Origin of the sequence: Evansella sp. AB-P1, assembly GCF_029688925.1 — a bacterium.
Classification (GTDB): Bacteria; Bacillota; Bacilli; order Bacillales; family Salisediminibacteriaceae; genus Evansella.
The window spans coordinates 1-57,671 of the sequence record NZ_JARUKY010000027.1; the positions used below are offsets into that span (position 1 = coordinate 1).

General features: G+C 34.5%; 52 protein-coding genes and 1 riboswitch (1 of these 53 running past the window's edge). Of the genes, 39 read left to right on the plus strand and 13 right to left on the minus strand.

Features of this window, described 5'->3' with window-relative positions; translation table 11 throughout:
• The 5 genes from QA612_RS20395 to QA612_RS20415 all read left to right on the plus strand — a co-directional run bounded on the left by QA612_RS20395 (window position 1) and on the right by QA612_RS20415 (window position 5,690).
• The gene (locus tag QA612_RS20395) at window positions 1-675 is read left to right on the plus strand and encodes a DUF1287 domain-containing protein (protein WP_278285678.1); all 675 of its coding nucleotides are present in this window, start codon (window positions 1-3) and stop codon (window positions 673-675) included.
• A gap of 156 nt (window positions 676-831) precedes the next feature.
• Window positions 832-1,422, plus strand: a complete 591-nt coding sequence (locus tag QA612_RS20400; RefSeq protein ID WP_278285679.1) for a hypothetical protein — start codon at window positions 832-834, stop codon at window positions 1,420-1,422.
• A gap of 202 nt (window positions 1,423-1,624) precedes the next feature.
• On the plus strand, window positions 1,625-2,995 hold the full coding sequence (locus QA612_RS20405; RefSeq protein WP_278285680.1) for a hypothetical protein: 1,371 nt from the start codon (window positions 1,625-1,627) through the stop codon (window positions 2,993-2,995).
• 135 nt (window positions 2,996-3,130) lie between these two features.
• Window positions 3,131-4,219, plus strand: a complete 1,089-nt coding sequence (locus QA612_RS20410) for a GDSL-type esterase/lipase family protein (protein ID WP_278285681.1) — start codon at window positions 3,131-3,133, stop codon at window positions 4,217-4,219.
• A 322-nt stretch (window positions 4,220-4,541) separates the two neighbouring features.
• Window positions 4,542-5,690: an SGNH/GDSL hydrolase family protein gene (locus tag QA612_RS20415; protein ID WP_278285682.1), complete on the plus strand. Its 1,149-nt coding sequence runs from the start codon at window positions 4,542-4,544 to the stop codon at window positions 5,688-5,690.
• Window positions 5,691-5,932: 242 nt separating this feature from the next.
• On the opposite strand, the gene QA612_RS20420 is transcribed toward QA612_RS20415, so the two are convergent.
• Window positions 5,933-6,631, minus strand: coding sequence for a nucleotidyltransferase domain-containing protein (locus QA612_RS20420; RefSeq protein ID WP_278285726.1), 699 nt, complete (start codon window positions 6,629-6,631; stop codon window positions 5,933-5,935).
• Window positions 6,632-6,863: 232 nt separating this feature from the next.
• Window positions 6,864-7,724, minus strand: coding sequence for a metallophosphoesterase (locus QA612_RS20425; RefSeq protein ID WP_278285683.1), 861 nt, complete (start codon window positions 7,722-7,724; stop codon window positions 6,864-6,866).
• 212 nt (window positions 7,725-7,936) lie between these two features.
• Window positions 7,937-8,134, plus strand: a riboswitch (cobalamin riboswitch).
• Window positions 8,135-8,267: 133 nt separating this feature from the next.
• On the opposite strand from QA612_RS20425, the gene QA612_RS20430 reads away from it, so the two are divergent.
• The 5 genes from QA612_RS20430 (at window position 8,268) to QA612_RS20450 (ending at window position 14,337) form a co-directional block, all read left to right on the plus strand.
• The gene (locus QA612_RS20430) at window positions 8,268-10,196 is read left to right on the plus strand and encodes a DUF4430 domain-containing protein (RefSeq protein ID WP_278285684.1); all 1,929 of its coding nucleotides are present in this window, start codon (window positions 8,268-8,270) and stop codon (window positions 10,194-10,196) included.
• An 85-nt stretch (window positions 10,197-10,281) separates the two neighbouring features.
• The gene (locus tag QA612_RS20435; RefSeq protein ID WP_278285685.1) at window positions 10,282-11,157 is read left to right on the plus strand and encodes a DUF4430 domain-containing protein; all 876 of its coding nucleotides are present in this window, start codon (window positions 10,282-10,284) and stop codon (window positions 11,155-11,157) included.
• Between the two features lie 2 nt (window positions 11,158-11,159).
• Window positions 11,160-12,038 (plus strand): energy-coupling factor transporter transmembrane component T, encoded by an 879-nt coding sequence (locus tag QA612_RS20440; protein WP_278285686.1) that lies wholly within the window; start codon window positions 11,160-11,162, stop codon window positions 12,036-12,038.
• Window positions 12,020-13,660, plus strand: a complete 1,641-nt coding sequence (locus QA612_RS20445; protein WP_278285687.1) for an ABC transporter ATP-binding protein — start codon at window positions 12,020-12,022, stop codon at window positions 13,658-13,660. The genes QA612_RS20440 and QA612_RS20445 overlap by 19 nt, the downstream gene beginning before the upstream one ends.
• 59 nt (window positions 13,661-13,719) lie before the next feature.
• A complete protein-coding gene (locus QA612_RS20450; protein WP_481804461.1) occupies window positions 13,720-14,337 on the plus strand; it encodes an ECF transporter S component in 618 nt (205 codons plus the stop codon).
• A 73-nt stretch (window positions 14,338-14,410) separates the two neighbouring features.
• Here the strand turns inward: QA612_RS20450 and QA612_RS20455 are convergent, their stop codons facing one another.
• Window positions 14,411-15,289, minus strand: coding sequence for a hypothetical protein (locus QA612_RS20455; protein WP_278285689.1), 879 nt, complete (start codon window positions 15,287-15,289; stop codon window positions 14,411-14,413).
• A gap of 400 nt (window positions 15,290-15,689) precedes the next feature.
• Between QA612_RS20455 and QA612_RS20460 the strand changes: the two genes are divergently transcribed.
• The 9 genes from QA612_RS20460 to QA612_RS20500 all read left to right on the plus strand — a co-directional run bounded on the left by QA612_RS20460 (window position 15,690) and on the right by QA612_RS20500 (window position 24,660).
• Window positions 15,690-15,872 (plus strand): hypothetical protein, encoded by a 183-nt coding sequence (locus tag QA612_RS20460; protein ID WP_278285690.1) that lies wholly within the window; start codon window positions 15,690-15,692, stop codon window positions 15,870-15,872.
• Window positions 15,873-15,947: 75 nt separating this feature from the next.
• On the plus strand, window positions 15,948-17,276 hold the full coding sequence (locus QA612_RS20465; protein ID WP_278285691.1) for a Na+/H+ antiporter NhaC family protein: 1,329 nt from the start codon (window positions 15,948-15,950) through the stop codon (window positions 17,274-17,276).
• 85 nt (window positions 17,277-17,361) lie between these two features.
• Complete coding sequence (locus QA612_RS20470; RefSeq protein WP_278285692.1) at window positions 17,362-18,624, plus strand: ATP-binding protein; 1,263 nt, start codon at window positions 17,362-17,364, stop codon at window positions 18,622-18,624.
• 374 nt (window positions 18,625-18,998) lie between these two features.
• Window positions 18,999-19,865, plus strand: a complete 867-nt coding sequence (locus QA612_RS20475) for a polysaccharide deacetylase family protein (RefSeq protein ID WP_278285693.1) — start codon at window positions 18,999-19,001, stop codon at window positions 19,863-19,865.
• Between the two features lie 125 nt (window positions 19,866-19,990).
• Window positions 19,991-20,566 carry a DUF4352 domain-containing protein gene (locus QA612_RS20480; protein ID WP_278285694.1) on the plus strand — a complete coding sequence of 192 codons (576 nt, stop codon included), beginning with the start codon at window positions 19,991-19,993 and terminating at the stop codon, window positions 20,564-20,566.
• Between the two features lie 183 nt (window positions 20,567-20,749).
• Entirely contained in the window at window positions 20,750-22,198 is a 1,449-nt protein-coding gene (locus QA612_RS20485; RefSeq protein ID WP_278285695.1) for a DEAD/DEAH box helicase, read from the plus strand.
• Window positions 22,199-22,385: 187 nt separating this feature from the next.
• Complete coding sequence (locus tag QA612_RS20490) at window positions 22,386-23,051, plus strand: HAD family hydrolase (RefSeq protein WP_278285696.1); 666 nt, start codon at window positions 22,386-22,388, stop codon at window positions 23,049-23,051.
• A 26-nt stretch (window positions 23,052-23,077) separates the two neighbouring features.
• A complete protein-coding gene (locus QA612_RS20495) occupies window positions 23,078-23,500 on the plus strand; it encodes a DUF1801 domain-containing protein (protein WP_278285697.1) in 423 nt (140 codons plus the stop codon).
• Window positions 23,501-23,586: 86 nt separating this feature from the next.
• A complete protein-coding gene (locus QA612_RS20500) occupies window positions 23,587-24,660 on the plus strand; it encodes an N-acetylmuramoyl-L-alanine amidase family protein (RefSeq protein ID WP_278285698.1) in 1,074 nt (357 codons plus the stop codon).
• Window positions 24,661-24,903: 243 nt separating this feature from the next.
• Here the strand turns inward: QA612_RS20500 and QA612_RS20505 are convergent, their stop codons facing one another.
• Window positions 24,904-25,083, minus strand: a complete 180-nt coding sequence (locus QA612_RS20505) for a hypothetical protein (RefSeq protein WP_278285699.1) — start codon at window positions 25,081-25,083, stop codon at window positions 24,904-24,906.
• A 264-nt stretch (window positions 25,084-25,347) separates the two neighbouring features.
• On the opposite strand from QA612_RS20505, the gene QA612_RS20510 reads away from it, so the two are divergent.
• The 5 genes from QA612_RS20510 (at window position 25,348) to QA612_RS20530 (ending at window position 30,829) form a co-directional block, all read left to right on the plus strand.
• Entirely contained in the window at window positions 25,348-26,046 is a 699-nt protein-coding gene (locus QA612_RS20510) for a response regulator transcription factor (RefSeq protein ID WP_278285700.1), read from the plus strand.
• Window positions 26,043-27,398, plus strand: coding sequence for a HAMP domain-containing sensor histidine kinase (locus tag QA612_RS20515; protein WP_278285701.1), 1,356 nt, complete (start codon window positions 26,043-26,045; stop codon window positions 27,396-27,398). Before QA612_RS20510 ends, QA612_RS20515 begins: the two co-directional genes overlap by 4 nt.
• 98 nt (window positions 27,399-27,496) lie before the next feature.
• A complete protein-coding gene (locus QA612_RS20520; protein WP_278285702.1) occupies window positions 27,497-28,369 on the plus strand; it encodes a PepSY domain-containing protein in 873 nt (290 codons plus the stop codon).
• Between the two features lie 323 nt (window positions 28,370-28,692).
• The gene (locus tag QA612_RS20525; protein WP_278285703.1) at window positions 28,693-29,622 is read left to right on the plus strand and encodes an immunoglobulin-like domain-containing protein; all 930 of its coding nucleotides are present in this window, start codon (window positions 28,693-28,695) and stop codon (window positions 29,620-29,622) included.
• 352 nt (window positions 29,623-29,974) lie between these two features.
• The gene (locus QA612_RS20530) at window positions 29,975-30,829 is read left to right on the plus strand and encodes a DegV family protein (RefSeq protein WP_278285704.1); all 855 of its coding nucleotides are present in this window, start codon (window positions 29,975-29,977) and stop codon (window positions 30,827-30,829) included.
• A gap of 69 nt (window positions 30,830-30,898) precedes the next feature.
• Here QA612_RS20530 and QA612_RS20535 read toward each other — a convergent pair whose 3' ends face one another.
• The 4 genes from QA612_RS20535 to QA612_RS20550 form a co-directional block, all read right to left on the minus strand.
• Entirely contained in the window at window positions 30,899-31,213 is a 315-nt protein-coding gene (locus QA612_RS20535) for a hypothetical protein (protein WP_278285705.1), read from the minus strand.
• Window positions 31,214-31,386: 173 nt separating this feature from the next.
• Entirely contained in the window at window positions 31,387-32,415 is a 1,029-nt protein-coding gene (locus tag QA612_RS20540) for a cytochrome d ubiquinol oxidase subunit II (protein ID WP_278285706.1), read from the minus strand.
• A 14-nt stretch (window positions 32,416-32,429) separates the two neighbouring features.
• Window positions 32,430-33,764, minus strand: coding sequence for a cytochrome ubiquinol oxidase subunit I (locus QA612_RS20545; protein ID WP_278285707.1), 1,335 nt, complete (start codon window positions 33,762-33,764; stop codon window positions 32,430-32,432).
• Between the two features lie 87 nt (window positions 33,765-33,851).
• Window positions 33,852-34,694, minus strand: coding sequence for an alpha/beta hydrolase (locus QA612_RS20550; protein ID WP_278285708.1), 843 nt, complete (start codon window positions 34,692-34,694; stop codon window positions 33,852-33,854).
• Window positions 34,695-34,919: 225 nt separating this feature from the next.
• Here QA612_RS20550 and QA612_RS22540 point away from each other — a divergent pair, with 225 nt between their 5' ends.
• The 7 genes from QA612_RS22540 (at window position 34,920) to QA612_RS20590 (ending at window position 43,328) form a co-directional block, all read left to right on the plus strand.
• The gene (locus QA612_RS22540) at window positions 34,920-36,239 is read left to right on the plus strand and encodes a CAP domain-containing protein (RefSeq protein WP_481804460.1); all 1,320 of its coding nucleotides are present in this window, start codon (window positions 34,920-34,922) and stop codon (window positions 36,237-36,239) included.
• Window positions 36,240-36,400: 161 nt separating this feature from the next.
• A complete protein-coding gene (locus QA612_RS20565; protein WP_278285709.1) occupies window positions 36,401-36,955 on the plus strand; it encodes a DUF6241 domain-containing protein in 555 nt (184 codons plus the stop codon).
• Window positions 36,956-37,255: 300 nt separating this feature from the next.
• Window positions 37,256-38,491: a DUF438 domain-containing protein gene (locus tag QA612_RS20570; RefSeq protein WP_278285710.1), complete on the plus strand. Its 1,236-nt coding sequence runs from the start codon at window positions 37,256-37,258 to the stop codon at window positions 38,489-38,491.
• Window positions 38,492-38,696: 205 nt separating this feature from the next.
• On the plus strand, window positions 38,697-39,878 hold the full coding sequence (locus QA612_RS20575) for a GTP-binding protein (RefSeq protein WP_278285711.1): 1,182 nt from the start codon (window positions 38,697-38,699) through the stop codon (window positions 39,876-39,878).
• A gap of 184 nt (window positions 39,879-40,062) precedes the next feature.
• Window positions 40,063-40,833, plus strand: coding sequence for a lytic transglycosylase domain-containing protein (locus QA612_RS20580; protein ID WP_278285712.1), 771 nt, complete (start codon window positions 40,063-40,065; stop codon window positions 40,831-40,833).
• Window positions 40,834-41,049: 216 nt separating this feature from the next.
• Window positions 41,050-41,895: an NAD-dependent epimerase/dehydratase family protein gene (locus QA612_RS20585; protein ID WP_278285713.1), complete on the plus strand. Its 846-nt coding sequence runs from the start codon at window positions 41,050-41,052 to the stop codon at window positions 41,893-41,895.
• Between the two features lie 149 nt (window positions 41,896-42,044).
• Entirely contained in the window at window positions 42,045-43,328 is a 1,284-nt protein-coding gene (locus tag QA612_RS20590; RefSeq protein WP_278285714.1) for an MFS transporter, read from the plus strand.
• Between the two features lie 428 nt (window positions 43,329-43,756).
• Here QA612_RS20590 and QA612_RS20595 read toward each other — a convergent pair whose 3' ends face one another.
• Together QA612_RS20595 and QA612_RS22545 are read right to left on the minus strand one after the other, a co-directional pair.
• Window positions 43,757-43,903 carry a hypothetical protein gene (locus QA612_RS20595; RefSeq protein ID WP_278285715.1) on the minus strand — a complete coding sequence of 49 codons (147 nt, stop codon included), beginning with the start codon at window positions 43,901-43,903 and terminating at the stop codon, window positions 43,757-43,759.
• Window positions 43,904-44,200: 297 nt separating this feature from the next.
• On the minus strand, window positions 44,201-44,395 hold the full coding sequence (locus tag QA612_RS22545; protein ID WP_481804462.1) for a GHKL domain-containing protein: 195 nt from the start codon (window positions 44,393-44,395) through the stop codon (window positions 44,201-44,203).
• A gap of 243 nt (window positions 44,396-44,638) precedes the next feature.
• Here QA612_RS22545 and QA612_RS20600 point away from each other — a divergent pair, with 243 nt between their 5' ends.
• From QA612_RS20600 to QA612_RS20610, 3 genes are all read left to right on the plus strand, one after another.
• Window positions 44,639-45,412 (plus strand): hypothetical protein, encoded by a 774-nt coding sequence (locus QA612_RS20600; protein ID WP_278285716.1) that lies wholly within the window; start codon window positions 44,639-44,641, stop codon window positions 45,410-45,412.
• A 33-nt stretch (window positions 45,413-45,445) separates the two neighbouring features.
• Entirely contained in the window at window positions 45,446-46,018 is a 573-nt protein-coding gene (locus QA612_RS20605; protein ID WP_278285717.1) for a hypothetical protein, read from the plus strand.
• A gap of 227 nt (window positions 46,019-46,245) precedes the next feature.
• A complete protein-coding gene (locus QA612_RS20610; protein ID WP_278285718.1) occupies window positions 46,246-47,979 on the plus strand; it encodes an ABC transporter ATP-binding protein in 1,734 nt (577 codons plus the stop codon).
• A 33-nt stretch (window positions 47,980-48,012) separates the two neighbouring features.
• On the opposite strand, the gene QA612_RS20615 is transcribed toward QA612_RS20610, so the two are convergent.
• The gene (locus QA612_RS20615; protein ID WP_278285719.1) at window positions 48,013-49,437 is read right to left on the minus strand and encodes a hypothetical protein; all 1,425 of its coding nucleotides are present in this window, start codon (window positions 49,435-49,437) and stop codon (window positions 48,013-48,015) included.
• A 311-nt stretch (window positions 49,438-49,748) separates the two neighbouring features.
• Between QA612_RS20615 and QA612_RS20620 the strand changes: the two genes are divergently transcribed.
• Window positions 49,749-50,918, plus strand: a complete 1,170-nt coding sequence (locus tag QA612_RS20620; RefSeq protein ID WP_278285720.1) for a 3D domain-containing protein — start codon at window positions 49,749-49,751, stop codon at window positions 50,916-50,918.
• A 166-nt stretch (window positions 50,919-51,084) separates the two neighbouring features.
• On the opposite strand, the gene QA612_RS20625 is transcribed toward QA612_RS20620, so the two are convergent.
• On the minus strand, window positions 51,085-52,251 hold the full coding sequence (locus QA612_RS20625; protein ID WP_278285721.1) for an MFS transporter: 1,167 nt from the start codon (window positions 52,249-52,251) through the stop codon (window positions 51,085-51,087).
• A 383-nt stretch (window positions 52,252-52,634) separates the two neighbouring features.
• Between QA612_RS20625 and QA612_RS20630 the strand changes: the two genes are divergently transcribed.
• The 3 genes from QA612_RS20630 to QA612_RS20640 are packed head-to-tail and all read left to right on the plus strand — an operon-like array spanning window position 52,635 to window position 55,681.
• Window positions 52,635-53,510: a carbohydrate ABC transporter permease gene (locus tag QA612_RS20630; RefSeq protein WP_278285728.1), complete on the plus strand. Its 876-nt coding sequence runs from the start codon at window positions 52,635-52,637 to the stop codon at window positions 53,508-53,510.
• Window positions 53,507-54,316: a carbohydrate ABC transporter permease gene (locus QA612_RS20635; protein WP_278285722.1), complete on the plus strand. Its 810-nt coding sequence runs from the start codon at window positions 53,507-53,509 to the stop codon at window positions 54,314-54,316. Before QA612_RS20630 ends, QA612_RS20635 begins: the two co-directional genes overlap by 4 nt.
• A 24-nt stretch (window positions 54,317-54,340) precedes the next feature.
• Window positions 54,341-55,681 (plus strand): ABC transporter substrate-binding protein, encoded by a 1,341-nt coding sequence (locus QA612_RS20640; protein WP_278285723.1) that lies wholly within the window; start codon window positions 54,341-54,343, stop codon window positions 55,679-55,681.
• A gap of 85 nt (window positions 55,682-55,766) precedes the next feature.
• Here the strand turns inward: QA612_RS20640 and QA612_RS20645 are convergent, their stop codons facing one another.
• Window positions 55,767-56,300: a CueP family metal-binding protein gene (locus QA612_RS20645; protein WP_278285724.1), complete on the minus strand. Its 534-nt coding sequence runs from the start codon at window positions 56,298-56,300 to the stop codon at window positions 55,767-55,769.
• A 446-nt stretch (window positions 56,301-56,746) separates the two neighbouring features.
• Between QA612_RS20645 and QA612_RS20650 the strand changes: the two genes are divergently transcribed.
• A protein-coding gene (locus QA612_RS20650; protein WP_278285725.1) for an ATP-binding protein crosses the window boundary here: on the plus strand, window positions 56,747-57,671 show its beginning. Its footprint extends 2,318 nt past the window's final position; 925 of the gene's 3,243 nt are visible here — the first part of the coding sequence; its start codon is at window positions 56,747-56,749; its stop codon lies off the right edge, out of view.

Here is a 57,671-nt window from a genome sequence, read left to right on the forward strand (position 1 = left end):
ATCATACTTATTATTTTTAGTATTGTTCTCATTTTACCTTTTTATAATAAAGGTATTCTTTTGGATTATTTAGGAATAACAATTGATATACCTTTTCAGTCTACAGTTGATGTCCCAAATTCATATTCTACTATTGATTCAAATGAAAGTGGAATCCCTGATCCTATCGAGCTTGTAAATGAGGCACGGAAAGAGGTAGAACAACGAACCACATATCGAAGTGCTTACTATGGAGGAGGGTATCCTCCTGATGATGAGGGAGTATGTACGGATGTCATATGGAGGGCTTTCAAGGCAATTGATGTGTCCTTAAAGGAGTTAATGGACGAAGACATTAAAAATAACATAGAGCTGTACCCGAGAGTTAATGGTACTCCTGATCCTAATATTGATTTTCGAAGAGTCCCTAATCAGTATGTTTATTTTGAGAGGCATTTACAATCTTTGACGACAGAAGTAATTCCTGGAGATGTAGATAATCTAAAGGAATGGCAGCCTGGAGACATCGTTCTTTTCTTAAAGGATTACCATCATGTTGGAATCATTTCAGATAAACGGGCCCGAGACGGCACCCCATATGTCATTCATAACTCAAGACCACATGCTTCAGAAATAAAATTAACTTCTTTTCGTACCCCTATTGCAGGACATTATCGGTGGAATTATGAAGATTAACCTACGGATTTGTGTTTGAACTTATTCGAAATTGAAAACTAGATTATTCTAATATTTCACATATAAATCATGGGAAGTGTACTTTGTTCATACATATGAATGGAGTACTTTTTTGTGAACTAAAAAGTATTTAATCTAGTTGTTAGAGGTGTACGAATGCTATATATGGCTTTCTTTTATGTGTACATAGAAGCAATAAAAATAATTGTACCAGGCATTATTGCATTCATTGCTGGGATAGTAATTGCGTCAAGGGGAAATCGGAAAAAAAATGCAAAAGCAAGGTTTTATTCTGTATATTTTCCTATTTTTAAGCTTATCGAACCACACTTATACAAAAGAATCACACACGATGATGCTCTAAAAATAATTAATGAAGTGAATCAGCTAATAGACGAGCATTATGAGTTATTCGATCCAAGCTGTCTATATGCATTTAAATACTTTAGGAATGATCTTCTAACAAAAGGTACGATAAACGAGAATTACTATGATAGTTTTTGTCGCTTAATTGAACGGGATTATGATAGTTTAGTAAAGGTACTGAACTTACCAAGAAGAACTCTTTTTTATAAAATATATACTAATCATTATAGAAAGAAGCCAAAAATAATTGTTGATGAAGCCTTACAAAAAATAACAGTTGGATTTTTTGTTCTTTCTGGACTTTTATTTTTAATTATTATCTCAAAGCTGATCATTGATTTTATCGAACAGGTTTCAATTCTCTTTTACAATAATATTTAATAACAATATGTGTTGTTGTTATATTCCTCAAACAGAGGGACAGGTTGTATTTTATGGTATAATTAAATACGCTTTATACACAAAGTAGTGAAACAATTATTTTAACAAAATAGCAAACCTTCTCTCCAATCAGGATTTAATTGTAATTAGCTGTTAGAGAGTGGGTTTTTCGTGTATCTAGAAAGGAAAAGGACTAAATAACATGTATTATTGGATAAAGCATCGTTTTTATATTATCTATTCTTTTATTATGCTAGTTTATTTGGGTAATGTTTTTATAGGAAGTGAAGTATTAACGTATATCATTGGTGTTTTTACGATTCCTATTTTTATATTGTCATTTTTTCATGCTTCACGCTTGTTTAAAGTGCTAGGATCAGTTTTTACCATAATAGGATCAATGTTGTTTTTTCAAAGTGGTTTACCTATTCGTGAGGTTTTACCATTTGTTACGACTAATTTAGGTTTAATATCCCTATTATCTGTTTTACCTTGGATGAATAGCGTCGTTCGAGCTGGACGCTATGATAGACGAATAAATGAGTTAATGAAGATGAATGTATCAGATTTAGGAAAGCTCTATGTTCGATCGACAATGACGTCATTTACACTCATTTCCTTTATTAGTATGTCAGGTATACCACTAACACAAGGTGTATTAATGGAAAACCTATCCCATTATTCAAAAAAAATAAGAGACGTTTTTATTAGTCAAACAACACTCCGTGCATTTTCTATGGCTCTCGTATGGAGTCCAATGGAAGTCCTTGTTGCAATTACTGTTGATGCTACAGGAGTGAGCTATCTTACGTATTTACCTTGGCTCGTTCTATTTACCTTCATTATGATGATGTTAGATACAGCTTGGGGAAGAAGAGCATATAAAGAAATTCCATATGAACCTGCTCATAATCAACCAAGTAAAACATTTTCTTTGAAAGGTATAATATTAAACATCGTACAATTGTTTGTTGCTTTAGCTCTATTTCTTGCCTTTGTTGTCATGTTTAGTAATGTAACGGGGTTAAATTTTATTCTTTCTGTAACCTTCGTTATTTTTCCATTCACTTGTTTATGGTCCATTGTAATGAAACGATGGAAAAGCTTCATAATAATTGGCTGGAACACTTGGAAAATTAGAACAAATGCCATGCAAAACTTTTTTGTTCTATTTGTTTCGTTAGCTTTTTTCTCGAACACTTTAAATGCGACTCCTCTTTTAGGGATCATACAATATCCATTTATGATTGCTTCTGATTATCCGTTATTACTTCTTTTTGCTATTCAATTTACGTATTTATTTATGAGTATGTTTGGAATCCATCCAATTGCTACCATCGGTATTTTGATCGAAATTGTAACACCATTGTACGAAGTGATGGATCCATTAGGAATCGGTTTAGCATTAATTATAGGAGCATTATCCACGGTGAGTGTATCCACATATGGTGTAATTGTAACGATGACTTCAATGAATACTGGTCAAAACCCTTACCATATCACTCTTAAAAATATGCCGTTTGCACTGGTTTTCGGAACATTAGGAACAATATTTGCTTACTTTCTATTGTAGGTGTTAAAGGTAGAGTGAGATAAGGGAGGATGAGACGGCGCCTCCCAATTAGAATTCTTTTCCTACGAAACTAGATGATTATTAATACCCTTCAATTAGTACTTGCAGATTGAAAATATGTAAGGAGGGATGGGTTTGATTAGAAAAATTTATATTCTAACCATGCTTATTATTGTAGCCAGCATATTAATTTCTCCTATTTTTTACGCTGAGGAGTGGCAGGAGAAATCACTCGTATCTCTTGGAGATTCGATAACACAAGGCTATAATCTTAACAATCCCGAAGATGAGGCATTCCCATATTTAATTAACGATGGAAATTTTCAAGTTACTAATTTAGGGATAGCTGGATGGACAACCTTCAATCTACTATCTGTTTTAGAAGAAAATGATAAATCGTATCTTGATGCAATTAAGAAAGCTGATGTTATTACATTAAATATTGGTAATAACGATTTGATCCAAGCATTAAATCTTCAAGATTTAATAAATGATCCAACCACATTTAATATTTATGATATTTCAGAAAATGTAAAAGCTGCATCAGACAGTATGAATGATAATTTAAATGAGATAATTTCTATTATACGTTCAAATACGAATGCACCAATTATTCTCTATAATATTTATAATCCAATGTCATTGAGAGAAAATATAGTTAGTGAGTTTATATACTATGCTATTGATGAAATTATTTTAAATGTAAATCAAGCAATAATTTCTCCGTTTGATTCAACAGAAGATAACATTGTTGTTGTAGATGCTCATTCTGCATATCATGGAAATCAGTCCGAATTCTTATTACCATATGGTGATATTCATCCGAATAAAATAGGACAGCAAGTGTTAGCTGATTTGGCCAACGAGGCACTAGTAACAATTAACGAACTTACAGAAGATGAAAAAGATGAAAATTCCCAATTTGATGGGGAAAATTCTAATGTACGAACAAACAGTGAGTATGATGATGAAATGAATGAAGAAACTGAAAAAGAAGTTATGGCACAAAATGTAGAAGATGCAAGTTCTGTCAAAGACATAAATAATGAAGGTGTATCTGAGATGTCTCCATTAAAAGGAGCAAGTGAAGCTGAAACAAAGGTAGGGAAAGATCGAAATATTGTGAACAAAACAATCGAAGTAGTAGCGTTTATACTAATCATTTTTTCTATCTTATTCATTATTTATATAAGTTGGAGGCTATTAAAAGGTAGTCACAAATAAGTTGGAGAATCACATTTAAGTTAAAAAATGATGTTAAAGTGGAGGCTGCATTGCACAGTCTTCTCTTTTATATTTGCCTTTTGTTTTTCATTAACGGTGTCTTCCATACCGTAGATAACGCCGCATCTTATTACAGAACTTTCCGAACGAGAAAGCCCATCTCCTTTAGGTGGAGTATCAGTATCTTTCTATTAGTAATACTGACTAGGATAGCTTCTTAAAAGTCCTCAAATCCATCCAATAAACATATTGAATAATCTGAATATTATAAGTATAATATTCAGATTATGAAAGTTACAACTAAATATTAGGAGGAATTCGTTTGAGGAAGAAGAAAGTAATTCATGCAATTCTTGTTATTCTACTTGTTTCAATGTTTTACGCACCATTAGTTTTAGCAGATGAAACCGAAAAGCCTTCCCTTGTAGCGCTAGGAGACTCTATTACCGCTGGATTTAATCTTGCTGATCCAGAAAGAGAAGCATTCCCTTTTTTAATTGGAGGAGGACAACTTGATGTAACGAATCTAGGAGTTCCTGGGTGGACAACGTCTGATTTACTAGATGCTTTACAAATTGATGAAGCGTTTATACAGGTAATACAAGATTCTGATGTTATTACAATTAATATTGGAAGCAATGATTTACTTCAAGCAGCAAGATTTGCTGAAATAATGGCTAATCCTACCTTGTTTGATCCTGCTCAAATGAATGATGATGTACTGGCTGCTTCAGGATTATTATCTAGTAATTTAATAGATATTATAACGCTAATTCGTACAAATTCATCATCGCCAATTGTCCTTTATAATATATATAATCCAATTGTTGCAGGAGATGACATGTTTAGTGCCACTCTGTTCCAAGCAGCAGATGCTATTATTAAAAGTGTTAATGAACATATTATTTCTTCTTTTAATTCAACGGAGTATGGAATCGTAGTTGTGGATGCCTTTGTTGCATTTGATGGAAATCAAGAAATTTACATGTTACCTAATGATGTTCATCCAAATATAGTTGGGCAACAGATTTTAGCTGGATTAGCTAATGCTCTATTAGCTACTATCCTCCCACCACCTGAAGAACCAACTGAAGAAGACCCACCAATAGATGAGGAACCTCCGGAAGAACCTATCATAGAAGAGCCGCCAATTGAAGAAGACCCTCCAGAGGAAGAGCAACCGTCAGAAAATACTGAGGAAGAACTTCCAGTTTTTGAGGAAGAGGAGATAGAGGAAGAAAAATCAAATGAAGAGGATCAAACTCATACTGAGGATGATGAAAAGAAGGAAGAGAAGGAAAAAGAAATAAAATCAGAACAGCAAACATCAACGAATTCTGAGGATGATAAGCATAAGCTTCCGAATACAGCTTCAGCATTATACACATATTTAGCAATTGGCCTTAGTGTATTGATGTTAGGTTTTCTTCTATTAGTTTTTTCAAAACAACAGTTGAAAAAATTAAACTAATGAAAAGATACTTTTACATGTATATGAAAAGCAGGCGAATTTAATTTTCATAACCTGCTTTTTATATTCGAAAGAAATAGGGACTGAACTAGGGGGAACTGAACCTTATAGACAAAGCTACTGTTGTAATTTCGACTTCGCATGAAATGTATGAATTTTCATCCCCCATGGTGCAATTTCTACTTGCATATGAGGTCTACCCTGAAAGTAACTATGCCAAAAATAGAAACTTTTTTTCTTACTTATTTTCCAAGTGAAAATCCATGAAACAGTCGTCCTCCGTATGGTTCTAATACTTCATCAACAAGCTGAATTACCTTTTCCTTCTCTCCAGTTTTATAAAAGTGATCAAAGGCATGAATGAATTTTTCAGCAAATGCTTCATCAAATTGTTTTAACATACGTACAACCCATTTAGATGAACCAAGCCATTTTCCATTTGTTCTTAAGACAAAGCGCTGAATATGATTAGCTAAGGAATTAGCAATGAATAATTCTTCTCCACGAACGTTGCTACCGATAAAGTCGTCTAGTAAATCTGTAATAAAGTACCTTTTCTTATGAATAGTTTCCTCTGTCCATGGAGCTGGACCGGTTTTTAGCATCTGAATAGCTTCAGCTTTTATGGAAGGAATAACACCATGATCAACAATAACAACACCCTCCGCTACCATTTGTTGATGAGAAGGGATAGCTCGTTTTGCATCAGATTCAAAAAATTGTCTGTATGATGTTAAATTATGGACAAACATCTCAATAGGCCATTTATTAAAAACAATTGACTCACGAAAACTTGATTGAATATTCATATCAAAAATGATGACATCTAAATCTGAAGTGGCAGTAGCCTCGCCCCTAACGACACTGCCAGCTAGTAGAGCACCATGACAATGAGGGTATCTAGTATAAATAAATTGAGACGCTGCTTCCAATGGTTTCATTCTATTTTCAATTGACAAAATAACCCACTCCATTCAATAAAATCAATATGTAGTATACTAGGCAATCGCCTACGTCTAAAGGCTTGACACTAGCCAATTTTTCTTAATTAATTATATATATGATCAAAATTACAATCATTAAACTTTATTTTAAATTGACTTTTTACTATACCAAATCAAATAAAAACAGGCTGATACTTTTGAAGTAACAACCTGTTTTAGAAAATAATTATTATACTACGTTTTTCATGATATTAATTTTATCTGCAGGTACATTAATTTCGTGGATTGTAATCTCAGGTCTACTACCTATTCGAATATTAATTCCTGTTTGACCTAGCCCTTCGTTAATATAAAAAACCTTTCCTTCATAATGAATAAGTCCTTTGATTAAGTTTAAGCGGACGAGTTTTCCGAACTTTTTCAAATGATAAGGCTTCGGCCAACAGATTTGTCCTCCATGAAAATGACCAGATAGTAAATAGTCAAAAGAATAATCTTTCATGTGTAAAACAACATTCGGATCATGTGTTAAGACAAGACGGAATGTTGTACTTTTTACTTCTTTATAAGCTTTCTTCACATCATGTCTTTTAGAATGATGGTCATCAATTCCAATAAGTTGAACTGGTTGACCATTGATGTAAATTAATTTATTTTCGTTTACTAATAAATTCACATCATGCTCTACTAGTATATTTTTTAATATTTCTATATGTTTCTTTCTCAGCTTGTAATCATGATTTCCTAATACGGCATACGTACCATATTTTGGTTTCAATTGCTGTAAAACCTTCAAATAGCCTGGAAGTATAGATAGTGTTTTAGGACGATCTAGAAAATCACCGGTTAATGCGATAAGATCAAAAGGCTTATTCCTTAATTTTTGATAAAGGTCCTCTGGTGAAATGGAAATATGTTCCAGGTGCAAATCAGACAGTTGTAACACTCGAATTGACATCGTGCTAGGATCAGTAACATCATTATGGAGAGGTGTAATGGTATTTATACTTATATGGTGGGTATTTTGATTTCCTTTATAGTAAAAGTAATAGATGAAAACTCCAATAATTAATATAAATGATAATATCATTAACAGTCCCCCTTTAATGAATGATAGGATCTTAAACAGTATAAAGGAATTTTATTCAGGGTGTAACAAGTAAATTGTGGTTATTAGATTTTAACCAAATTTAATTCATTTGATGTCTTTAATTTATGGTACATTATTGTGATTTTGATTGAGGAGATAAACATTAATGTATACAAAGAAACAAATATTTTGTATAATTACTTCGACATAAAAATATTGGATGTTAAATAGGTGTTTCTATTTTAGTATTGCTAGAATAGGAGCTTAATAGGGAAGTTTGGTGAAAAACCAACGCGGTCCCGCCACTGTAAATGGGAGTTATCTACACGATGTCACTGTCTTTCAAAGATGGGAAGACGTAGATAACAATGATCATGAGCCAGGAAACCTGCCTATTTTCACTTTCACCAGTACTACGAGGATAGGAGGGTGTTAAGAAGTAAACGGTAAGTTTACATCATTTCTTAATCTCACTTCTCCTTCTATAAGGGGATTTTTTTTATGTTCAAAACTACATACAAAGGATGAAGGAGAGAAGAATTTATGGTTAAAAGAATGACGAATGTTATGTTGAGCTTTCTATTAATATTTGCTTTGTTTTCAGGAAGCTTTCAGACTACAGTTTTTGCAGATGCAGAAGGAGAAATTGGAACACTTACCATTATTGGAGAGGATGGAAATTTCCTTCTTGAACCAACAGAGTATGACTATGAAGAGGGAGATACTGCTTTTGATGTACTAGTAAATGTAGTAGGAGAAGAAAATATAGAGTATGAACAATCCTCCTACGGAAAATTCATTCAAGGGATTAATGATTTAGTAGGAGATGGAGTTAGTAGTTACTGGTCATTTTATATTAATGGTATCGGTTCTCAAGTTGGAGCTGATAGCTATGAAGTTTATGAAGGGGATAATTTAACCTTCCGTTTTATGGATGAAAATGTTCCTCAAGATCCTTCAGTAGATCTTATGGTTGTTGGTGATGAAGGGACAATTAAAGAAACCCAGTGGCCAGTTAATTTCTATGCTGAAGAAGAACCTACGGCTTTTGATTTACTAAAAGTCGTTATGGGAAATGAGAATGTTGATTACAGTATTCATCCTCAATGGGGTCTTTCTTTAGATGGTATAGCAGGAATACCTGTAGAAGACCCTTATTGGTGGGCCTTCTATGTTAATGATGAACAGGCAAATGTTGGTTCTGGAAGCTATAAGCTTCTATCTGGAGATGAAATCCTATTTAATTATGAATCCTGGGCTCCTGTAGAGGATGACAACGAAGCTCCTGATGAGGATGAAACGGATGAACAAAATGGTGAATCAAACGGTAATGATGACAGTACCACTGATGACTACTATGATGTTGAAGCACTATCAGCTGCAGTCCAACAAGCAATTCAATACGTATTAGGAAACGCCATTGGTGAATGGGAGGCTATCGCTTTAAAGCAGGCTGGAGAAGATATTCCATTATCCTACCTAGAAAACGTGAAGGAAGCTGTCAAAGATGCTGAAGGACAGTTCCGAAATATTACAGATACAGAACGTTATGTGTTAGGAATAGTCGCTGCAGGAGGAGATCCAACAGCGTTTCAAGGCTATAACTTAGTGGAAGCTATTTATAATGGAGATAACATGACACGACAAGGACTTAACGGTGTCATTTACGGATTAATTGCATTGGATAGTGCAAATTTTGAAGTTCCCGAAAATGCTGTTTGGAGCAGAGAGGCCCTTATTGAACACTTACTGGATGCTCAAAATAATGATGGTGGTTGGGAATGGAGTGGTGGCTCCACAAGTGATTTAGATACGACAGCAATGGTTTTAGCTGCATTGGCTCCATACCAAAGTGATGAAACGGTATCTGAAGCAGTTGACAAAGGAATAAACTATTTGTCGGAAAGCTACCATGCTGGAAAAATTGACAACAGTTCAACTGCAGCCCAAACGGTAATTGCTTTATCCGCATTAGGAATGGATGCAAATGGTACATCCTTTACAAGAAATGAAACGAGTTTAATAGAATTCCTACTAAGCTTCCAAAATGAAGATGGTGGATTTTACTGGAAGGATGAAGCACCTAGTGATTCCTTTTCAACAGAACAAGCCTTCCGCGGTATCGTTGCTTACCAATTATTTGTTCAAGGGAATGCATCATTATATCGTTTAGCTGACGAAGCTCCAGTTTCGACTGAGGAAGAGAATAATGCTGAGACAGATAATGACGAAAATGAAGAAGAAAAAGAAGAAAAAGAAGAAAAAGAAGAGAAAGAAACGAATAAGGACGAAGCTACTGGAATTGATTCTGATTCTGAATCAAGCAATCAACAATTAGAGAAAAATGAAGAAGGGGATCTTTTGCCAAATACGGCAACAAACCAGTTTACTCTTCTTTTAATAGGACTTCTACTTTTATTATGTGGAATAGCTTTTTATGTAATAGAGAGAAGAAAAAGATTAATCAATTAGATCGAATGAAAATCGATTGCTCCCTCTTGTATTTAATATACAAGGGGGAACTCGTATTTTCATGAAAAAGTGAAGGAGGATAAAGATGAAGGGAAGAATCTTCAACGGAATTACTGTTTTGTTCTCCATATTACTTATCTTAAGTTTACTTGGCTGTGGAACAGGAAATAATTCTGTTTCCTTAGGAAATGAAAATAACGTAAGTAATGAAGTAGAGGAAGCTTTTGATAATGATCAGTCGAGTGAAGAAGAGGAAAATGATTCAGATGTATTGTCAAATGAGAATGAAGAGAAGGAGGAAGGTGCTGATACAGATGCGTCTCCATCAGATGATACTGTATCAGAGGTGAAGGAAGAAAAGGGAGAAGTCTCTCCACCTTCGTCCTCGCAAAAGGAGGCAGAAAAAGAAAAGAATCCTCCATCCTCTATCTCCAATGAGAACAAAAATAAGATAGACACATCAAGCAATAATAATTCAAGTGCAAAGGAAGAGACTACGAAAGAAAAACAATCCACTTCTTCCTCATCTTCTGAACAGACAAAAGAGAAGGATAATACTAAGGATAATAAGGAATCAAGGGACACTAGTAAGACGGAAACGAAGGAAGAGACAAAGACACCTGACCCAACAGTCACGATAGTTGTAAAAGGACCGAAAGAAGTTGGAACGATTATTAATAGGTCTACCGTTACTATCAGTGATGGAGATACTGTACTTGATGTCTTATTAAATGTAGCAGGGCAACAGAATCCTTCCATTCATGTTGACTATAGTGGAAGAGGTGCCATGGCCTACGTTCATGGTATTGATAACTATTATGAGTTAGATTATGGCCCACGGAGTGGTTGGATTGGAAAGATAAATGGAAATGATCTAACAAAAAGTGCTGGTGCAACGTCTGTAAAGGATGGAGATCATGTGGAATGGCTTTATATGGAAGATTTTATGGGAGATAGCTAATCATGATTCAACGGTTTGATCAACTTCATCCTTTTGTATCCTTTTTTTATTATTTTGGGGCCATAGTATTGCTCATGCTTTTACAGCATCCGATAAGTTTAAGTTTCGCCTTTCTTATTATTGTTTCTATTCATATTGCTTATGATAAATGTAAAAGCTTACGACAGTGGGTTCCTTTTATTTTTATTACGGGTCTATTCATTCTTTTATTAAATCCAATATTCAATGAGAGAGGAAGGCATGTAGTAGTTGAAATTTTAGGTCATCGTGTAACATTAGAGGCATTGGTTTATGGTGGGATGACAGGTTTGACGATCATGGGGATTATTGCATTATTTGTATCGTATAACGAAGTGATGACACCAAATAAGCTTCTATTTTTATTCTCAAAAATAATGCCGCAGTTTGCCGTTTTGTTAATGCTAACATTAAGATTTATTCCTTTAATGAAGAGGAGACTTGATGATATTTCTACAATACAACAAAGTAAAGGAATTACAGTAGTTGAAGGTCCATGGAAAAACAAGGTGAAAAACGGGTTAATGTACGTCCAAGTTCTATTAACCTACTCGTTAGAAGAAGCAATTCAAACGGCAGATTCTATGAAAAGTAGAGAATATGGAAAACATAAAAGATCATCATATGAATATTTTCGATTTAGGTCAATGGATGTCTTTGCAATTATTCTTCTTTGTAGTTTTCTTGTTATAAGTATTGTCGGACGTATGAATGGACATGTATATTTAAATGTTTATCCAGTGATGGATTCTATGTATATGACCAGTTTAGATATGACGTTCTTATTATTATTTTGCTTATATTTAGCTTTTCCAATTTTAGTACAGGTAGGAGGGTATATTCGATGGCATTTATTGAATTGAAAAACGTAACATTTACATATCCAAATACCTCTTCCCCAGCTTTGGATAAGCTATCATTAAAAGTAAATAAAGGCCAGTTTGTTATTTTGTTTGGCCCTTCTGGTTGTGGTAAAAGTACGTTGTTACGTCTACTGAAAAATAATATTCAGCCACATGGGAAGCTTTCAGGTGAGATTTATATGAATAATCAGTTGCTGATTGATGAAGATGCTACAGAAAGAGAGATAGGATTTGTTTTTCAAGACCCAGAAAACCAAGTAGTTGCCGATGATGTCCTGCATGAGTTAGTCTTTGGTATGGAGAATATAGGACTAACGGCAAATGAAATGAGAAATAGACTAGCAGAAATGGTTCATTTCATGGGATTTCAAGCATTATTGAATCGAAAAACACACGAGCTTTCTGGAGGACAGAAGCAGCAGGTAAATCTTGCTTCTGTCCTTCTTATGCAACCAAATGTATTGTTACTAGATGAACCAACAGCTCAACTAGATCCTGTAAGTAGTCGAGATTTCTTGTCAATGCTCGTCCGTTTAAATGAGGAATTTGGAATGACAATTATTATGGCTGAACATCGTTTAGAAGAAATCATTCCTATTGCAGATAAAATAGTTATGATGGAAAAAGGAAGCATTGCTATTGAAGGTAGTCCAAGAAAGGCGTTGCATCATATATGGTGTCACGGAGAAAAAGCATACATTCCATCTATCCCTTCTTTTTATATGCGGTCATTAAAGGAGACGGGGCATACACAAATACCACTGACGGTAAAAGAGGGGAGAACCTGGTTACAGGAGCACAAGATTCCAAAGGTAAATAACGAGCTTGCATCTATTAGTGTAGATAGTAAAGAGATAATTAAAGTTAAAAACGTCTATTATCAATATGATAAAAAGGAAGCTGCCATTTTAAGGGACATGAATTTCTCATTAAAAAAAGGGGAACTATACGCCCTTTTAGGTGGTAATGGATCAGGAAAAACTACATTTTTAAAGCTTTTAAGTGGAATTTATAAACCACAACAAGGTTCCATTACTCTTCATAATAAAAAGATGAAATCATGGAAAAGGCAGGATCTTGTACAACGCATAGGATATTTACCACAAAACCCGAAATTATTCTTTCTTCAGGATACGTTAGAAAAGGAAGTGCGGCAAACGATAGAACAATGGAACGTATCGAAGAAAGCGGCAGATGCAATACTCTATTCGTTAGGAATTTACCATTTATGTGAAAAGCATCCTTATGATTTAAGCGGAGGAGAACTCCAAAAAGGAGCATTAGCCTGTTTATTACTACGAAAGCCAGAGGTCCTTCTATTAGACGAACCAACAAAGGGACTGGATCCAGTATCGAAAGAGAAATTAGCTTCTATTTTAATAAACTTGACTAAAGAAGGCATAACAATCTTTATGACCTCTCATGATGTGGAGTTTGTTGCAAAATATGCAACACGATGTGGAATGATGTTTGATGGAACGATTTCATCGGAAGATTTCCCGGGAAAATTCTTTCATGGAAACTTTTTTTATACAACGATGATACAGAGACTTTTTCGCGGACTGTCTAACGAATTAGTGACAGAGGAGGAGGCAGTTCGAGCATGGAATCAAAAGGAATAATAAAAAACCTTATAATCATCCTTCTCATACCGTTGTTCATTTTTTTATCCATACACTGGATTGAGCATTACTTATTGTTAAGTTTTGGGTTTGTTATTCTTGCTATTATTCTTTTTCTGCTACGGTTTGAAAAAAAGGTGATGGAAGCTCGAGAAATCGTTTTATTGGCAGTATTAGCGGCTATTGCAGCTGTAAGTAGAATTCCATTTGCAAGCATTCCTAGTGTTCAACCAACAACCTTTGTCATCATGATGGCTGGTTTTGTTTTTGGAGCAGAGAGTGGTTTTATTATTGGCATCGTATCAGCACTAGCATCTAATATGATCTTAGGTCAAGGTCCGTGGACACCATGGCAAATGATTGCTTGGGGAATTGTTGGTTTTTCCGCAGGTCTCCTTCGAAAGCGTTCGTTTATGGGGAAAACTTGGGGGAAGGTATTATTTGCAATTGTATCTGCCTTTGTATTTGGTTGGATTATGAACTTTTGGGGAGTCTTAGCTTTTACTGGTTCAGAGGGGCCTGTTGAGTTCCAAATTCTGATTGCTTACTTTTTGGGAAGCGCATTATTTGATACTATTCATGCTATTTCAAATGTTTTTTTTCTTTTACTGTTCGGAGGTATTTGGATAAAAATATTGGAACGATTCAAAACGAAGTATGGACTTTTAGAACGATAAAAGTAGAAGATGCTGATTAGAAAAGAGGAGGCACAACATGGCCTCCTTCTACATTCGTTCATTAAAGTAAGTGTTAATCTACAATGTTTTTTGCATAAACTGCTCCACCAAACAAATCCTGTACTTGCTGTGAATAATGAACAATTCCTACTAAACCTACTCCTTCTTCAAAATAGCGTAATTCTTCACGATCTTCGTAGTCTACTAATAATGCAAATACAATTGATTCATCCGTTTGAAGTGCATTTACGTGAGTATTTGTAATTATCCCTTCATTCCAGCTTGTTCCTTCTTCTAAAGGAGCTTGTAATAGGACAAAATTCTTGTTACTATTCGTTACAGCGTAGTCAATGGCGTCATTCATATTCCCGGCAGATAAAAAATCATCAATTTCATAATATTCTGTGTGCTCCTCATTTGCTTCAAAAAGGATAGTTGCTTGTTGATCATTTACTTCGTATAAGCGATAGAACCCCATCGAAGTAGAACCACCTGTTGCCAAATAGTAATCGTTTTGTGCACCAATAACTTCCACGAATTCTCCAAAACCATCAGGGACATTCCCACCAACGTTGTGAACGTACCCCACCTCCATAGGGAGATAGTTCAACACAGAAATACCATCATCAGCTTCATTCCCATCTGTTCCATTTTCGTTTGAAATATCGGCATCATCCTCTAAGGTGCTGTCATTTGAATTTTCATTGTCAACACCTACTTCATTCTCTTCTGTTTCATTGTCATTTGCATCTTCATTTAATCCATTATTATTAGAATCTTCGTCCGTACTGTCATTGTTGTTATTTTCATCATTTAATTCCTCGTCCTGGGTATTTTCGTTATTTGAATTTCCATTTATAGTAATGTCTATTTCACAGCCTGTAATAAAAAGAAGGAGCATCATTAGGAATATCACACTTCTGAGTTTTAGAAATATTAAATTTTTAGTCATTCATCCACCCCATTAGTTAATATTGATGAAAAGCATTTTCAATCTAAATATAGCAAATACAAGATGGAGATTATATTATACCTTCGTATTAATTTTGCCTTTTAACAAACGTTAGGGTAGACCCCAATACAAGTGAAGACTTGCACCATGAAGGATGAAAATTATTTCATAGTGAGTTCCTCCGTTACAGGTGACAGCTTTCACCACAGGCATAAGTGCGACATCTGTTCATCCTTCACAGTGTCTTCTTTACCGTGGGGCACGGCCTCAACTTCCTATCACTTACTCGGTAAATGCTATGGGATTTTCGGCTCGTGCTGATTCCACTGGAGTCGCCGCCTTCCACTCCTGAATCGTTCTTATTTTCAGGGTAGACCACTATCCAAGTCGAACTTGTACCATGGAGGATGAAAATAATCATCAAGGAGGTTCCTCCGTTACTGCTGAACGCTTTCCACGGGCAATGCTTCAGCCTCCACACCGCAGTCACGAAGAAACATATCTTGCTCTACTTCATAGTGCTGAGGAGGCTTGGCAGGTCGTCCACGGTAAAGAATATAAACTACCTTCTTTTCTGTTATAATGATTAAAGATTTTTATTCTTATATACTCAACTTTTTTAACCCAGTATTAGGTAGAATGCACGGAGGATAACTAAATGAATAAAGAAGCTTTTACTTTAAAAGAAGTTTTATTTATATTTTCAATTACAATAATGTTTTTAATGATGGGGATTTCTTATGATATTCCTCTTTTTATTGCTATGCTTCCAGGGGTAATTGCCTTGTGGATTATAGGGATGAAACATCAATATACCTTTCGGGAGTTAGTGAGCTTTTCTTGGAAGGGAATGGTTCGTAATCGTCATGTTGCATGGCTGCTCTTCTTTATTGGAGTCATTTTACCTACGTGGTATTATTCTGGAACGATTCATGACATAAATTCCCTCTTTTTGACTTTTATATCACCTACTTATTTTTTCACAATAGCTTTTTTAGTTACTGCATTGATGTCAATGATTGTGGGCTCCACCATTGCAAGCTTAAGTATTGTTGGAGTACCAATGATGACAGCAGCGGAACAATTAGGACTACCGTCAGGGGTAGTTGCAGGAGCACTAGTATCAGGAGGGTTTGTGGGTGATAGAACATCACCAATTTCAAGTTCCTTTCAGCTTCTTCGTATGTCAGTAGAGATAGATAACCGTTTACATCTACGGGCAATCATTCCCACAATGCTGTGGGGAGTGGGAATAACTGCTATGTTATTTTTAGCCTTTGATATATTCGTTCCTAAGGGAGATATATCATTAAATAATGTAATATCTTTGGAAGACTTAAATTTATTTCAAATAACGGTCTCTCTGTTACCGCCTTTATCACTATTAATAATGATCTTACTTAAACAAGAAATGAAGCTCTCTTTTTCTGTTGCTATTGGAATGGCAATTGTCATACTGCTCTTAAGAGGAGTTGATGCCGTAGAGTGGCTTCAAGGGCTTTTTACTGGTGTTGGGTCATTAAGTGGTGTACTGGATATGCTTCCTTTTGTTTTATTTATCCTAATCGTAGGTGCCTATTGCCAAATCATGGAGAATACGAACATCGTACAGCCCTTTGTTGAGAAATTTTTCTCAAATAAAACATCCTTAAAGAAAAACACAGCTCAGACCATTGGAATTGCTGCAGGAGTTTCTCTTATTTCACCTAATCAATCCTTTCCTATTATTTTAACAGGTAGGACATTACTTCCACATTGGAAAGCTTACTTCTCAAAGGAGGATCTTGCACGAATACTTGCAGATTCTACTGTCGTTTTTGCAGGTCTAGTACCGTGGAGTTTGTTAGCAATTCTTTGTAGCACCATCATTGGAGTTCCTGTTTTAAATTATGCACCTTTTGCACTATTTTTGATTGTGCAGCCTTTTATTACTTGGTTATATTCTACGAGAGTAAAGAGGGATTATCTATTAGATAAAGCGGTATAAGTTATATATTACCAAGAAAGTAGTAATTTATTTCATGGTAAAGTAGTAAGAAACAAGTGTTTTCGTAATAAAGGAGAAGGTAAACTTGAAAAAGAGAAAAATTACTATTATATATTTAGTTTTTGGCCTTCTTTGGGTTATTTTAACTGATTTTTTTGTAGGAAGGTACGCATCATTAGAATCTATTATGATGTTTCAAAAAATAAAAGGGTTAATTTATGTAGGAATTACAGCATTTTTCATCTATTTTGTATTGGGTAAGATAGAAGAGTTAAACAATACAAAGGAACAAGAAAAGAAGTTAACGACGATAATAAATTCTATGGTAGATTTTATAAGTATTAAGGATAAGGATGGTAAATTAGTTGAAATGAATGAATACGGTTTGGAGCTTTTACAATTAGATAATATAGAGTATCGGGGAAAAAAAGCTTCAGAGATAGTAGAAATTCCTTCTCATTATAGAAAAGCAATGATTTGTTGTGAAAAAGTAGATGAGCATGTATGGCGACTAGGTAAAAAGTATAGTTTTGAAGAGGAAATTTTATTTCCTAATGGTTCCAAAAAACACTTTAATATAGTAAAGTTACCCCTCTATCACGAGGACGGTAGGAGAAAAGAGTTAGTTATTATTGGTAGGGATGTAACGAAGATGAAATTAGTAGAAGATCAGTTAAGTAAAAGAGAGAAGCTATCAGTTGTTGGTGAGTTAGCTGCTAGTGTAGGGCATGAAATTAGAAACCCTCTAACGTCAATTAAAGGGTTCATACAGTTATTGGAAAAGGAAGACGAAAAAAATAAATTTTATTATAATATAATGTTAACTGAATTAGATCGAATAAACCATATCGTGGGAGAGCTTCTTATTCTAGCAAAACCTCAAAAAGTGGAGTTTACAAGCTGCGACGTAAGTACAATTTTGAACGATGTTGTTTGTTTATTACAGACGCAAGCTAGCATGAATAATGTAACAATTTCATATTACGTAGATGGAGAAATTTTAATTGATTGTGAAAAAAATCAATTAAAGCAACTATTTATTAATATAGTAAAAAATGCCATTGAAGCTTCTAATGAAAAAGGAATCATATCCGTAAAAATCATTCGTAATAAGTTAGAAAAAGTATGTATTGTTGTTGAAGATCAAGGAATAGGAATTCCAGATGAATTTTTGAAACGGATAGGGGAACCATTTTACTCATCAAAAGAAAAGGGAACTGGTTTAGGGTTGACAGTTAGTCATAAAATTATTGAAATGCATGGTGGAAAAATAAGCTATGAACGAATAGAGCCTAAAGGAACAAGGGTTTCGATAGAGTTACCTATAAAAAATGAATTACATGCATAAGAATAAAGATTAATAGCATCTGAGAATATTAGCAGGATGTCTCCGTGGATAATAAGATTAGTAGACTTCTTCAACTGGAAGAAGTCTTTCTGGCTTTATTATTCAACATTTGGAGTCATCTTTTTTTATATGTTATTAAAAAAGATGAAAGTCTATATTGGAGAAAAGGGTGTTTGTTATGTAGCATTGGCTAAATCAGCTCTTATTCTACTTGTTATAGTCTAATTAAAAATTTTGATTAAAAAAATAGAGCAGTGTTCAAGCTGTTCTATTTTTTTTCATTTTATGGACGAATTTTCTTTATTTTAATGTATATAAAAATAATTTAAATGAAAAATAACAATGAAATTTATATAGAAAGAGGAGATGACCAATTGAATAAGAGAATAATGAAATCAATTGTTGTAGTGGCTATGTTAATACCATTTCTTGTCCTTGGAATGTTACATGTACAAGCCCATGATCATCCTGCAGGGGATATGAAGCAGCTTTGGTGGTGGGGAAAAGAGAAAGATAAATCGGAGGATGACCTTCCTGACCTAAGAGGAGGCTCTGAAGATTCTACTCGCGAAAAAACCCCAGTTTCTTTAATTGAATTACAGCAAAAATATCCAGAAACACTTGCATTACAGGGACCAACTAATGAAAAGAAGATTGCACTTACTTTCGATGATGGTCCTGATCCGAGGTTTACACCTCAAATATTAGATACCTTAAGTAAATATAATGTGCCAGCAACTTTCTTCCTAATGGGAGCTAGAGCTGAGGCATACCCTGAAATTGCGAAGCGTATTGGCGATGAAGGTCACATTGTAGGGAACCATACGTATTGGCACCCAAACCTTGTGGCAGAAGGGGAAATTGAAACATTAGCGAGGGAAGTGACGAATGCAGAGGACAAGCTAGCTGAAATTCTAGGATTTCGTACCTCGTTATTTCGACCACCATATGGTTTTTTATATGATGAATTACTAGAAAAGCTCCGTGAAATGAATTATTCTGTTATTGGATGGTCGGTTGATTCTTTAGATTGGCAAGCGTTACCTCCAGAAGAAACAGCTGAAAATGTGATTCAAAACATTCATCCTGGAGCAATTGTATTAATGCACGATGGAACCGATATTGAAGCGGATTTAACAGGCACAATTGAATCACTAGATATCATTATTCCTAACCTTCAAGAACAAGGCTATGAATTTGTAACCGTTCCACAATTATTAAATATTCCTTATGAACAATAGAAAATGAACGTGGATAAAATATTCGTTTTAGTAAAAAATAATCCTATAAATCATTTATGACCCCGTCGCGTTTACTGTACGGGGTTTCTTGATCAACAAAAGATTATCCATGGAGGTAAAACAAAATGAAAAAAATATGCTACGTATTAATACTTACATTAATTTTAGCTATTTTTACAGGCTGTGGAGAAGCTGATATTGAACGAGTAGAAGAAGATCGAGAAAAAGAGCAAGAAGAACAGGAACAAGCTGCAGAAGAGTTGGAAGAAGAACTTGATGATGTTGACGAAGAAGTAATGGATGAGGAGGAAGTTGAGGATGAGGTTGATTTAGCAGTAGGGGATAGCGTTAGATTTAATGACATTATTATTACATTAAATGACGTAACGTTTAGTGAAGGAAGTGATTGGGAAACACCAAATGAAGCAGCTTATTTGATTGCAGATTTCTCTGTAGAAAATGATTCTGATGAAAGCTACAATGTTTCTTCTATGCTTAATTTTTCTGTCTACGATGATGAACACTTTAAACATTCCATTACTATTTTTACCGACACGAAAGGAAGTATGGATGGAGAGGTTGCGCCAGGAAGAACAATGCGTGGAGAAATAGCATTTGATGTCCCAGACAGTTCATACTATGAAGTGGTCTTTGAAGAACCATTTACAAACGGGCAAGCAATTTGGTATGTAGGTTCTTAAAACAATTGTATTAATCCCACTTATTTAAATACCCAGAAGGCATACTTCCTTTTGGGTATTTCTATACACTTATATCAAATTTATTTGCAGATTCTTTATATTGAGTTACAAATACCTGTGTAAATTTGGTATAGTTAGTAAAGTTTGAAGTGAATTCATAAAATAAAAAGAGGTATTATTACTATGGTAAAAGTATCATTTGATCGTTTTAATTTACATGAAGAAATAATAAATGCTTTACAGACTTTAAAATACGAACATCCTACAGATGTACAGGAAAAAGTTATACCATTAGCTTTGCAAAAAAAAGATCTAGTCGTACAGTCTCAAACTGGTACTGGTAAGACAGCCTCCTTTGCTATTCCGATTTGTGAAATGGTAAATTGGGAGGAAAACAAACCTCAAGCGTTAATTTTAACTCCAACTCGAGAGCTAGCTGTTCAAGTTGCGGAGGAAATAACGAACATTGGACGATATAAACGAATAAAAGGAACTGCAATTTTTGGAAAGCAATCCTTTGAGAGACAAAAACTACAGCTAAAGCAAAAAACACATGTGGTCGTTGGGACACCAGGTCGAGTACTTGATCATATTCAAAAAGGAACACTTCCTTTAGAAAAGCTAAAATATTTCATAATTGATGAAGGGGACGAAATGCTCAATATGGGATTCATTGACCAAGTAGAATCTATTATCCAAGCATTGCCTGAGGAACGTATGACGATGATGTTTTCAGCCACGCTACCTTATGATGTTGAAGCACTAAGTAAAAATTATATGAAAAAACCAGTTCGAATAGAAATTAGTGGGGATGAAATTACGACGTTTAACATAGATCATTCACAAATAATATTGAATGAAAAAGAAAAAATTGCTGCTTTGAAAAATGTAACAAAGGTTGAAAATCCTAATAGCTGTATTATTTTTTGTGGTACGCAAGAAAGAGTAGATTTGGTATTTACTAATTTGAATCGAAGTAACTATCCTTGTTCTAAGATTCATGGAGGAATGATGCAAAAGGAACGATTTTCTGTTATGAATGACTTTAAGCAAGGGAAAATTAGGTATTTAGTGGCAACAGATGTTGCTGCACGAGGGATTCATATTGAGGAAGTTTCACTAGTCATTAACTACGACCTTCCAATGGAAAAAGAACGTTACGTTCACCGGACTGGTAGGACAGGTCGTGCTGGAAAAACTGGAAAAGCAATATCTTTCGTTACTGAAAGGGAGAAAGATATTATTGCTTCAATTGAAGAATACATTGGTTTTTCAATTTCAGTTAATTTTGTTCCAACAGAGGTAGAGGTTAATAGTAAACAAGGAGCATTTTACGATAAAATAAAGGAAAAACCTTCATTAAAAAAAGAGAAGGGAACTGCTCTTAACACAAATATAATGAAGCTTTATTTCAACGGAGGTAAGAAAAAGAAGCTTCGGGCAATAGATTTTGTTGGTACAATTACTAATATTGATGGTGTAACTGCAGATGATATTGGAATTATAACAATTGAAGAGAATACTTCCTATGTTGATATATTGAATGGGAAAGGCCCCATTGTATTAGAAGAAATGAAAAGTAAAACAGTTAAGGGAAAGCAGTTGAAGGTTCATAAGGCTAGGACGAAATGAGTATCCGAAAATGTATTTAAGAAAAAACTTTAGAGAATAATCCTCTCTAAAGTTTTTTCCTTTAAACAGGTAAAATGATCGTTTAAATAGAAAATATAATGTAGGATTTAAAAGTTAATCGAAAAATTGTAAAGCTATAGATTAACTAAACAATTTATAAATAAATCATGTTGGAGGGAGTTAGTTTATGGCAATTGTAACGGTAGATTTTGATGGGACACTTTATCAAGGGAATTCTTTTAAAGTTATGTTTCTTGCAGCAAAAAAAGAGTTTACTATAAAGGAATGGACAATCGTATTTGTTGGCCTTATAAAAGCTGGGATCACAAGAATAGTCAAAGGGAAAAATGCATTCAGGCTACAATTTTTTAAATCCTTTGCTAAATCGTTTAAAGGTAAAACAGAGGAAGAACTAGAATCCTTCTTTAAGGCAATAGTGGATAATGGAAGAGATGAGATTCATCATGGTCTTGTTCAGAAAATCAATGGGCATAAAAGACAAGGGCATACTGTAATCTTATTATCTGGAGCACTTGAACCATTTTTAAAAGCATTTATTAAGGAAGTAAATCTAGATGTGCATATCATTAGTACAGAACTATTTGTTGATGGAAATGGTGTGTGCACAGGTGAAGTGGGAACGATCATTAATGGTGAGGAAAAAGTAAAAAGAGTTCAACAATGGATACAATCCCAAAGTGATGGTGAAAGAAAATTAGAAATATGGGCATATGCTGATAGTGAAAGTGATATCCCACTCCTGCAATTTGTGGAACATCCAGTAGTTGTGAACCCAAATGAAGATATGAAAATTATTGCTGAAGAAAATAAATGGCCAATATTTGCAGGATAAAAAAATAAAGTATAGGTGATGTTCCCATGTATGAGCTTAAAACAAAAGAAAATGATGGAAGTGTTATCTCGTTTATTGAGAAAGTAGAAAATCCCAAAAAAAGAGAGGATGCCTATAGACTATTAGACATTTTTTCAGAAACGACAGGCTATGAAGCAAAAATGTGGGGACCGAGTATTATCGGATTTGGTTCTTACCATTACAAATATGCTTCCGGACACAAAGGGGAAGCTCCTCTTGTAGGCTTTTCTCCACGTAAAGGAAAAATTAGCCTATATTTTGCTACTGGAGATACAATGCGTGAAGAACTATTAAAAGATTTTGGAAAACATACGTCTGGTAAAGCATGTGTGTATATTAATAAAGTAGCTGATATAAATGAAGAAATTTTAAAGGCATTAATTAAACAATCTGTTCAGTTTTTAAATGAATTGTATCCTAAACCCTAAATGTTGTTAAATTTGTCTCCTCCTTTTTTATTTAAATCATGTACTTATTTAGTATAAAGGTTTAATAAAAGGAAGGAGCTTAATGTATGATTAAAATTATTCAAGATGCGGGTCATGGTGGAGTCGACCCTGGAGCACAAGCTTTTGGAGTTCAAGAAAAGGTCTGGTGTTTAGAAGCTTCTACTTATTTAAACAATCGTTTAAATAGCTTAGGATTATATTCTACAGAAACGCGATCAAAGGATATTACTTTAGATTCTATTTCTCGTACAAACCTTGTAAAGGAAAGTGGTGCAACAATTTGTCTTTCCCATCACTTTAATGCATTTAATGGTTTTGCAAGAGGGGTGGAGACCATTTATCCTTTACGTAGTACGAATGTTTTAGCCACAAAAATAGCTCACGGAATTAGAGATACCAGTGGATTTCCCTTAAGACGTGTTTTTCAACGAAAAGGAGCAAATGGAGATTGGTATTTTATGCATCGTTTAACAGCTCCAGTAGAAACGATCATTATAGAATATGGATTTTTAGATAATAAAACTGATTTTCAAAAATTAGAACGGAAAGAGTTTCGAAAAAGTTTATACGAAGCCGTTGTGAAAGTAATTTGTACTCATTTTCAAGTGAGATACAGGTATGGAACATATGATAATGGTTATGATGAAATGAATATTATTAAGTTGAAAGAAGGACTTTCTACAAAAAGAAAAACAGTAGAAAAATATGAAATTAGTGAAGATATTCCTGGTTATATGACAGCATCTGATGCGAAGTATCAAAGAAACCATGCTACCATTGTGAAAACTGGAGTATATTATATTTTTCACAAATCAGAAGGGATGATAAATGTAACGGCAACAAAAGGTGTCCCAGGTAGTTGGATTCAGCCTCCAAACAACGAAACAACTAGAAAAACTACTTCAAAGACGAAAATTCGAATAATTGGAAATGTTCAAATAGTTGGTGTTAATCATGCTGCCATTCTCATGGATCGACCAGATCGATTGAAGGCCAAAAATATGGGGACGATTGCAAAAGATAAGATTATTCCAATAGCAGGATCTGTAAAAGGAAAGAACAACCCATACGGTTATTGGGAAGTGATATATGAAGGGAAACGTTTATATATTTCTGGACAGTTTGGTAGGAGAGTATAGAAAAAGGATTCTATTATTTCTAGAGTCGTTAAAGTGCATATAAGCAAAAATAAAAATGAGGCACATCCCTTTATAAGTCATTTTAAATGAACTTTTGGGACTGCCTCTTTTTTATAATATAGGAAAGTATAAAATTTTAACTCTACGTAAGGTGTCTAGGAGACAGGACGTCGATATTACGCCGTTGCCTACAGGACGTAGGCTGTACTTAGGCGGAATTGGGGCACCTTGCGCTTTTCTTGTTTATCCGCCCATTTTTCTACGCGTATTCATTGTTTTTTTTGACTGTTGGCTCTTCATTTGTTTTGTTTGCATGTTGTTTAGATTTCCTTTGCCGTTTGAAGCAGATTTATTTTTCTTGTTTTCAAGTTGCTGTTTTATGGCTTCCTGCAAACTAATTTTTTTCTTTGGTGTTTCAGACATAAGCTAATTCCTCCTGAAAGAGTATAGTACATATATTATAATCTATTATTGTCCAGTATTGCTAATTTATTATTCATGAAAAACGAAATTTTTTCTCTGCTTTAATATTTACAATCACATTTTACACTTAAGACCAGAACTGTATAATCTAAAACCCTACATTAATATGATATATTATAGGGATAGAATGAAAAAACACAGGGAAGTTTTCATATATAAAATGTGGTCAAAACCTTTCATGTTTTTATAAAGGAGAAATGGATCGTGTCACAGACAAGAATATTAATTATTGAAGATGAAGAAAAGATTAGTCGAGTCATCCAACTTGAATTAGAATATGAAGGCTACTCAGTAGTAAGGGTACACGATGGTGCAAGTGGGTTATCTTACGGACTTGAAAAAGAATGGGACCTTATTTTACTAGATATTATGATCCCAAAGTTAAATGGAATGGAAGTTTTGCGTCGTATCCGATCCAAAGACTCATTAACACCTATTATATTATTGTCTGCAAGAGATTCGATTGTAGATAAAGTGAGTGGTCTTGATCAAGGTGCCAATGACTATATAACGAAGCCCTTTCAGATTGAAGAATTGTTAGCTCGGATCCGCACGTGTCTACGAACGAATCAAGTAAGAAATTCTAACGTAACTTCAACTATTTTGCAGGTAGGGGATTTAGTTGTTAATGAGGATTTAAGAAAGGTAAACCGAGATTCGAAAGAAATAGAATTAACGAAGCGTGAATATGACTTATTACTTTATTTGCTTAAAAACAAGAACCAAGTTCTTGAACGAGAGCAACTTTTAGAAGCTGTTTGGGGTTTCCATTTTGAAGGTGAGACGAACGTAGTGGATGTGTATATTCGTTATTTGCGTAAAAAAATTGATGATAGTTTTTCTTCACCTTTAATTCATACCGTACGTGGTGTAGGGTATTGCTTAAAGGAGCCTTCTTCATGAAAATAAGAACAAAGATTCAGCTCTTTTCTATGATTTGGTTGTTAGCAATTATATTAATTATTAATACGGCAATTTACGTATCTTTTTCTAGCCTCTTAATGAATAAAGAGAAAGAGCAGGTAGAAGGGCAAACGGAAAACATTGCTCTCTTTATTAGTTCGACAACTGAATCGGATACTGCAACTGCAAGAATGCTAAGACCGTATCTTCCTACTAATGGAATTATTCGGATTATTAATGAAGAAATGGAAGCCATTACAATGGTTACGCAAAGACCTGAATTATTAGATAGTCCAATTAACTATTTTACTGGTCAATCATCAACAATATTAGAATTGGAAAATGGTGAAAAAATGGCTGCATCCTATTTTCCATTTATTTCGTATGATGGCTCAATTTTGACGCTAGAGGTAATGCATAGCCTACAACCTATTCAAAGCACCTTAAACTTACTTAGGTTAGTTTTGCTAATAGCATCTATATTAATTTTGCTTCCAGCGTTATTTGGTGGAGCAATGTTAAGTCGACTAATATTACGTCCGATTAAAGCAATGGCTGAAACAATGCAGGATATTCAACAAAAAGGAACATTGAAAAAAATAGATCTTAAAGAAAAATCGAAAGATGAATTATATGAAGTTGCAGGAACGTTTAACAATATGGTTGATCTTATTAAAGAAAATATAGAGAAAAAGCAGCAATTTGTTCACGATGCATCACACGAACTAAAAACGCCTCTTACTGTAATTGAAAGTAATGCAAGTATGTTAAAAAGATGGGGAGCAAAAAATCCTGAAGTATTGGAAGAGTCCATTGATGCGATTTATTCTGAATCAAAAAGAATGAAAGAGTTAACGGAGCAAATGCTAAAGTTAGCAGAGGAATCAAATACTTTCAACTTAGAGTTCCAAGAGGTTAATCTTAGTGAATTTATAAAGCACATTTCTTCCCTAATGACTAAAACGTATGGGAGAAAAATTGAAACTATTTTACCTAGCTATGACATTGTGATTTTAGGAGATGAGAAAAAACTACAACAAGTATTGGTGATATTGATAGATAATGCTTTTAAATACAGTAAAGATAATATAACTATTCATGCAGGAAAAGAAGGTGACAATGCTTATTTTTCTGTAAAAGATAAAGGAATTGGAATACCTAAAGAGGATTTTCAAAAAATATTTGATCGATTTTATCGTGTTGATCGAGTTAGAAGTAGGAAGACAGGGGGAACAGGCTTAGGGCTTGCAATTGCAAAGGGGATTGTAGAAGCACATCATGGGAAAATAAACCTTGATAGTAAAGAGGGAATAGGAACTACATTTACAGTAAAACTCCCCTTAATTTATTAATTGTCTTTTCTCATTAAATTTTAATCTTCTTCTCAGTTTCTTTTAATGGTGATGTTCTACACTGAAGTAGAACAAAAAAAGAGAGGAGTTTTACAAATATGAAAAAAAATAAAACATGGATTTCTGTAATTGTAGGTTCAATTATTATTGCAGTTTTCGGATTTGGTTTTTCTCAAATTTTAGCAGACCCAGAGAATGATCCATTATCCACACACGAGGTAACGGATATAATCAATGACCATTATCCAGGAGAATTGGAGTATATTGAATTGGAATATGACCAGGGTCACATGATTTATGTCGTTAAGATTATTAATGAACAAGGTCCATATGAAATTAAAGTTGATGCACTCACAGGTAGTATATTAGATGTAACATCTTTACAGGGGCCTTCAGAAAAAGAAGGTCAAGGAAATACGATTAATGAAAATGTAAGTACGGACACCTCTACCACACCAAATTCTACAGAAGAAGATGATGTCGGAGAGAAAAAAGAATCAACCACAGGAATAAAAACCGACCAACTACCCAATAAAAATAATGAGTTGAATACGAAAATAGGAATTGAAGGAGCAAAAAGAATTGCAACAGAAAAAGTAGATGGTATTGTGAAGGAAATTGAATTAGAAAGTGATGATGGAATTGTTTACTATGAGATAGAAATGATGACTCCTCAAGGGGAGGCGGAACTTGAAATTAATGCATTCACAGGTGAAATCATCTCCTTTTCAATGGATAAAAAGAAAAGCACTGGTTTTCAATTTGATGGAAATACTTCATCTGTGATTGGTATCGTAGAAGCAAAAAGGATTGCTAATGAAAGAGTCACTGGAACAATTAAAGAAATAGAATTAGATCACGACGATGGTCGACTTTATTATGAAATAGAAATGAAAACATCAAGAGGAGAAGTAGAAATTGAAATTGATGCCCGAACTGGCGAAATTATTTCCATTGAGTTTGATGATTAGACGTAATACTAAATAAAATCTTCTGTGAAAAAAGGAAGGATTTAGACTGTTATTATAAAAGTGTGACTAGTTACCTTATTATTAGGTAACTAGTTTTTTTCCGCTGGAGTCGTCACCCTTCACTACTGAACCGTTGTATTTTCAGGGTAGACCACTGATGCAAGTGGAATTTGCACCATGGGGGATGAAAGTAAGCATTTTTGTCTATACTTCGTTGAACTTTTATACCGCGTATTTTCAGGTAGAAATATTTTTATTTTTATGCAACTTTTTTTAGAATGACATCGTCCCATATTCAAATGAATGAAATGGAAGTGATACCAATGAAAAATAAATTACAAAAGGGACTGAAACTATCCATTATATTAGTCATGATCTCTTTAGGGAGTTTAATAATAGGGTGCGGACATGGAACTGATGGAAACAATGGAAGTATAGATGAAGGAAGGAGTTCTTTTTCAAATAATACTGATAGTAAAGATGAACCTGTTACTGACTTACCATACGTCATGACAGAATTAGAAGACATGAGTACTGGCGACTTATGGGAACAAACAGAATATGCCTCCAAAACTGGAAGATGGTTTTTTCATAATGGTGAGGGGCTTCTTGGGTATGGAGTTACCTCTGGAACAAAACAAGCAGGAGTAGAATTTTCCATTACATTTTTTTCACATAAAGAGGATGGTGATTTGATGGATCGTTCTGTTCGTATTCAATTGACGGAACGAAATAATCATCATGAAAAAATAGAGTTGATTACAGACGAAGAAGTAGATGTAAATGTAGTAGAAGGAAATGAAATCATCTACAAAGGTAACCTACCAGAGAAAGAAAATACATCGTATATTCTTAGTGTTGAAGTACTAGACAAGGAAGGGAATGTGGAAGACACACTCCTATCATCTATAAACGTCCCAAAAGAAGAATTGAATGCCTATCTAAAAACGGATAAAGAAGTGTATTTAACGGGTGATTCAAAGTTAACCTTAATTTTAAAGAATGAAGGTCCAACTGATTTATTTTTTGGAACATATTATACGATTGAGAAAAGAGTGAATGATTCCTGGGAAGTAGTACCAATAAACAAAGCATTTCCTGATATAGGGATAATCTTACACGATGGCAAAGAACATAAAGAAACGATCGAGATCGATGAGCTTGATAATGGAAAGTATCGAATTAAAAAGGAAGTTCATGTAGATGGATTAGATTTATCCGAAGAGCTTACAGCTGAGATTGAAATAAAATAAAGGCACAAAAAGGAAAGTAACGTTTTTTTTCAAAAGGTGGTTCATCCGTTCCATGCGGAAAAGCTTTTACCATAATCATAAGTGCGACATCCGTTCATTCTTTACGGTGACTTCTTTACCGTGGGGTACGGCCTCAACTTCCTACCACTTACTCAGTAAGTGCTAGGGGATTTTCGTCTCGTGCTGATCCCACTGGAGTCGCCGCCTTCCACTCCTGAACCAATAATTATTTTCAGGATGGCCTTCTAGTTAAATAAAAATTATATTTTGTTACCTACAATTAGTACTTGGTATTAAACTCAGGTCAAAGTATAATAAAAGGAAGAATGAATTTAAAAGGAGGAATATATACGTGGCTAAAAAGAAAATTGCATTTGTAACAGACAGTACTGCTTATTTAACGGAGGATCTCCTTGCACACCCCGATGTGTATGTAGTACCAATTGTGGTTATTTCAGAGGGAAAAGAATATGAGGATGGGGTTAATTTATCATCGGATCAATTATATGAAATGATTCGAAATAATAAAGAGGTTCCGAAAACATCACAGCCATCTGTAGGAACCTTTGTTAACTTATATGAACAATTAAAAAAGGAGTATGATCATGCCATTGCAATCCACGTTTCTAATAAGCTAAGTGGAACGGTTTCCAGCTCAACGACTGGTGCAGAGCAAGCTGATTTTAGTGTGGAAGTTGTGGATTCATTAGCCCTTTCTTATATTATTACGACACTTCTATACAAAGGTCTTGATCTTATGAAGGAAGACTTAGATGTAAAAGAAGTAGCTAACAAATTGAGAGTGGAAGCTACAAGAGCAAGAAACTTAATTTTGTTAGGAAACTTAGAGCAATTATATAAAGGTGGAAGAATGTCAGGGGCACAATTTTTACTCGGAAACGTACTTCAGATTAAGCCAATCCTTTCAATTAATTTAGAGGGAGAATTAGGGTTATTAGAACGAGTTCGTTCAGAAAAGAAAGCAACAAATAGAATCGTACATTTATTGAAGGAATCCTGCGAAGAAAATAATGTGAAGCAAGTGCAACTTATGCATGGAAACGTGTTGGAAAAAGTATTAGCATTAAAGGAAAAAATAGTAGAAGAAATCCCTGGATTAGATGTTGTCATTGGAGAAATTAGTTCCTCCTTAGCTGTTCATGCTGGTGAAGGTACGATCGCCATGATTTGGCATTTAGAAGAATAATTATACAAAAAAATAGCGATATTATTGAAATTCATAAAAGCAAATATTTAATATATTAAATATCGGATGTCATTCTAGCCATAACCCGATTGTAAATAGGGAAACAAAAAGAATAGCATGTATAAGCGGAACAGTCATCCATTTATATGAATGGATATACTTTCCATCTAAATAACTTTTCCAGCTCAAAACACATGAAACAACAACAGTCAGAACATATAATAATAAAAATAAGTACAAAAATGCAAGAAAATTAAAAAATGAATTCAAATTTGCAATGGACATAATCCCCATTAAAGCTACAAATGCCCATACCAATAAGGACAAGGCATAGAAGATATTTGCAACAATATTTAATACTAAGGCAGGCCTTTTATTATTCATTTTTTTACCCCCTCAAATAAAGAATAATCTAATTATAGTCTAACTCACTTTTTATTTAAATACTGAATTTTCTGAAATTACTAGTTAAATAAAAACAACGATTAGATTTTTAACTAATCGTTGTTTTTCGTTAAATGGATGTTTAATTATTTTTTACTATATAGTTACTCTCACTATTTTTCACTAGTGAGATAGCGTTTGTCCTTAAGGAATAATCGCCAGAACCAAATGAATAAAGGAATGAGAATAGCCATCATAACAATGTAACCCCAAAGTAACGATTGATACATAGCAAAATTTGTTAATCCGTCAAAGATGGTTAGCTCAGGATAAACAATGTAAGGCATATGAGCCCATCCATAAGCGAAGCTAGCTATTGCATATTGCAAAACAATAAGAATAACCGCTATCCGTGGCTGACCTATACGTACTTTTTTGGAGGGCCACCATAGAGCACTATAACCGATAGAGAATGCAAACATACTTAAGGCAAATAACTCCCATTCCCTAGCCATATTTTCTACCATCCACACGGCCTCTGGAATTAATGTCAATGTAGCTGCGACGGCAAAGCTTAACATAATTGGTCCAAAAATAATGGCATTTTTCCTATATTCCTCATAAGTTTCATTAGAATTAGCTTCCCTTGCATAGTCACTTAAAAACAAAGAGGAGAGGAACAACTGACTTGCAAGACCAAAACCGATGTGAGCATACACAGTAGGACTTGTTAAGACCTTGTTAAATAAAATGTAATGACGGTCTCCAACTACTTCAATAAATCCACCGATAATAATTGGTAGGACAGTAAGCATTAATGCAGGTATTAACAACCCTGTTATACCAGAAATATAACGCAAAACTTTCGTATACTTCTGAACTGTGTAGGAATACACCATAAAGGCACTACGAATCGTTAATAAAAATAAAACTAAACTGACAGGAACAATCATCAACGATCCAAGAGCAAATGCTGCTCCAGGGAAAAAGCCAGCCAATGCTACCACAAATAAGACAAGAAATACATTTGTTACTTCCCATGATGGGGACAAATATAAGTTTGCAAAGTTAGCAGCAGTGGTACCCTTTCGTTCATAATAATACATCGCCCAAAATCCAGCACCGAAGTCGATGGCCCCACCAATAGCATATATAAATAAAAACAACCAAATGATCGAAATTGCTACATAAGCTTCATGCAATGGAATTCCCCCTATTAAATCGATGGTGTCACTTGATATTCATTAACCAGTGGGTTCCGTTGGAAATAAAAACGCATCACCAGTGCTGTTATAACAAGTAATAAAATATATAAGGAAATAAACAAGACTAAAATGAATCCAAGATTTCCTGAGGCTGTTGCAGCGTCAGCCGTCCGTTGGAAGTTCATGATTGTCCAAGGCTGTCTTCCAATACATGCAAAAAACCAGCCAGTTTCCATTCCGATCAAAGCGAAAGCACCGCATGGTACGAGAGCAAGCAGTAACCAGGTAGGGTAAGGCTTCTTCCTAAATATAGACCACCAGAGGAGTGCACCTATTGATACACCAATTAACAATGTTCCAATTCCTACCATGACATTAAAAAGAGTATGAACAAAGAGTGGAGGCCAATCCTCCTGTTGAAAATCATTTAAACCAATAACAACACCTTCCGTTGATCCAGTAGCTAACCAGCTAAGCATCCCAGGAACTTCTAACCCTCCAACTACTCGGTTTGCCTCAGGATCAGGGGTACCCATAATCGCTAGTGGAGCATTAGATTGCGTTTCAAACAATCCTTCTGCTGCTGCTAACTTAACAGGGACATAATTATGTAAACCGACTGCAGCTTTATGGCCAGTAGAAGCCGTCCAAATGGATGTTGCGGCCCCGATTACTAAAGCGATCATTAATCCCTTTCGATAATAGCTTACTTCCTTAGGATTTAAATTTCCCCGCAATAGTCGATAAGCTCCAACAGAAATGACAACAAAGGCAGTAGTCATATAGGCGCTACTCACAACATGAACGGCCGTATAACTAAATGCTGGATTTAACACTGCTTGCCAAGGCTGAACATTGGCAATTTGCCCTTCAACAACCTCAAAACCAGTAGGTGTATTCATCCATGACTGGACATTAGTAATTAATACGGCAGAAGCAGTTGCACCAAGGGCCACAAAGAACACACTAATAATTCGCATTGTAGAAGATAGACGATTGGCTGCGTAAATATAAATGGATAAAAAAAGTGCTTCCACAAAGAAAGCAAAAATTTCAATGGCAAATGGTAAGGCAATAACCTGACCAACTACCTCAATAAATCCTGGGAATGTGAGAGATATCATAACACCTACTATAGTTCCAGAGGGAATAGCAACCCCAAGTAAAATAGCAACCCCCTTCGTCCAACGTTTGGCTAGGATGGCATAGTCGTTATCTTTCGTAAAAAGTCTAACTAATTCTGCTATAAGTATCATAAAGGTAAGCCCAACACCTAACGTTGCAAAAATAATATGAAACGCTAAGGAGGAACCAAAAAGGGTTCTAGCAAGTAACACATTATCCATTACACTACCTTCCTCTCTTAACAATTATTAACAATGTTATTGTCTATTGAGAGAGGAAGATTTATACATATTTATCAAAATGATTCTTCAATCTAATTCAAGAAAATTAGCTATTTCAGTCCAGTAATCCTCACTAGATTGGATATTGTTATGGTTCCGTCCTTCAAATATGATTTGTTCAGCATCTCCCTGCCACGTTTCAACTAGTTTCATGGAATGAGATGGAGGAATGATTCGATCCTCCTCAGCAATAAGTGTAAGCATGGAAGTATCAATGTGCTCTGCTCGAGAAACATTATCAAAGTGGTGCTTCAATAGCCATTGAACAGGCAAAAAAGGATAACGATCTCGAGAAACATTCGTTAAGCTATCATAAGGAGAAACGAGAACAATCTTGTCTAGCTCTCTTTCTGCTCCTAAATAAACAGCTATCCCAGTTCCCATACTTCTTCCCATCACAGAAATCTGTTCTCCATCAATATCATCACGACTAGCCAAGTAGTCATACATGTGTAAAGCATCGTGAAACATCGCTTCTTCACTAGGAGAACCTCCACTTCTCCCATAGCCACGATAATTCATTAATAAGACAGAATGATCACCTAAATCCTCCCCAAGATGAATTAAATGAGAAACCTCCTCTGCATTTCCTCCAAAATAAATAAGCACAGGAGAAGGGCTTTCCCTGTTATTATTATGAACCAACCACCCGTGAGTACTTACCTCTTCTGAAACCTGTAGTTCCACCTCTTCCACATGATCGTATGTATGATGGATATACTGTATCCTTTCATCAGAAATTCCTTGAGGATAAAACAACAAACGATCCTGAAAGAAATAAAATCCAGAATACATGAGGAAGACTACTAAAAAGAATAAACTTATTATTCCTCCAATCATTTTTCCAACCTTCCCCTTTATAAACCACATATGAAAAACCTCCTCCACTAAAAATGATTAATACACTCTGAATAGAAAAATACCCTTATAGGAGCACGAAAAAACTATTGAAATCTGTCGAAAATTGAATAATACTAGATAGAGAACACTAGCAAGTATCACAATAAATATCATCGGATATCGAATGATTTAAGAATAAGTCTATCAAAAATGCAGAATAGGACTAATAAAAATAAATAGTTAAGGAGATTAATAATGAAAAAAGTATTAAGAGAAATTGGGAAAATAGATAAGAAAAAATTCATACCTTCAGTACTATTATTTTTTATATTATTTTTAGGAGGAATCTTTGTACTCTCCTCTATCAATAATAGTGAAGCAATACTGAATGAACAAGCACAAAATGAAACAAACGAAGAAGAGCATAATGAAAATAACAATGAAACAAATGATAACAATGAACCACTAACCATTGACGAAGAAGAATCAAGTGAAACACAAGAAACAGACCCGACAGAGGAAGAAGAAATTAAAGATGATGAAGATCAATCTTCGGAAAAAAATGAAGCTGAGAATGCGAACGTAGATTTAAAGAAAGAAGAACCAGCTTCAGAACAACAACGTAATGAGCAGCAAGAACATACACAAGAAGACTCTAATTCTAATAAAGAACGTGAAAGTAAGACACCAACTCAAACTAAGGAAGATCCAAAAAAGAATGAAGAGGTAAAAAAAGAAGAATCAAAACCATCAGCATCAAATAGTCAAAAACAACAGGAAGAACCAAAAAAAGTAAGTAACAATCAAATCTCTCAGTTTGAACAACAAGTGATTGAACTAACGAATGTGGAAAGAAGGAAGCACGGGTTATCTAACCTAAAAGGAGATACAGCTTTAGGAAATGTAGCACGTACAAAATCAACGGACATGTTAAATAAACAATATTTTGCTCATAATAGTCCAACGTACGGAACTCCCTTTGAAATGATGGATTCCTTTAATATACACTATCGAGCTGCAGCAGAAAATATTGCCATGGGACAACGTACACCAGAGCAAGTAGTAAATGCTTGGATGAATAGTGAAGGGCACCGGAAAAATATTTTAACAGCTGAATTTACCCATATTGGAGTAGGATATGAAACTACTGGTCATTATTGGACACAAATGTTTATTACAAAAGTGGAAGAACCAAAATCCATGTCAGATAATGAATTAACAGCAATTGAAAATCGTGTCATTGAATTAACGAATGCAGAAAGAAGAAAAAATGGACTTTCTGAATTAAAAAGAGATAAGCAATTAAGTAAAGTAGCTAGAACACGAACAAATGATATGCAAAAAAATGAGGATCTCTCATCTGGACCAATATTCGAAATGATCAATAATGCTGGAATCTCTTATTCATCCGCTGCAGTAAACCTAGGAAAAGGACCAGATTCTGCAAAAGGAGTAGTAGAGTTCTGGTTAAACAGTGATAATCAAAGGAAGAATATGCTTAATAAAGATGCTACCCATGTTGGAGTAGGCTACAATCAATATGGTCATTATTGGACACTTGTTATAATCAGATAATCCTAAAAGGACTCAGAGATTTTATTAACTCTAAGTCCTTTTTTTACTTTATATCCATTTAACAGTTAAACTATCTTTCTTGATGCAATTTTTTCCAATATGATAAACTAGAATATATTCCAATTTTCATAACATTTTAGGTTAAAAGGGGAGTTATTACTGTGAAGCCACTGTCTATTATTTCCATTATTCTTATTTCAGTCATATCTTTAGGTACTTTAATATATGCACTTGTAAATAATAATGAGACAGCTAGTAATACAAACTACGAAATATCTGATGACGTTGAAAGAAATGATGACCTCGAAAATGATGAATTTATACAAGGTAATGGAGAAAATAATGATGCATTTGTAGATGATGGTGGAAGTATGATAGAAGTTGCAGAAGTGTTTCCCATGATCATGTCTGAAGGTGCTGTTCAAAATGCAATACATCATATGTCTCATCAAAAGGTATTTGCTAAAGAAAAATGGGGACATATACAAATAACAGATGAAAGAATTAATCGTTTGCTAGAAGTTATAGATTATAACTCATACAGTCATGAGGAACTATACAGACAGATTTTAGAACGTTGGGCAATTGGAGATTTTTCTCAAGCAGTAGAAGATCATAATTCTATATGGAGATTACAAAATGGCACGATTGGAAAGGCCACTAGGCTATTAACGGAAGAAGAGGAAAAAGAATATATCATGAAGCACTTTAACTAATAAAAGCATGGGAACTAGAATTCATTCTCATGCTTGTTTTTTCGTTTTGGAGTAAGGAAATAACCTTTGTGAAATGAACTTTGTAATATAGTAATTATATGTCAAAATCGTGAAATTACAATGAGTTGTGATATAACTCACATCATACCCCTTTAAAGTTTTATAAGATGAGAATGAGAAACATTCTTAATTAAATTAGCTGCATGTATAACGTTTCTAATTTCTTTAAAAAGAATGATTAGAATGAATAGATTGTAAGGTAATACGTGAACTTTTATGAAATCTTAAGGGGGAGATAAGATGAGTGAAGTAATAAATAACCGAGAGAAAAATAAATTAGAAAGCACAGAACGACAAAAGATGCTAAAGGAAATTATGAAGGAGTTACACGACGGAAAACCAGTAGAAGCTGTAAAAGCTAAATTTGAAGAGGCAATTGGTGGAATAAGTGTTAGTGAAATTTCAAAGATGGAACAAGCACTTATGGAGGAAGAAGGTATCCCAGTTTCTGAGGTACAACGACTGTGCTCCGTTCATACAGAAGTATTCAAAGGATCCATTGAAGATATTCATGGAACAGATGATAAGTTTAGAACGGAAGGTCATCCTGTCCATACGTTTATGTTAGAAAATAAAGAAATTGATAGAATGGTTAACTTTACACTTGCCTTACATCTTGAACAATTTAAAAAAGAACAAACAGAAGAACAATTAATGAAGCTACAGGAAGATTTAACAAAGTTATTAACGATTGATCTACACTACAGTCGAAAAGAAAATTTATTGTTCCCTTATTTAGAGAAATACGGTATTTTTGGGCCCACTCAAGTCATGTGGGGAGTGGATGATCGTATTCGAGACGCCATAAAAAATACAGTTAAGATGTTGAAGGATGAGTCTTGGACAAAGGATGAGCTAATTTCGTCAATTCAATACATTATCGACGAAGTGTCAGAAATGATTTTTAAGGAAGAAAATATTCTCCTTCCTATGTCTCTTGAACATTTAACAGAGGACGAATGGTTAAAAATTGAAAGGGAGGGGGATGTAATTGGATACACATTTATTGATCCACCTGCTCCTTGGAAGCCAGAACGTGTCCCATTAAAGGGGGATGGTGCATTTCTAGCAGATGGAATCATTAAAATGGAAACAGGTCTTCTATCTGTTAAACAGATGGAACTAATGATGAGTCATCTGCCAATTGATATTACTTATATTGATGAAAACGATATCGTTCGATTCTTTTCACACGGAAAAGATCCAATTTTCCATCGTACAAAGTCAGTTATTGGTCGTTCCGTTCAAAATTGTCACCCGCCAAAAAGTGCCCATATAGTAGAGGATTTACTTGATGATTTCAAGTCTGGTAGAAAAGATACAGAAGATTTTTGGATTCAATTCAAAGAAAAATATGTGTTCATCCGTTATTTCGCAGTTCGTGATGAGTATGGGGCCTATAAAGGAACACTAGAAATGAAACAAGATATCAAACCGATACAAGAGATCACTGGGGAAAAACGTTTAATGTCATAAGAACAATGAAGCATGAGATCATTTAGATCTCATGTTTTTTTTATCGAGTTCATTGTTTTAAATTAAATAATTTAAAAACAATGAAATATAAAAAAACTAGAAGAAAGATGTTGTTATGAAGTGGCGTTTACTGTATTATATAAAACGTAACAATTACGATTTGAGTCCAATAGTTGAAAATCATGCATATAAAGAGGTGTTGTTTATGAATAAGAAAGTTCCTGTTACAGTGTTAAGTGGATATTTAGGATCAGGAAAAACCACATTGTTGAATCATATATTAACGAACCGTGAAAATAAGAGAGTTGCAGTAATTGTTAATGACATGAGTGAAGTTAACATTGATGCAGCAATGGTAAAGCAAGGTGGATTTTCACGGACAGATGAAAAATTAGTAGAATTACAAAATGGCTGTATTTGTTGCACATTACGAGAGGATTTAGTGATTGAGGTTGAAAAATTAGTCCATTCGGGGGATATTGACTACATTGTCATTGAATCCTCTGGTATTTCAGAACCTATTCCTGTGGCACAGTCTTTTACATATGTTGATGAAGGCCTTGGAATTAACTTAGGGGAAATATGTAAGCTCGATACGATGGTTACAGTTGTGGATGCTAACCGTTTTTGGGAGGATTATGCATCTGGTGAAAGCTTATTAGATAGGCAACAGGGAAATGATGAACATGACATCCGTGAAGTAGTAGATTTACTTATAGATCAGATTGAGTTTGCCAATGTAATTATATTAAATAAAATTGACTTAGTAGAAGAAGAGGATGCAAAAGAGCTAAAAAGTATGCTAATGAAGTTAAATCCAGAAGCTAAGGTAATAGAGACTATCCAGTCCAATGTTTCCTTAAGAGAAATCATGGATACAAATTCTTTTGACTTCGAAAAAGCAAGTCAAGGTGCAGGTTGGATAAAGGAGCTTAATGAAGAACACATTCCAGAAACGGAGGAATACGGAATTAGCTCCTTTGTCTACAGAAGAAGACGTCCATTTCATCCTGAGAGATGGATGAAGTGGTTAGAAAATTGGCCAGTAGATATTGTGAGGGCAAAAGGGTTCTTTTGGTTAGCTACACGAAACAATATGTCAGGATTACTATCTCAAGCAGGTTCCTCCTTAACGATTCAAGCTGCTGGAGAGTGGGTTGCAGCATACTCTGATGTAGAAAAGGAACAAACATTAAAGGAAGAACCGGAGCTACTTGAAAGATGGGATCCCCGTTTCGGAGATAGAATGACTGAGCTTGTTTTTATTGGGATTGATATGAATCAAGAAGAAGTAGAAGAAAGATTAGATAGCTGTTTGTTAACAGATACAGAAATGGAGATGGAGTGGAAACAATTGATCGATCCATTACCAGCCTTTAATGAATGAAGCATAGAAGAAATGGCTTCTAGTCTTGATTAAGTATTTTTTTAGAAACGAACAACCTAAATCTACCGTTAAATAAAGTGAATATACAGAAAAGTGTATAAATTCTCTTGAAATGGTAATTGCTTATAAAAAGCGATTACCATTTTTTATGTTACTGAATTCATAGAAAGGAGTTCAGCTGAGAATGAAAAAATTTATGTTTATCACTATATATATAATTTTTCTAGTGATTTCTGTATTTTTCATAAATGAGAATTTAAAAGTAAATAACGAGTTAGCTTTACTAGAAGCAGAGAACAAATTGATTCAAGGTGAAAAGGAAGCCCTACAATTTCATATAGAAAATGTAGTGGCGAAAAGGCAGCGTGAAAAAGAGAAGTTTGAAGAAGCGTTGGAGCTTGAAAGAATAAAGACTTACATTAAAAATAAACCAGATGAAGAGTATGTAGCCGGATATTTACTATGGGAAGAAGCTAATATACTAGGAGAATTTTTCTATGACGATAGTGAAGGTAAATTCAAGAGGGACTGGGGAAAATTCTTGGCATTAGAAGCAATTGAAAAAGATATAGATCCTCTTATCGTTTACGAATTAATCAGGGTCGAAACAGGAGGAACCTTTAATCCAAATACAATAGGTCCACAAACACAGTTTGGACGAGCCTATGGATTAGCTCAATTTATGAAAAATACAGGACCGTGGGTTGCTGAAATGGCCGATTTGCCGTACTACGATTCATTATTATTTGATCCATTGTATTCGATACAGCTAGCTGTAACTTATTTAGATTTCTTATACAAGCAATATGATAACTGGGATTACGCATTGACTGCTTATCATAGAGGAATATATGGTTTAAAAAACTATATTGAACAAAATGGTCATGGGAAAAGCTGGTATGCAGTGGAGATTCAAGAAGCTGCAGAAAATCAAGAATTACTAGCTACTAATTGAAGGGAGTAGATAACATGTAACTACTCTCTTCTTTTTGATATATTCATACTTCTCTTTTGCACTCTAACCCCTATAGAAACTATAAATATTATAGTAAGTATCATAATTTTTATTATATGAAAATTATTTCAGTAATTGTTTTGTGGAAGAAGTAAGCGTATACTTAGTGGGACTTCGTCATTATATACGTGTTCGAAATAAAAGGATGGTGCTAATATGAAAAAAGTTGTTGTAACAGGTGGGAGTGGCCGTCTAGGTCCTTCGGTAATAAAAGAATTTTTAGACCATGGTTATGATGTAATTAACGCAGACAATAAATATCCAAAAGAAGCACTTTGTAAAACAATTATTACAGATTTAACAAATTTAGGTGAAGTATACGGAGTGCTAGCTGGTGCAGATGCAGTGATTCATTTGGCAGCAATCCCAGTGGCTAATTCTCACCCTAACGAAGTAACCTTTAGAAATAATGTAATGTCTACATATAATATTTTGGAAGCGGCAGGTAATCTAGGAATTAAAAAAGCAGTCATTTCTTCTAGTGAAGCGTCATATGGAATATGTAATACAAAACATAATTTAACACCACAATATGTTCCAATGGATGAAGAACATCCACAATTGCCTGAGGATAGCTATGGCTTATCAAAAATAGCAAATGAAGAAACGGCAAATATGATTCATCGTAGAACGGGGATGCAAGTCGTATCCATGCGATTAGGGAATGTGATTTCACCAGAAATGTATGACAAGTTTCCATCATTTATTAAAAAGCCAGAATTACGAAAAAAATTATTGTGGAGTTATATTGATGCAAGAGATGCAGCAACTGCTTATCGATTAGCGATTGAAACGGACGGCCTTGGTTCAGTAGTTCTCAACATTGCAGCAGATGAAACAAGTATGGATATAGAAAGTAAACAATTAATGGAGACTTCTTTTCCATCGGTAAAAGATTTCCGTGAAGATTTATCTGGGTTTGACACTTTATTAAGCAATAAAAAAGCAAAAGAACTTCTAAATTGGCAGCCAATTCATCGTTGGAGAGATTATGTAAAATAATTCTCGTTAGTTTTGTGTGGTTACTATGGCAATATTCGTCAGCCTTTAGAAGGGTTGGCGGATTTTTGCTATTATTGAAGTAATATAAAGAAACTTTTGCAAATTAAACTTTAAAGCCACAATAAACTATATAGAAGGGTGATGGTATATTGAATAGAAATAATACTGCTTTAAAAGAAAACCAAGCTATATCAATGAATAACAAACAAAGAAATCCATATAAAGATGGACCCTTTTGGGGCATATGTATTGGACATGCTTTTACACACTGGTACCCAGCATCTATGTATATATTGCTACCTTACATTGTTCTTGCCTATGATTTTTCATTAACGCAAGCAGGAATGCTTTTTACAATTAAATCTATTGTTACTGCATGCTTAACAATGCTTATTGGTGCAATTACCGATATGTCGACTAAAAAGCATTTATTTTTAGCAACCTCCCTTGTTTTAGTAGGTTTGCCGTTTCTTTTTATTGGGTTTGTTCAGTCTTATTGGATTATTGCTTTATTATTCGTCATCATGGGTGTTGGTAATCAATTTTGGCACCCGGCTGCATACACAACACTTTCTTCTAGGTATCCTGACCAACGTGGCTTAACATTTGGTTACCATGCAATGGCCTCTAATCTGGGAGATATGGTTGCACCAATCGTGGTAGGGGCATTGATTGTTATTTACACGTGGCAAGAAATCATTGTTTGGAATTTCGCACCAGGTGCCATATTTGCTGTATTTATATTAATCTCGTTACGTAAAATGACGGTTGTGGTAGAAGACAATGAAACTAGTGGAGTGAAAGATGAAAAAAATTCTAAGCTATCAAGCTATATTGAAGGATTAAAAGATTTATTTAAAAATAAATCTGTTCTGCTAATAGCTTTACTTAGTGGAATTCGTTCTATGGCACAAAGTGGAATTATGATTTTATTACCTTTATACTTAGCCCTAGAAATAGGGATAAATGCTTTATGGGTAGGAATTACCCTAGGTATATTACAAGGGGGCGGATTAATCGCTGCACCGATTGTTGGAAGGATGTCAGATATATCGGGACCACGAAAAATTTTAACGTCTTCTATGATATTAACCTCCGTTATGATTGTCATCGTATCTCTTATTCAAGTCGATTGGTTGCTTATTGGGACTATTGCATTACTAGGTTTTTTCTTGTTTGCAATGAGACCAGTCCTACAAGCTTGGGCAATGGAAAGTACACAGACGAAAATGGCTGGAACGACAACAAGTTTATTATTCACAATTCAATCAATTATGGGAGCTAGCTCACCGATTATTGGTTCCTTTTTAGCAGAAGCATACGGCTTTTCCTATGCATTTTATTTTCTAGCCATTGTGATCCTTGCTGGAAATATCGTTGTATATTTTATTCCGAAAACAGATAAGGAGCTTGCTCGATTAGGTAAAGCATAGAATGTAATTGCTCCTTTCATAAAAATAATTGTATTCAATGAATGGTGTCATTCAAGCAAAAGAGTGGAAAGGATCCTTTTATCCTTTCCACTTTTTGAGTCTTATTCTAGTTTATTTAAAAAAGGGAGCCTAATACTAATCTTATATTTTATTAGAATAAGGATGGTTATAAGCATAGGTAGTAAGGCAGTAAATAGCACTGTAATAATACGTAACCATGGATTTTGGAAAATCTCTTCGAAACTTAATGAAAATAATTGGATATATGCTAATGAAAATACTAATTCATATATAGCTAAAAATGCGAATACTATTAATGCCATAAGTAATGCACTTAAAAATTTGTATTTGAAAATGATAATAATAAAAAATGCAAAAGCTAAGGTGTTAAAAATAGGCTTTAATGAGCTCTGAAAATAAATAGTTAATTAGAATGCTATTAATCCATACAACATGGAAAATAAAAGGTGAGGCTTGAGTTTGTCCTTAACAGTAATACCTACTAAGAGAAAGCTTAGAGTAATCATTAGAAAAGCTTCTGGAAAAGATAATAAAAAATAACTATACCATGCCATATAAAAAATCCTCCATATTACAACTCTGTTTATCCTCTATGTAAGTGAAACTTGCACCATGGAGGATAAAAATACTCATCTAGAAGTTCATCTGTTCTATGCGGAAGCTTTCACCACAGGCATAAGTGCGACATCTGTTCATAATTCACAGTGTCTTCTTTACCGTGGGGCACGGCCTCAACTTCCTAGCACTTACTCGGTAAGTGCTAGGGGATTTTCGGACTCGTGCTGATCCCACTGGAGTCGTCACCCCTCATTCCTGAACTAACGCTTATTTTCAGGGTACACAACATAACTTTAACTAATTGAGAGATTGGTGTTTTCTTTAGGGGTGCAGATTATAATAGTAACTTCGTCCGCTGAAAAATTCATATCAATTGTTCCGCTATATTTCTTCGTTACCTCATCAATAATAGCAAGACCAAAACCCCTTTGTTCTTTACTAGCTTTCGTTGAAAAACCTATTTTATAATAGACCCTATTAAAAATAATAAACTAACAATTTGGATTAAAACGATAAAAAATATATATTGAATCATCATATCCCTATTCTCTTCCTTAAAATATGAGTTATAAGAATGCGGCTCAATACAGGATCCTCTCACTCAAACAAACTATAGCATAATATCAATGTACAAAATAAAGCATTTATGAAAGAAAGGTAGACAGTTTTCCTTCCTTTATTTTACTTATGATAAACTATATTAAGAGAGATGATTTTAGGAGGGTGAATAAATGTTCAATCGTACTTCATTTATTGTAAAACGAAAAGCTAAAAGATATAAACAGTGGCTTGAGAAGGTGTTGGTGTACCCATATCCCTTTGAAATATCTGGGCGAAGTTATTTCTTAGTTGATTATATAAAACTAAAACAAGCGACCGCTTCTGGAGTATTTTCTGATAGTGAGGAAGTTGTACAGGATGCGAAAAAAGCTCACAAATATTTGTATCAGTTTTATCGACTATATGAAAAGATAAGAGACGAAGGACAAGCACGTGCACAAGTGAACTTTGACTTCTTCCGTGTTCCTCTTGCTAAAATGGATGAAAATCCTAATCCAAAATGGGATGGGGCATACACATTTATAAAGAACCTTTTAAGCTATCAACTTACTTTTCGTAAAACCTATGATGATTTTTGGAAGCACATTAGGGAACGGAAGGATGAAAACCTTCCACTAACAGAAGAACAATTGGAGCTTGCCATTTATACTGCAGCGAAGTTAGACACAATTCAATTACATGTCGTATATGAATTGTCCAAACGTACTCATGTATTAAAGGAATGGAAGAAGGAAATGGAGCAAACTGGGCTTTGGAAAGATTTAAAGAGAGAGCAACAAGTTTTTTACACACAGCTAATGGAAAATGAAGAATTTCTGAAAGAAGAAGCTAAAAAGGTGAAAAGTGATAATTTTGACCAAGCTCTAAAAATAAACCATAAAACAATGGCTAACTATATGCTTAAGGAACAAAAGTCAGATCAAGAGATATTACGCTATCCATAACAGAAAAGGAAAAAGAGAGCAGGGTGATGGATTTTGATAACGGACAATTTTGACAATCGTGTTGCTATTATTATTTATTCGATAGGTTTAATCAATATTATTCTAGGTATATTGCTAAGTATTATATTATTGTTCAATAGTCCCATTTTTGGAATTACGTTTGGTTTATCTGCATTTGTTTCAGGGATTTTACTTATTGGTTTTGCTTATATCATTGAATATATAGAACGTTTAATCCAGCAATCAGAAATACAGGTTCGTACACAAACGATGCTTCGAACGGACATGGAGAAAATGAATAAAAATCTAGAAGCATATTTACAGTATTCTACATCAAACAGTAAAGAAGAAAGTAGTTTAGAAGTAAGTAGAGAAGAAGATACTACTAATAAAAACAATGTTCTTTCTACGTTAGAAGTCGATGATACAAAAGAAGTACCTCTTATTGCTTTAGGAGATATATACCGATATTTTGATCAGAAGTATAATCAGAAGCCAACTGAAGTGAAAGGGACTACCTATACAGACTATTATGTTGTTTGTATCGGAGCAAATCTAAAAAAAATAATTAAAGTTGAAGATAAAAGGATTATAGAGTTGCTGTAAGGATTAAACGGATAATTATAAGTAAAAGATAGGGATACATATTCCAAAAAAGTGTGCTCGTGAAAATGACTATCAAATGGAAAGTAATTTGGTGGTCATCTTTTTTATTTATCCTTCAATTGGCAAGTACTTGACAAGGGTGGTTAAAAATAACAATGTTGAAATTATGATAAAATATTTTTTAAAACACTTATCATTTCTTTAATGATAAAACAAGGAGAAAAGTAATGGCAGTAGGACGTAATAAATCTCATAAAAATCCCTTTTTAACCTTAGTACTATCGACGAGGATTCCAAAAACTCCATTTGTTATTGGTATATTAGGAAGTTTACTTACGACAATTGTGGGACTTTCCATTCCATTGTTAACGAGAGAAATGGTGGATGGCTTTACAGTCGAGTCAATAAGTGGTTTCCTTATTGCTATTCTTGGTATTGCTTTTATTGCTAGAGCAGCCATTGATGCAATTTCTAGATATTTTTTAGCTTATGTTGGTCAACAAATTGTAGCACGACTTCGTGAAAGAATGCTATCAAAACTCATTCGTCTTCCTGTTAGTTATTTTGATAAGAAAACTAGTGGAGAATCCGTTAGTCGTGTTGTAAATGATACTGGTATCGTAAAGGATTTAATATCACAGCATTTCCCCCAATTTATTACTGGTATCGTTTCTATAGTTGGTGCAGTAATCATTCTTGTCATTATGGATTGGAGAATGACCATATTAATGTTTATTTGTGTACCTATTACCATATTAATTATGCGTCCACTTGGGAGAAAAATGAGAAAGATTTCTCGTGGAATACAAGATGAAACAGCAAGCTTTTCTGGAAAGGTTCAACAGACAATAAGTGAAGTACGATTAATGAAAGCATCTAATGCTGAAAAAGCAGAGGAGAATAAGGGATTAAATGGAATTGAAAATTTACTAGCATATGGGTTGAAGGAATCACGGATTTTAGCCGTTATCGCACCATTAATGCAACTTGTACTAATGACTGTTATCGTTTTAATTATTGGATATGGAGGTATAAGAGTTGCAGAAGGAACAATGACAACGGGATCACTCGTTGCTTTTATCCTTTATCTGTTTCAAATTGTGATACCTCTAACTTCTTTTACCATGTTCTTTACTCAGCTTGAAAAGGCAAAAGGGGCAACAGAACGGATGATTGAGATATTAGACTTGAATGAGGAAATTGGACAAGGTGGCTTGGAATTAGATATATCAAATAAGCCAGTGTATTACGATGGTATTTCCTTTTCTTATAGTGAGGACGAACCTGTTTTAAAGGAGATTACATTTGAAGTACAACCAGGAACGATGGTTGCTTTTGCAGGACCTAGTGGTGGTGGAAAAACGACAGTCTTTGGCTTATTAGAAAGGTTTTACGAACCAACTGAGGGACGAATTCTTATTGGGAGTACCTCAATAACAGAATTGAATGTAGTATCATGGCGTAGTCAAATCGGTTACGTTTCACAAGAGAGTCCTATGATTGCCGGAACAATCCGTGAAAATCTTTCTTATGGCATGGAAGGCGTAGTTGAAGATGAACAGTTATGGGCAGTTGCGAAGATGGCTTACGCAGATCAATTTATCAAAGAATTCCCAAATAAACTGGATACAGAGGTAGGCGAACGAGGTGTAAAGCTTTCAGGAGGACAAAAGCAACGGATAGCAATTGCAAGAGCATTTTTACGAGATCCGAAAATTCTCATGATGGACGAGGCAACGGCAAGTTTAGATAGTCAGTCGGAGAAAATTGTGCAGCAAGCACTGACGCGCCTCATGAATGGGAGGACCACCTTTGTCATTGCCCATCGTTTATCTACAATTGTGAATGCAGATAAAATTATTTTTATTGAGAAAGGTGAAATTACTGGCATAGGAACGCATGTAGAATTAGCTAACACCCATCCACTCTACAGAGAGTTTGCCCAACAGCAATTGACTTAAGACAGGTGCCAGGCACCTGTCATTTTTTTCTAATCAAAATATGATTAACCCGCATATTGTTGCTACTAAAAGTCCAATGACAACAGGTATGAAGCTTTTTCGAACTAATTCAAGGACTGATATTTTTGCAAATCCTGCAATAGCGATAATTGGAGACCAAGCTACAAGGGTTCCACCTCCAACCCAAATGGCTCCCATTTGACCTATTGATGCAAGGGTAGCTGGGTCCACACCTGCGGATGAAGCTAATGCTTCAGATAATGATCCAATTAAAGGAAGAGCAGAAAATCCTGAACCATCAAGACCAGAAATCATTCCAAGAGCTAAAATACCGAGAGCTGTAACGAGAACATTGTCAGGAATATATGCTTGACTAGCTTCCACAAGGTCAAATAAAAAAGCTGGTCCTTTATCTTCTTCTACTTGGAAAATTTGTGCTGATAATTCACCACTACCAATAAAGAAAAAACCAGCAACTGGAATTACTAATCCCATTACTTTAAATGCGAATACGAAACCGTTGACTATATGGTCGCTTACTTCTTGTAATGTCTTACGATAACTTCGGAAGACAGAGATCGTTAACATTAGGATAATTGCTGTTCCTCCCACTAAAGAGGCACCGGCTCCATCTTCAATAGAGGGAAGGATAGTGGAAAAAGTAGCAATAACCACATATGCAACGATAATCAAAAATACGGATGGAACAAGAAAGGCAAATAACTGACTGTATTTCCCTTTTTTTACTTCTAAATCTTCACCATTTAATTTTACGTCCTCATCACCACTATTTTCCCAATCAATTAAATTTTTTTGTGCTGGTTTTTTTATTGATTTTCTTACCATAAAATAGGCAATTGTTAAGGATATTACCCCGGCAATAAGTGATAAGATAAGCGTTTGTTCCCCAATCACACTAGGATCTATACCACTACTGGAAGCAGTTAATCCAGGTGCTACTCCGAGTATGAAATCTGAAGAAAGAGCCATTCCGTGACCTGCTAGGGAGATGGCAATCGCAGCACCGATTGGTGATAAGCCTGCCTTTATAGCAACAGGGATTAGTAGAGCTCCAATTAAAGGAACAGCAGGTGCTGGCCAAAAGAACAATGATAAAAAGTACGTTACACCTATTAAGATTAAAAAGGATGTATGCCCGTTTTTCATTACCTTTTGAAATGGAACGACCATCTGTTCGTCTGCACCTATTGATTTAATTGAACGTAGTAAAGCCGTCATAATTGCAATGATCAAAAAGATATCAAACAGCTCAGTAGCTGCTGTTAAACTAGCATTAAAAATTGCATGTATTCCTCCCATGAAGGAATTTGTATATGCCCATGCCACGATAAAACTCATTACTATTGCTGGTACAACTACATTTTGTCTCAAAAGCATTGTAAAGATAATGAGACAAATTCCTGCTAAATATAGCCAATGTGCCATCATAAGTTCCATGAGTTCTAGTCTCCTTTAGAGAAATTTTCAAATACAGTATGCATCATATGACTACATGAAAGCCTACGTGTATATAGCATTTTGATTCACCTGTCCATTATCTAAAGGTTTGGTTTTGTTAATGGGGGAGTATTCGGTGATAAAAAAATGCAAAAATAATAATTAAAATCTAACAATAATTATTCTAGTTTGTTACAAAAATATAATATATCTATTACTAACCTGTTATATTTATCTGATATTGTGAATTAGGATACATTTCAAAATATCTGTCGTTTAATAGATAAATAGAACTAGTAGGGGGAAGTAGTGTGCTGAAGAAGGTTAGTAAACTAGCAATATTCATTGCAATTGTGCAACTTTTTTTTGCTGGTGGAGTCTTTGCTACAGAAGCACTAGAGAAGGATCAAGAGAGAATTCAGCAGGAAAGAGAGTCAATACAATCAGAGCTTTCTGAAGCTGAAGAGGAGCTTGTAAAACTAGCTCAACAACTAGAGGAAATAAATAGCGAAATAAAAAATATTAATAACGCCATTGAAGAAAATGAAAGAATGATCGTTGATACAGAAGAACAGGTTAAAGCGAATGAGGCTGAGATGGAAGTGTTAGAGCTGGAAATAGAGCTTCTTCAAAATGATATAGATCAGCGAATAGAATTATTAAAGGAACGAGCAAGCTCATACCAAAGAAATGGCGTTGAAACGGCTTCCTATATAGAAGTAATTTTAGGATCAGAAAGTTTTGGAGATTTCATTAGCCGTATAGTTACAATTTCAAGAATTGCTCAGGCTGATAGTAATTTTATCGAGCAACTAGAGGTAAATCAAAAGGAACTTGAAGGTATACAAGGGGAGTATGAACAGACAATTCGTGATTTAGACGATCAGCTTATCATGCTTGAACGCCTTCAAGAAGATATTAAAGATCAGAAAGAATTAACGGTTAAATTAAGAGACGAAGTAAAAAACAACGAAAATAAACAGGAATCTATCATTAGAAAATTAGTGGATAAAGACAAAGATTTAGCTTCTCAGGAAGATAATGTTCGAAAGCGAATTGCAGATGAGATTCGAAGACAAGAAGAAGCCCGACGAGAAGCTGAGAGACAAGCTGAGTTAGCGGCTCAAGCGGAAAGAGAAGCAAATCGACAATTAAGTCATAACAACTCATCTAGTTCTTCTTCCTCCACAGGTGAATGGAGAAGCTTTAAGGCCACAGCCTATACAGCTTATTGCACAGGGTGTTCTGGTATTACATTTACTGGGGTTGACTTACGAAATAATCCAGATGCAAAGGTCATTGCCGTTGACCCGAGAGTCATACCTCTTGGATCGTATGTTGAGGTAAGGGGACATGGTACTTTTCTAGCAGCTGATACAGGTGGTGCAATAATTGGAAACAAGATAGATATTTTTATGCCAAATCGATCTGATGCTTTACGATTTGGATTACGCGATGTACAAATACGAGTTTTAGATTAATAACTATAAAAATGCCCCCCTTTTGATAATCAAGAGGGGGGTCACTTGTCTCGAGATAAATATTCTTTAGAACGGATGAACCATCGTTGAAAAAAACATTTTCGGTCTCCACGGTGCAAACTTTCACTTGCATGAGAGGTATACCTAGAACATAACAGAAATGAAACTATAAAGTGGATTCGGGTGAAATAAGTTCTTTATTTGTGCGACTAGTTATCCAAAAATAAATAACCCCTATTAAACTCATTACACCCATAATGGCAAACATGAATGCGTAGCCAATAAAGTCTGCACCGATCCCTCCTAGAATACCACCAGCTATTCCACCAAGTCCGTGTAGCACAATAAAATTCATCATCTGTCCACTAACTTTAAGCTCTTTACGTATATGACGGTGTACATATTCAGCTAAGCATAAGTAAATGAGAATAAACGTCCCCCCATGAAGGAGCCATAAAAATAGAACAGTAAAAGAATTAAGCCAAAGGGCATAGAGTATCCACCTTATAGCAAGAAGAATCCCTGAAAACAAAATGATGTTGCGAATACCAAAATAATTATACAATTTGTCAAAGAAAAGCATAAATGGAAATTGACTAAATGATCCGACCATAAAGCCCAAACCTATTAAGCTCACAGGAATTCCTTGTTCCACACTGTATAATGCTTGAAAGGATCCAAAGAAACCGAACCCCGTACTAAGTACAAAAACGTATATGTATATTCTACGAAGAGAAGAACTTTTCAAAACCTCCAAAAAATGAATCTTCTTCTGGCTTACTTGATGTCCTAATACAGGTGGGATTTTCAAAAAAACGAAAATTGCTATAAAAATTAGTACGGAGTAAGCAATAAAAATTGAATGGATGTTGTATTCAATCATAAAACCAGCAACTGCCGACATCGTAGCAAATCCAAGCGACCCTGCTGTTCTAACTTTGGAAAACTGAAAATCATATTCTGAAGCAAGCTCTAGGGAAATAGCATCCCCTAAAGGGTTAATGGCTGTTTGGAAAAAAAAGAAGATGCACGTGATTATTAATAAAAATAAAAAATTCCCTCCAGCTAGAGGGTATAACCAAACAATGATAGTAGACGCTAGTAAACAAAATAGAAGAACATTATTTTTCGCCTTTGCTCGGTCTCCTCTTCCTCCCCAAAATGGATTAGCAAGTACTCCCATAACTGCACCAGTGGATGTTAATATACCAATTTGAGTGTCCGACATATTCATTTCCGCATAAAAAAGGGTAATATAGGAAACTAGTGCAGTAATGGCCATAAAAATTAGTGTGTAATAAATACATGTTCGTACAAACAGTTTGTTTTTCACTTATATACCTACTTTTGATTTGAAATTGTTTAAACATTCTTCGTCAAAGAAAATCATAAAGAGCAGAATGTAGTGCTATTCTTAACACTATCAAAAAATGAAACAACTGTATACATGAAAGATTGGTAGATATTAATATTCATCTTCATTTCCTTCATTATTCCTTTACAAAGCTTAACATAGCCTTTATTTTCTCTTAGCACTTCTGTTGTATAGTTATCTTTGTTAACAATTAATACTAATAATTTTTATCACTATGAGAGAAAGGAGGATTGCTGGTGGAACGCGGTACAGATTCTGCAACTAAATATGTGAATGTAAAATCATTAGTGGATAGTGAGACATCTGTGGTACCTAAAACTAGTTCTAAAGCCAAAAATAGAATGAGAAAATGGAAACTGTTTGGTGAAGGAATGATTTATCTTTTTCCAGCTTTTCTTATTTTAGGAATATTTCTATTTTATCCAATGATAAAAACCCTTTACTATAGTTTATTTATAACAAATCCAAGGGGGGAAACAGTTGTATTTGTTGGATTAGAAAACTTTCTAACCTTAATGCAATCAGCTAGTTTTCAAAACAGTATGATCCAGACATTTAAATTTGTACTGTACACGGTACCTACTGGAGTATTTTTAGCATTATTTTTAGCACTAATTGCAAATGAAAAAGTTAGAGGAATAGAGTTTTTTCGAGTGATCTTTTCCTCAACACTTGGAGTTTCAGTAGCTGCAGGAGCAAGTATTTGGTTATTTATGTTTCATCCAAGTCTTGGTGTATTAAACAATCTACTTCAAGTTTTTGGACTAGATTCAATAGGATGGCTAACGTCAGGAGAATGGGCATTAATCTCTGTATCTATTACTACTGTTTGGATGGGAATAGGATTTAACTTTATTATTTTTTTGGGTGGTCTACAAAATATTTCTCAGGAATTATATGAGAGTGCATTAATAGACGGTGCTGGATATTTTGCTAGATTATTTAAAATTACCATTCCATTGTTGTCACCAACGTTATTTTTTGTCGTAACAGTAACGCTAATCAATTCCTTTCAATCATTTGGACAAATACATATTTTAACTGGTGGTGGGCCAAATGAGGCGACAAACTTAATTGTCTATTCAATCTATAAGGAAGCTTTTGAATTTTCAAGGTTTGGAACTGCTAGTGCACAAGCAATTATTTTATTCTTGTTTATTTTATTAGTTACGATTATTCAATTTAAAGTTGGTGAAAAGAAGGTGCACTATCAATGATAAAAAAGCTTATTACCTATATGTTACTAATCATATCGTCATTGATCATTTTTTTTCCTGTCTTATTTGCTTTGTTAGCAAGCTTTTTAACCCCTTCTCAATTAAGTCGTGGTCAATATATACCTACTAGCATGAGTTTGGATAGTTACATTAGTGTTTTTCAAGATGTACCACTTTTAAAGTTTCTGTTTAATAGCTTTATTGTTTCTTCTACTGTAACTATTGGACAGTTATTGTTATGTAGTTTGGCAGCATTTGCAATAGTTTTTATCCCTTTTAAAGGAAGAAATGTAGTTTTCTTTATGTTTATTTCCACTTTACTCATTCCTTGGGAAGCTGTCATGATACCTAACTTTATTACAATTATCAACTTTAATTGGCTAAATAGTTATTTAGCATTAACAGTACCTTTTATTACTACTGCCTTTGGTATCTTTTTGCTTAGACAGCATTACAAAATGATCCCTAAGGAATTGCATGAATCAGCACAGATGGATGGATGTTCTAATTTCAGATTCTATTGGTCTTTTGCTCTGCCATTATCAGTGCCTATGTTAAGTGCACTTGCAATTTATGCATTTTTGACTACATGGAATATGTATTTATGGCCTTTACTCGTTACAAGTAATAATGATGCTAGAACAGTACAAATTGGAGTAAGGATGATGATATCTCAGGAGTCAGCAACATCTTGGAATACAATCATGGCTGGTGTCATTATTATTCTTATTCCAACTTTACTTATATTAATTATTGGTATTAAACAACTTCGTCAAGGTTTAATGTCAGGTTCATTGAAAGGTTAAAAAATTATTTAGGAGGGTTATTAAATGAAAATTGTTATGAAAAGAACGGTTTTATTCATGGTAGGAATGGTGTTATTAATGGTATTGGTGGCTTGTGGCAATTCTTCTAGTGCAGTACAAAAAACGGAGGATGGAAGAATTATTGTGGATTTTTGGTACGCATTAGGTGGTAATTTAGGTGAAGCTGTTGAAGGTATGGTTAATGATTTTAATGAAAGCCAAAGTGATATCCAAGTAAATGCTGTATATCAAGGTAGTTACGAAGAATCCTTAACTCAATTAAGGCAGTTAGCTGGAACAGATGATGCACCAGCTGTAGTTCAAGTGTTTGAAGTTGGAACGAAATATATGATTGAAAGTGGTTATATTGAACCTGTTCAAACGTTTATAAATGAAGATAACTTTGATTTATCTTTGCTAGAAGAGAATATTCTATCTTACTATCAAGTAGATGGACAACTATATTCTATGCCGTTTAATACGTCGAATGCCATTATGGTTTACAATAAAGACATGTTTAGAGAAGTTGGATTAGATCCAGAAAATCCACCAGCAACCTTTAGTGAAGTGAGGGACGCTGCTAAAAAGATCAGTGATTACTATGGTAGTAGTGTAGATGGTTTTTCTGTTATTACGAACGGTTGGTTTACAGAGCAAATGATTGCAAATCAAGGTGGGCTGTATGTAGATAATGACAATGGCCGTTCTGGAGAGCCTACTCAAGCATTAATTAATGGGGAAGAAGGTCAGCGTTGGTTCCAATGGTTATATGATATGAAAAGTGACAGCTCTCTTGGCGATTATGGCCGTGCATGGGATGATCATCGGGCTGCATTTCTTGGTGAGACTGTCGCAATGTACTTAGACTCTACAGCTTCTTTAGCAGGTACCGTAACAAATGCTGAGTTCGAAGTGGGAACTGCTTTTTTACCAACTGCTGACGGTATGGATCCACAGGGTGTTATCGTTGGTGGTGCTTCCATATGGATGATGACGGATATACCTAAAGAAGTACAAGAAGCAGCATGGGAATTTATGAAGTTTACTTCAAAACCAGAGGTTCAAGCAAAATGGGCTGCAAGTACAGGTTACTTCCCTATTACAAAAGAAGCATATGAGCATGAAGTATTAATTAACACATATGAAGAATACCCACAATTCTTAACGGCAGTAGAGCAACTACAAAACACAACATTAACTGCTGCAACTCAAGGAGCTCTAATAGGAGTATTCCCTGAAGCGAGAGAAAGAGTTGTTAATGCAGTTGAAAGCTTATATGGCGGAACAGATCCAATAGAGGCGATTAATCGTGCCAATGAAGAAATTAATACAGAATTAGAAAACTATAGACGAGCTAATCAGTAGTATTGGGAGTATCACTCCAAAGAACTTAGAAGAGAGTTAAATTATATAAACAAAAAAAGCACCTGACTATTCAGGTGCTTTTCTTCTAGGACAATTGCATCGTTGTAATGCAAGTACGATCATTTTCAAAAGTAGAAAACTCATATTCTACCATTTTGCCATCATACATTATGGAAATTTGATAGGTTTCGTTTCTAGGAAGCCATAAATCTATAAAACCGTTTTCTAAAGACATCATTGGCCCATCGTGAATGATGTTTCCTTCAGAATCCTCCATGTATACGTCAAACTCTTGTTCCACTAATTCTCCTTGACAACCTGTCAAGTTATGGAATGTTCAAGGATGTGTTTCATTTACATAAGGTGCAATAGAAACAAAAAACTCATCCTCAGGTAAACTATAGGATATTTGGTTCCCAGTGCTGTCAGAAACAATAAGCTCTTCGTCTGTAATGGATGCAACCTTGTCTGTTATGTTTCCAACACTGTAATCGTTCACTAACTCCTTTATTTCATCCGTTGCCAATTTTTCCGATGTACTACCATCATTGTTTCCCGAACAAGCAGTAACAATGGCAATGGAAACTATTCCAACAAGTATCAATATTTTTAGTTTCATGTTGAACTCATCACCTCGTATCATTTATTCTTGTCACTTCTCTTTTAACATAAAGATCTAGTTTTTATGCTAGTCTCATCTTTTTTTAATGAGGACGATTATATAAGATCTCTTTCAATTATATTAAGTAATTGTGAAGAAACAATGAAGTTATTTTATCATTTTCGTAGGTAATTTGGAAGAATGGTAAAATAGATTACTTATCTGAAAAATATTCCAATCATACTATATAGTATTTAATGGCTAAAACCATTTAGTATAAGAAGTACTATTGTCATGTTGATAAACAAGTATTGCTTGATGATCATGATTATAATAGAGTAGTAATATGGTAATGTTTTGAAAAAATAATCATTTAAATGGTGATTATGAACATAAATTCACATGAAAGTATTCACTAGTATAGTGAATGTCAACAATAAATTATACATAATGAGGTGACTTCCTTGGATAAACGGGTATGTAAAGGTATTATTTTTTTCTTGTTTATTATATTAGTTCAAGTTACCTTTCCAAATGATGCGAGAGGAATTGGGAGTTCTCCTCTTATATTAGATACGACTACTGAAAAAGTAGATGTTTATCAAGTGCTTTATATGTTAGAAGATAATGAAAGAGAATTTACGATAGAGGAAGTTATGTCGGAGGAGTTTTCAGAAAAGTTTATTCATTCTGACAATGTACAGCAAAGAGGAGGTTTTTTTGAAACACATACTTGGCTTCGTTTTGAAATACATAATCAATCAGAGCAGAGGGATTGGTTTCTTGAATTTGCCTTTCCTCAAATTTTTGAACTTCAAATATATGAGGAGGAAAGCCAAGAGAAACTTCATCATGTAGGTTCTCAATTTCCATTTAGACAACGAGAAATCAATCATCGACATTTTGTTTTCAGTTTTGAACTAGACCAAGGTGAAACAAAAGTCTTTTACGCATTAGCTTCTGGAGGTGGTGATCTTCATCCACCTATTAGTATTTGGGAACCGGAATCGTTTATTGAGAAATCTCAAGTAGAATTTGCACTGCTAGGTTTATTCTATGGTGTTATTCTAGTAATGATTTTATATAATCTATTCCTTTATTTTAGCTTACGATTAAGAAGCTATCTTTATTATGTTATCGTCATTACTTTCACTTTACTGGGTAAAATGTCTATTAACGGAGTTGCTTTTCAATACTTTTGGCCATATTCACCAGAGTGGAATATCATTTCTACTCCTGTTTGGGTTAGCTTAGCCTGTATTTTCATTCTTATCTTTACAAGAACCTTTTTAGATGTTGATCAGTATATACCTCGGTTTAAGTTCATTTCAAATTTTTTAATAGGACTAAATGGTGTTGTAATTGTCACTATATTTCTCTCTTATTATA

What these genes read in the sequence shown, in the direction of transcription:
- QA612_RS20400 (WP_278285679.1), top strand. Translation starts at nt 832, where the DNA reads ATGCTATATATGGCTTTCTTTTATGTGTACATAGAAGCAATAAAAATA.
- QA612_RS20405 (WP_278285680.1), top strand. Translation starts at nt 1,625, where the DNA reads ATGTATTATTGGATAAAGCATCGTTTTTATATTATCTATTCTTTTATT.
- QA612_RS20420 (WP_278285726.1), bottom strand. Translation starts at nt 6,631, where the DNA reads ATGAAACCATTGGAAGCAGCGTCTCAATTTATTTATACTAGATACCCT.
- QA612_RS20425 (WP_278285683.1), bottom strand. Translation starts at nt 7,724, where the DNA reads ATGATATTATCATTTATATTAATTATTGGAGTTTTCATCTATTACTTT.
- QA612_RS20430 (WP_278285684.1), top strand. Translation starts at nt 8,268, where the DNA reads ATGGTTAAAAGAATGACGAATGTTATGTTGAGCTTTCTATTAATATTT.
- QA612_RS20435 (WP_278285685.1), top strand. Translation starts at nt 10,282, where the DNA reads ATGAAGGGAAGAATCTTCAACGGAATTACTGTTTTGTTCTCCATATTA.
- QA612_RS20440 (WP_278285686.1), top strand. Translation starts at nt 11,160, where the DNA reads ATGATTCAACGGTTTGATCAACTTCATCCTTTTGTATCCTTTTTTTAT.
- QA612_RS20445 (WP_278285687.1), top strand. Translation starts at nt 12,020, where the DNA reads ATGGCATTTATTGAATTGAAAAACGTAACATTTACATATCCAAATACC.
- QA612_RS20455 (WP_278285689.1), bottom strand. Translation starts at nt 15,289, where the DNA reads ATGACTAAAAATTTAATATTTCTAAAACTCAGAAGTGTGATATTCCTA.
- QA612_RS20460 (WP_278285690.1), top strand. Translation starts at nt 15,690, where the DNA reads ATGGAGGATGAAAATAATCATCAAGGAGGTTCCTCCGTTACTGCTGAA.
- QA612_RS20465 (WP_278285691.1), top strand. Translation starts at nt 15,948, where the DNA reads ATGAATAAAGAAGCTTTTACTTTAAAAGAAGTTTTATTTATATTTTCA.
- QA612_RS20480 (WP_278285694.1), top strand. Translation starts at nt 19,991, where the DNA reads ATGAAAAAAATATGCTACGTATTAATACTTACATTAATTTTAGCTATT.
- QA612_RS20485 (WP_278285695.1), top strand. Translation starts at nt 20,750, where the DNA reads ATGGTAAAAGTATCATTTGATCGTTTTAATTTACATGAAGAAATAATA.
- QA612_RS20490 (WP_278285696.1), top strand. Translation starts at nt 22,386, where the DNA reads ATGGCAATTGTAACGGTAGATTTTGATGGGACACTTTATCAAGGGAAT.
- QA612_RS20495 (WP_278285697.1), top strand. Translation starts at nt 23,078, where the DNA reads ATGTATGAGCTTAAAACAAAAGAAAATGATGGAAGTGTTATCTCGTTT.
- QA612_RS20500 (WP_278285698.1), top strand. Translation starts at nt 23,587, where the DNA reads ATGATTAAAATTATTCAAGATGCGGGTCATGGTGGAGTCGACCCTGGA.
- QA612_RS20505 (WP_278285699.1), bottom strand. Translation starts at nt 25,083, where the DNA reads ATGTCTGAAACACCAAAGAAAAAAATTAGTTTGCAGGAAGCCATAAAA.
- QA612_RS20515 (WP_278285701.1), top strand. Translation starts at nt 26,043, where the DNA reads ATGAAAATAAGAACAAAGATTCAGCTCTTTTCTATGATTTGGTTGTTA.
- QA612_RS20520 (WP_278285702.1), top strand. Translation starts at nt 27,497, where the DNA reads ATGAAAAAAAATAAAACATGGATTTCTGTAATTGTAGGTTCAATTATT.
- QA612_RS20525 (WP_278285703.1), top strand. Translation starts at nt 28,693, where the DNA reads ATGAAAAATAAATTACAAAAGGGACTGAAACTATCCATTATATTAGTC.
- QA612_RS20535 (WP_278285705.1), bottom strand. Translation starts at nt 31,213, where the DNA reads ATGAATAATAAAAGGCCTGCCTTAGTATTAAATATTGTTGCAAATATC.
- QA612_RS20545 (WP_278285707.1), bottom strand. Translation starts at nt 33,764, where the DNA reads ATGGATAATGTGTTACTTGCTAGAACCCTTTTTGGTTCCTCCTTAGCG.
- QA612_RS20550 (WP_278285708.1), bottom strand. Translation starts at nt 34,694, where the DNA reads ATGTGGTTTATAAAGGGGAAGGTTGGAAAAATGATTGGAGGAATAATA.
- QA612_RS22540 (WP_481804460.1), top strand. Translation starts at nt 34,920, where the DNA reads ATGAAAAAAGTATTAAGAGAAATTGGGAAAATAGATAAGAAAAAATTC.
- QA612_RS20570 (WP_278285710.1), top strand. Translation starts at nt 37,256, where the DNA reads ATGAGTGAAGTAATAAATAACCGAGAGAAAAATAAATTAGAAAGCACA.
- QA612_RS20575 (WP_278285711.1), top strand. Translation starts at nt 38,697, where the DNA reads ATGAATAAGAAAGTTCCTGTTACAGTGTTAAGTGGATATTTAGGATCA.
- QA612_RS20580 (WP_278285712.1), top strand. Translation starts at nt 40,063, where the DNA reads ATGAAAAAATTTATGTTTATCACTATATATATAATTTTTCTAGTGATT.
- QA612_RS20585 (WP_278285713.1), top strand. Translation starts at nt 41,050, where the DNA reads ATGAAAAAAGTTGTTGTAACAGGTGGGAGTGGCCGTCTAGGTCCTTCG.
- QA612_RS20595 (WP_278285715.1), bottom strand. Translation starts at nt 43,903, where the DNA reads ATGGCATGGTATAGTTATTTTTTATTATCTTTTCCAGAAGCTTTTCTA.
- QA612_RS20600 (WP_278285716.1), top strand. Translation starts at nt 44,639, where the DNA reads ATGTTCAATCGTACTTCATTTATTGTAAAACGAAAAGCTAAAAGATAT.
- QA612_RS20610 (WP_278285718.1), top strand. Translation starts at nt 46,246, where the DNA reads ATGGCAGTAGGACGTAATAAATCTCATAAAAATCCCTTTTTAACCTTA.
- QA612_RS20615 (WP_278285719.1), bottom strand. Translation starts at nt 49,437, where the DNA reads ATGGAACTTATGATGGCACATTGGCTATATTTAGCAGGAATTTGTCTC.
- QA612_RS20630 (WP_278285728.1), top strand. Translation starts at nt 52,635, where the DNA reads ATGAGAAAATGGAAACTGTTTGGTGAAGGAATGATTTATCTTTTTCCA.
- QA612_RS20635 (WP_278285722.1), top strand. Translation starts at nt 53,507, where the DNA reads ATGATAAAAAAGCTTATTACCTATATGTTACTAATCATATCGTCATTG.
- QA612_RS20640 (WP_278285723.1), top strand. Translation starts at nt 54,341, where the DNA reads ATGAAAATTGTTATGAAAAGAACGGTTTTATTCATGGTAGGAATGGTG.